44 protein-coding genes (1 of these 44 only partly in view) are annotated in these 57,671 nt (G+C 63.9%); 25 read left to right on the top strand and 19 right to left on the bottom strand.

Annotated features, from left to right (window positions below; genetic code table 11):
• Positions 1–19: 19 nt before the first annotated feature.
• The 8 genes from ccoP (ABOA88_RS08675) to ccoN (ABOA88_RS08640) form a co-directional block, all read right to left on the bottom strand.
• A complete protein-coding gene (gene ccoP, locus ABOA88_RS08675; RefSeq protein ID WP_196169079.1) occupies positions 20–1,000 on the bottom strand; it encodes a cytochrome-c oxidase, cbb3-type subunit III in 981 nt (326 codons plus the stop codon).
• Positions 997–1,194 carry a CcoQ/FixQ family Cbb3-type cytochrome c oxidase assembly chaperone gene (locus ABOA88_RS08670; RefSeq protein ID WP_070092136.1) on the bottom strand — a complete coding sequence of 66 codons (198 nt, stop codon included), beginning with the start codon at positions 1,192–1,194 and terminating at the stop codon, positions 997–999. Before ABOA88_RS08670 ends, ccoP (ABOA88_RS08675) begins: the two co-directional genes overlap by 4 nt.
• Positions 1,195–1,199: 5 nt before the next feature.
• Positions 1,200–1,808 carry a cytochrome-c oxidase, cbb3-type subunit II gene (ccoO, locus tag ABOA88_RS08665; protein ID WP_043212301.1) on the bottom strand — a complete coding sequence of 203 codons (609 nt, stop codon included), beginning with the start codon at positions 1,806–1,808 and terminating at the stop codon, positions 1,200–1,202.
• The gene (gene ccoN, locus ABOA88_RS08660) at positions 1,808–3,250 is read right to left on the bottom strand and encodes a cytochrome-c oxidase, cbb3-type subunit I (RefSeq protein ID WP_196169080.1); all 1,443 of its coding nucleotides are present in this window, start codon (positions 3,248–3,250) and stop codon (positions 1,808–1,810) included. The genes ccoO (ABOA88_RS08665) and ccoN (ABOA88_RS08660) overlap by 1 nt, the downstream gene beginning before the upstream one ends.
• A 517-nt stretch (positions 3,251–3,767) precedes the next feature.
• Positions 3,768–4,709, bottom strand: coding sequence for a cytochrome-c oxidase, cbb3-type subunit III (gene ccoP, locus ABOA88_RS08655; RefSeq protein ID WP_196169081.1), 942 nt, complete (start codon positions 4,707–4,709; stop codon positions 3,768–3,770).
• A complete protein-coding gene (locus ABOA88_RS08650) occupies positions 4,709–4,897 on the bottom strand; it encodes a cbb3-type cytochrome oxidase subunit 3 (RefSeq protein WP_196169156.1) in 189 nt (62 codons plus the stop codon). Before ABOA88_RS08650 ends, ccoP (ABOA88_RS08655) begins: the two co-directional genes overlap by 1 nt.
• 8 nt (positions 4,898–4,905) lie before the next feature.
• Complete coding sequence (gene ccoO, locus ABOA88_RS08645) at positions 4,906–5,514, bottom strand: cytochrome-c oxidase, cbb3-type subunit II (protein WP_043212308.1); 609 nt, start codon at positions 5,512–5,514, stop codon at positions 4,906–4,908.
• Between the two features lie 13 nt (positions 5,515–5,527).
• Positions 5,528–6,952 (bottom strand): cytochrome-c oxidase, cbb3-type subunit I, encoded by a 1,425-nt coding sequence (ccoN, locus tag ABOA88_RS08640; protein WP_196169082.1) that lies wholly within the window; start codon positions 6,950–6,952, stop codon positions 5,528–5,530.
• A gap of 49 nt (positions 6,953–7,001) precedes the next feature.
• On the opposite strand from ccoN (ABOA88_RS08640), the gene ABOA88_RS08635 reads away from it, so the two are divergent.
• Entirely contained in the window at positions 7,002–7,694 is a 693-nt protein-coding gene (locus tag ABOA88_RS08635; protein ID WP_367851290.1) for an alpha/beta family hydrolase, read from the top strand.
• Positions 7,695–7,859: 165 nt separating this feature from the next.
• On the opposite strand, the gene ABOA88_RS08630 is transcribed toward ABOA88_RS08635, so the two are convergent.
• Together ABOA88_RS08630 and ABOA88_RS08625 are read right to left on the bottom strand one after the other, a co-directional pair.
• Positions 7,860–8,144: a pyrimidine/purine nucleoside phosphorylase gene (locus tag ABOA88_RS08630; protein WP_043212311.1), complete on the bottom strand. Its 285-nt coding sequence runs from the start codon at positions 8,142–8,144 to the stop codon at positions 7,860–7,862.
• Between the two features lie 74 nt (positions 8,145–8,218).
• Positions 8,219–8,770, bottom strand: coding sequence for an exonuclease domain-containing protein (locus ABOA88_RS08625; protein ID WP_196169083.1), 552 nt, complete (start codon positions 8,768–8,770; stop codon positions 8,219–8,221).
• 177 nt (positions 8,771–8,947) lie between these two features.
• Here ABOA88_RS08625 and ABOA88_RS08620 point away from each other — a divergent pair, with 177 nt between their 5' ends.
• Complete coding sequence (locus ABOA88_RS08620; RefSeq protein WP_367851291.1) at positions 8,948–9,751, top strand: substrate-binding periplasmic protein; 804 nt, start codon at positions 8,948–8,950, stop codon at positions 9,749–9,751.
• 63 nt (positions 9,752–9,814) lie between these two features.
• Positions 9,815–10,828 (top strand): GNAT family N-acetyltransferase, encoded by a 1,014-nt coding sequence (locus ABOA88_RS08615; RefSeq protein WP_196169158.1) that lies wholly within the window; start codon positions 9,815–9,817, stop codon positions 10,826–10,828.
• A gap of 75 nt (positions 10,829–10,903) precedes the next feature.
• On the opposite strand, the gene ABOA88_RS08610 is transcribed toward ABOA88_RS08615, so the two are convergent.
• A complete protein-coding gene (locus ABOA88_RS08610; protein WP_196169085.1) occupies positions 10,904–11,431 on the bottom strand; it encodes an RNA polymerase factor sigma-70 in 528 nt (175 codons plus the stop codon).
• 314 nt (positions 11,432–11,745) lie between these two features.
• On the opposite strand from ABOA88_RS08610, the gene ABOA88_RS08605 reads away from it, so the two are divergent.
• Positions 11,746–24,699, top strand: coding sequence for a non-ribosomal peptide synthetase (locus ABOA88_RS08605; protein ID WP_367851292.1), 12,954 nt, complete (start codon positions 11,746–11,748; stop codon positions 24,697–24,699).
• A gap of 126 nt (positions 24,700–24,825) precedes the next feature.
• Here the strand turns inward: ABOA88_RS08605 and dsbG are convergent, their stop codons facing one another.
• Genes dsbG through dsbD form a run of 3 tightly spaced genes read right to left on the bottom strand, consistent with a single transcriptional unit; the run spans position 24,826 to position 28,131 of the window.
• Positions 24,826–25,584 (bottom strand): thiol:disulfide interchange protein DsbG, encoded by a 759-nt coding sequence (dsbG, locus tag ABOA88_RS08600; protein WP_367851293.1) that lies wholly within the window; start codon positions 25,582–25,584, stop codon positions 24,826–24,828.
• Between the two features lies 1 nt (position 25,585).
• Positions 25,586–26,422, bottom strand: coding sequence for a TlpA disulfide reductase family protein (locus tag ABOA88_RS08595; protein ID WP_070574233.1), 837 nt, complete (start codon positions 26,420–26,422; stop codon positions 25,586–25,588).
• A complete protein-coding gene (gene dsbD, locus ABOA88_RS08590; RefSeq protein WP_367851294.1) occupies positions 26,422–28,131 on the bottom strand; it encodes a protein-disulfide reductase DsbD in 1,710 nt (569 codons plus the stop codon). The genes ABOA88_RS08595 and dsbD overlap by 1 nt, the downstream gene beginning before the upstream one ends.
• Before the next feature lie 207 nt (positions 28,132–28,338).
• Here dsbD and ABOA88_RS08585 point away from each other — a divergent pair, with 207 nt between their 5' ends.
• The 4 genes from ABOA88_RS08585 (at position 28,339) to pvdP (ending at position 33,716) form a co-directional block, all read left to right on the top strand.
• Positions 28,339–29,022, top strand: coding sequence for a response regulator (locus tag ABOA88_RS08585; RefSeq protein WP_196169090.1), 684 nt, complete (start codon positions 28,339–28,341; stop codon positions 29,020–29,022).
• Complete coding sequence (locus tag ABOA88_RS08580) at positions 29,019–30,341, top strand: ATP-binding protein (protein ID WP_196169091.1); 1,323 nt, start codon at positions 29,019–29,021, stop codon at positions 30,339–30,341. Before ABOA88_RS08585 ends, ABOA88_RS08580 begins: the two co-directional genes overlap by 4 nt.
• 254 nt (positions 30,342–30,595) lie before the next feature.
• Positions 30,596–31,996 carry an aspartate aminotransferase family protein gene (locus ABOA88_RS08575; RefSeq protein WP_367851295.1) on the top strand — a complete coding sequence of 467 codons (1,401 nt, stop codon included), beginning with the start codon at positions 30,596–30,598 and terminating at the stop codon, positions 31,994–31,996.
• 97 nt (positions 31,997–32,093) lie between these two features.
• Positions 32,094–33,716, top strand: coding sequence for a pyoverdine maturation tyrosinase PvdP (gene pvdP, locus ABOA88_RS08570; protein ID WP_367851296.1), 1,623 nt, complete (start codon positions 32,094–32,096; stop codon positions 33,714–33,716).
• Between the two features lie 37 nt (positions 33,717–33,753).
• Here the strand turns inward: pvdP and ABOA88_RS08565 are convergent, their stop codons facing one another.
• Genes ABOA88_RS08565 through ABOA88_RS08555 form a run of 3 tightly spaced genes read right to left on the bottom strand, consistent with a single transcriptional unit; the run spans position 33,754 to position 38,307 of the window.
• The gene (locus tag ABOA88_RS08565; protein ID WP_367851297.1) at positions 33,754–35,160 is read right to left on the bottom strand and encodes an efflux transporter outer membrane subunit; all 1,407 of its coding nucleotides are present in this window, start codon (positions 35,158–35,160) and stop codon (positions 33,754–33,756) included.
• Between the two features lie 3 nt (positions 35,161–35,163).
• Positions 35,164–37,128, bottom strand: a complete 1,965-nt coding sequence (locus tag ABOA88_RS08560) for a MacB family efflux pump subunit (protein WP_367851298.1) — start codon at positions 37,126–37,128, stop codon at positions 35,164–35,166.
• Positions 37,129–38,307 (bottom strand): efflux RND transporter periplasmic adaptor subunit, encoded by a 1,179-nt coding sequence (locus ABOA88_RS08555; RefSeq protein ID WP_196169096.1) that lies wholly within the window; start codon positions 38,305–38,307, stop codon positions 37,129–37,131.
• Positions 38,308–38,522: 215 nt separating this feature from the next.
• On the opposite strand from ABOA88_RS08555, the gene ABOA88_RS08550 reads away from it, so the two are divergent.
• The 3 genes from ABOA88_RS08550 (at position 38,523) to ABOA88_RS08540 (ending at position 41,077) form a co-directional block, all read left to right on the top strand.
• On the top strand, positions 38,523–38,999 hold the full coding sequence (locus ABOA88_RS08550) for a sigma-70 family RNA polymerase sigma factor (RefSeq protein ID WP_070574319.1): 477 nt from the start codon (positions 38,523–38,525) through the stop codon (positions 38,997–38,999).
• Between the two features lie 212 nt (positions 39,000–39,211).
• Positions 39,212–39,694 carry a histidine kinase gene (locus tag ABOA88_RS08545; RefSeq protein WP_196169097.1) on the top strand — a complete coding sequence of 161 codons (483 nt, stop codon included), beginning with the start codon at positions 39,212–39,214 and terminating at the stop codon, positions 39,692–39,694.
• Positions 39,695–39,760: 66 nt separating this feature from the next.
• Positions 39,761–41,077 carry an MFS transporter gene (locus ABOA88_RS08540; RefSeq protein ID WP_367851299.1) on the top strand — a complete coding sequence of 439 codons (1,317 nt, stop codon included), beginning with the start codon at positions 39,761–39,763 and terminating at the stop codon, positions 41,075–41,077.
• A 316-nt stretch (positions 41,078–41,393) separates the two neighbouring features.
• Here the strand turns inward: ABOA88_RS08540 and ABOA88_RS08535 are convergent, their stop codons facing one another.
• A complete protein-coding gene (locus tag ABOA88_RS08535; protein WP_367851300.1) occupies positions 41,394–43,058 on the bottom strand; it encodes an electron transfer flavoprotein-ubiquinone oxidoreductase in 1,665 nt (554 codons plus the stop codon).
• A 547-nt stretch (positions 43,059–43,605) separates the two neighbouring features.
• Between ABOA88_RS08535 and ABOA88_RS08530 the strand changes: the two genes are divergently transcribed.
• The 9 genes from ABOA88_RS08530 (at position 43,606) to ABOA88_RS08490 (ending at position 50,536) form a co-directional block, all read left to right on the top strand.
• Complete coding sequence (locus ABOA88_RS08530) at positions 43,606–44,355, top strand: electron transfer flavoprotein subunit beta/FixA family protein (protein ID WP_043211439.1); 750 nt, start codon at positions 43,606–43,608, stop codon at positions 44,353–44,355.
• The gene (locus tag ABOA88_RS08525; protein ID WP_043211437.1) at positions 44,356–45,285 is read left to right on the top strand and encodes an electron transfer flavoprotein subunit alpha/FixB family protein; all 930 of its coding nucleotides are present in this window, start codon (positions 44,356–44,358) and stop codon (positions 45,283–45,285) included. It begins immediately after the preceding gene.
• A gap of 78 nt (positions 45,286–45,363) precedes the next feature.
• Positions 45,364–46,185 carry a substrate-binding periplasmic protein gene (locus ABOA88_RS08520; protein ID WP_367851301.1) on the top strand — a complete coding sequence of 274 codons (822 nt, stop codon included), beginning with the start codon at positions 45,364–45,366 and terminating at the stop codon, positions 46,183–46,185.
• Between the two features lie 7 nt (positions 46,186–46,192).
• Positions 46,193–46,546 (top strand): DUF4398 domain-containing protein, encoded by a 354-nt coding sequence (locus ABOA88_RS08515; RefSeq protein WP_043211434.1) that lies wholly within the window; start codon positions 46,193–46,195, stop codon positions 46,544–46,546.
• A complete protein-coding gene (locus ABOA88_RS08510; RefSeq protein WP_196169101.1) occupies positions 46,543–47,352 on the top strand; it encodes an OmpA family protein in 810 nt (269 codons plus the stop codon). The genes ABOA88_RS08515 and ABOA88_RS08510 overlap by 4 nt, the downstream gene beginning before the upstream one ends.
• Before the next feature lie 196 nt (positions 47,353–47,548).
• Complete coding sequence (locus tag ABOA88_RS08505; protein WP_070092054.1) at positions 47,549–48,991, top strand: aminotransferase-like domain-containing protein; 1,443 nt, start codon at positions 47,549–47,551, stop codon at positions 48,989–48,991.
• Positions 48,992–49,055: 64 nt separating this feature from the next.
• Positions 49,056–49,523, top strand: coding sequence for a hypothetical protein (locus ABOA88_RS08500; RefSeq protein ID WP_367851302.1), 468 nt, complete (start codon positions 49,056–49,058; stop codon positions 49,521–49,523).
• 119 nt (positions 49,524–49,642) lie between these two features.
• Positions 49,643–49,897: a YkgJ family cysteine cluster protein gene (locus tag ABOA88_RS08495; RefSeq protein WP_196169103.1), complete on the top strand. Its 255-nt coding sequence runs from the start codon at positions 49,643–49,645 to the stop codon at positions 49,895–49,897.
• Between the two features lie 33 nt (positions 49,898–49,930).
• Complete coding sequence (locus ABOA88_RS08490; RefSeq protein ID WP_196169104.1) at positions 49,931–50,536, top strand: START domain-containing protein; 606 nt, start codon at positions 49,931–49,933, stop codon at positions 50,534–50,536.
• Positions 50,537–50,644: 108 nt separating this feature from the next.
• On the opposite strand, the gene gltA is transcribed toward ABOA88_RS08490, so the two are convergent.
• Positions 50,645–51,934: a citrate synthase gene (gltA, locus tag ABOA88_RS08485; protein ID WP_043211428.1), complete on the bottom strand. Its 1,290-nt coding sequence runs from the start codon at positions 51,932–51,934 to the stop codon at positions 50,645–50,647.
• A 351-nt stretch (positions 51,935–52,285) separates the two neighbouring features.
• Between gltA and sdhC the strand changes: the two genes are divergently transcribed.
• The 5 genes from sdhC to ABOA88_RS08460 all read left to right on the top strand — a co-directional run.
• The gene (sdhC, locus tag ABOA88_RS08480) at positions 52,286–52,672 is read left to right on the top strand and encodes a succinate dehydrogenase, cytochrome b556 subunit (RefSeq protein ID WP_023628897.1); all 387 of its coding nucleotides are present in this window, start codon (positions 52,286–52,288) and stop codon (positions 52,670–52,672) included.
• On the top strand, positions 52,666–53,034 hold the full coding sequence (gene sdhD / locus ABOA88_RS08475) for a succinate dehydrogenase, hydrophobic membrane anchor protein (protein WP_043211427.1): 369 nt from the start codon (positions 52,666–52,668) through the stop codon (positions 53,032–53,034). The genes sdhC and sdhD overlap by 7 nt, the downstream gene beginning before the upstream one ends.
• 3 nt (positions 53,035–53,037) lie before the next feature.
• Positions 53,038–54,810: a succinate dehydrogenase flavoprotein subunit gene (gene sdhA / locus ABOA88_RS08470; protein ID WP_070092886.1), complete on the top strand. Its 1,773-nt coding sequence runs from the start codon at positions 53,038–53,040 to the stop codon at positions 54,808–54,810.
• Between the two features lie 11 nt (positions 54,811–54,821).
• Positions 54,822–55,526, top strand: a complete 705-nt coding sequence (locus tag ABOA88_RS08465) for a succinate dehydrogenase iron-sulfur subunit (protein WP_043211423.1) — start codon at positions 54,822–54,824, stop codon at positions 55,524–55,526.
• Positions 55,527–55,772: 246 nt separating this feature from the next.
• Positions 55,773–57,671: the 5' portion of a 2-oxoglutarate dehydrogenase E1 component gene (locus ABOA88_RS08460; protein WP_196169105.1), read on the top strand. The gene runs 933 nt beyond the window's last position; the window shows 1,899 of its 2,832 coding nt (coding positions 1–1,899); it begins with the start codon at positions 55,773–55,775; its stop codon lies beyond the right edge, outside the window.

The following is a 57,671-nucleotide window of genomic DNA, read 5'->3' as shown; positions in this document are numbered from 1 at the left end:
CCGGGGCCGTTTGCTGTGGTTACTCCGCTTTCTGCTGCGCAGTGTCCTGATGCGACAGGCTGTAGACATAGGCGGCCAGCAGGTGGACCTTGTCGTTGCCCTGCATCTGCGCCTGGGCCGGCATCTGACCCTGACGACCATAGCGGATGGTCTGTTGCAACTGGGCAAAGCTCGAGCCGTAGATGAACGCCTGTGGGTGGGTCAGGTTAGGCGCGCCCATCGCTGGGGTACCTTTGCCTTCAGGGCCATGGCAGGCCACGCAGTTGGCGGCGAAGAGCTTCTGGCCATTGGCCGGATCGGCTTTGGCGCCTTCGGGCAGGGTGCGGCCATCGAGATTGGTCAGGACGAAGGCTGCGACATCAGCCACGCCTTGCTCGCCCAGCACTTCGGCCCAGGCCGGCATGACGCCGTGACGACCGTTCATGATGGTGGTCTTGATGGTCTCCGGCTCGCCGCCCCAGCGCCAGTCATTGTCGGTCAGGTTGGGGAAGCCGTAGGCGCCCTTGGCATCGGAACCATGGCACACCGAGCAGTTGGAGGCGAACAGGCGGCCACCCATCTTCAGGGCTTGCGGGTCCTTGGCGACTTCTTCGACCGGCATGGCGGCGAACTTGGCGAAGATCGGCCCGAAGCGGGCATCGGCCTTGGCCATTTCCTTTTCCCACTCATGCACGCCGGTCCAGCCGGCCTGGCCGTTGGAGAACTCGGTCTGCTTTTCGGTATCCAGGTACTGGTAGCCAGGCAGGATGCCTTTCCAGTTACCCAGGCCTGGGTACAGCACCAGATAGCCCAGGGCGAACACGATGGTGCCGACGAACAGCCAGAACCACCACTTGGGCAGCGGGTTGTCGTATTCCTCGATACCGTCGAAGGCATGGCCGACGGTCTCGTCGGTGATTTCCTCGCGCTGGCCCTTGCGGGTGGAGAGCAACAGCCAGGTCAGGGAAAAGATGGTGCCCAGGGTCAGGACGGTGACGTACAGACTCCAGAAGGTTGTCATTGTTCTTTGCTCCTAGAAGCTTTCGCTTGCGCTTGCTCGACGTGCCGGCTGGCTTCGGGATCATCGGCGAACGGCAACTGGGTTGCCTCGTCGAACTCTTTCTTGCGCCGTGGGTTGAACACCCACAGCGCCAGGCCTACGAAGGCGACCATCACCACGACGGTGCCCAGGCCACGAATCATCCCGATATCCATCAGTGTCACCGCTTGCTCTTGATGATGGTGCCGAGGCCTTGCAGGTACGCCACGAGGGCGTCCATCTCGGTCTTGCCCTTGACCGCGTCGCGGGCGCCGGCAATGTCCTCGTCGGTGTAGGGCACGCCCAGGGTGCGCAGGACTTCCATTTTCTTCGGTGTGTCCTTGCCGTCGAGCTTGTTCTCCACCAGCCAGGGGTAGGAGGGCATCTTCGACTCGGGCACGACGTTGCGCGGGTTGTACAGGTGCGCGCGGTGCCAGTCATCGGAGTAGCGCCCGCCCACACGTGCCAGGTCCGGTCCGGTGCGCTTGGAGCCCCACAGGAACGGGTGGTCCCAGACACTTTCGCCGGCCACCGAGTAATGGCCGTAGCGCTCGGTCTCGGCGCGGAACGGGCGGATCATCTGCGAGTGGCAGCCAACGCAGCCTTCGCGGATATAGATGTCGCGACCCTCGAGCTCCAGCGCGGTGCGCGGCTTCATGCCCTCGACCGGCTTGTTGGTGACGTCCTGGAAGAACAGCGGGACGATCTGGGTCAGGCCGCCGATGCTGACGGCGATGACCATGAAGAAGGCCAATAGGCCAATATTCTTCTCGACTGCTTCGTGCTTCATCAGTGAGCTCCCACGACGACGATCTTGGCGGCTTCCTCAGCCTCGGCCGGCTTCGAGGCGCGGACGGTGCGGTAGACGTTGTAGGCCATCAGCAGCATGCCGGAGGCGAAGAACGCACCGCCCAGGGCGCGGACGATGTAGCCTGGGTGGCTGGCCTGGAGGGCTTCGACGAAGGAGTAGGTGAGGGTGCCGTCGTCGTTGATGGCGCGCCACATCAGGCCCTGGGTGATGCCGTTGACCCACATCGAGGCGATGTACAGCACAGTGCCGATGGTCGCCAGCCAGAAATGAGCGTTGATCAGGCCGATGCTGTGCATCTGTTGGCGACCGTACAGGCGCGGGATCATGTGATACACGGCGCCGATGGAAATCATCGCGACCCAACCGAGGGCGCCGGCGTGGACGTGGCCGATGGTCCAGTCGGTGTAGTGCGACAGCGAGTTGACCGTCTTGATGGCCATCATCGGGCCTTCGAAGGTGGACATGCCGTAGAAGGCCAGCGAGACCACCAGGAAGCGCAGGATCGGGTCGGTGCGCAGTTTGTGCCAGGCACCGGAGAGGGTCATCATGCCGTTGATCATGCCGCCCCAGCTCGGGGCCAGGAGGATGATCGACATCACCATGCCCAGCGACTGCGCCCAGTCAGGCAGCGCGGTGTAGTGCAGATGGTGCGGGCCTGCCCAGATGTACAGGGTGATCAGTGCCCAGAAGTGGACGATCGACAGGCGATAGGAGTAGATCGGACGCTCGGCCTGCTTGGGCACGAAGTAGTACATCATCCCCAGGAAACCCGTGGTCAGGAAGAAGCCCACGGCGTTGTGGCCGTACCACCACTGGACCATCGCGTCGGTGGCGCCGGAGTAGGCCGAGTACGACTTGAACAGGCTGACCGGCAGGGACATGTGGTTGACGATGTGCAGCATCGCCGTGACCACGATGAACGCACCGTAGAACCAGTTGCCGACATAGATGTGCTTGGTCTTGCGCTTGACGATGGTGCCGAAGAACACCAGGCCGTAGGTGACCCAGACGATGGCCAGGAGAATCGCCAGCGGCCACTCGAGCTCGGCGTATTCCTTGGTGGTGGTGTAGCCCATCGGCAGGGTGATCAGCGCGCCGACGATCACTGCCTGCCAACCCCAGAAGGTGAAGGCGGCCATGCTGTCGGAGATCAGCCGAGTCTGGCAGGTGCGCTGCACGACGTAGTAGGAAGTGGCGAACAGCGCGCAACCTCCGAAGGCGAAGATCACCAGGTTGGTGTGCAGCGGGCGAAGGCGGCCGAAGCTCGTCCATGGCAGGTCCAGGTTGAGCTGGGGCCATACCAGTTGCGAGGCAATGAAGACGCCGAGCCCCATGCCAAGGATCCCCCAGACCACCGTCATGATGGCGAACTGGCGGACGACCTTATAGTTATAAGCAGTCGGACTGATTGCAGTGCTCATTCTAAGGTTCCACGGTTTTGGGTGTTCTTGTTGGTCGAAAATCGGCGTCAGTATCGATAACCACTAGGGTTATGGCAACGCAAGGATCATGACGCCGACCCGTGTCCAGGCCCTTTCCACCACCGTCCCGCGGTTTAGGGGCTGGATGATTGTACACAAATAAATGTTTGTAATGTGTACCGTTTTTCGCCTTTTTCTGATCGATCGGTCAAGCTTTTTCTGCAGGGCTTCGGCAAGCAGGGACGTCTACCGAAACCTGTGCGATCGACCCGCAAAAGCCGGTGCGCGGAGTCAGGCCATGCGCCGCGCCATGTGGGTTCGCTATAAGCGAGGCCACTGTGGCAACAAGCTTAGTTCTGTTCAGAGTGGGTGCAAGGAGGGATAAGGCGGGGAGGGCGGTGGCGCAGCCCTTGGCGGGCGTCGCTCGTCCTGGTGCTTGGGCGGGATATTCGCGGGTGAACCCGCTCCCACAAGGATCGCGCTGTTCCTGTGGGAGCGGGTTTACCCGCGAAGGGGGTTACTTGGCAGTCACGGTTTCGGACGCGTCAGCCTGCGACAGGCTGTACACATAGGCTGCCAGCAGATGGACCTTGTCGTTGCCCTGGATTTCGCGCTGGGCAGGCATCTGGCCCTGACGGCCGTAGCGGATGGTCTGCTGCAGCTGGGCGAAGCTCGAGCCGTAGATGAACGCCTGCGGGTGGGTCAGGTTGGGCGCGCCCATCGCCGGGGTGCCCTTGCCCTCAGGGCCGTGGCAGGCCACGCAGTTGGCCGCGAAGATTTCCTGGCCTTTGACCGGGTCGGCCTTGGCGCCTTCAGGCAGGGTACGGCCGTCGAGGTTGGTGAGCACGAAGGCTGCCACGTCGGCCACGCCCTGTTCACCGATCACTTCGGACCAGCCTGGCATCACGCCATGGCGGCCGTCCATGATCGACGCCTTGATGGTTTCAGGCTCCCCGCCCCAGCGCCAGTCCTTGTCGGTCAGGTTGGGGAAGCCGTAGGCGCCCTTGGCATCGGAGCCGTGGCACACCGAGCAGTTGGAGGCGAACAGACGGCCACCCATCTTCAGGGCTTGCGGATCCTTGGCGACTTCTTCGACCGGCATGGCGGCGAACTTGGCGAAGATCGGGCCGAACTTGGCGTCTGCCTTGTCCATTTCCTTTTGCCATTCGTTGACCTGGGTCCAGCCATTTTCGTAGCCCGGCAGGATGCCTTTCCAGTTGCCCAGGCCCGGGTAGAGGATGAGATAGCCCACTGCGAACACCAAGGTCCCGACGAACAGCCAGAACCACCACTTGGGCAGTGGATTGTCGTACTCCTCGATGCCATCGAAGCTGTGGCCCATGGTCTGGTCGGTGGTGTTGTTGCTCTGGCCCTTGCGGGTGCCGAGCAGCAGCCAGGTCAGGCCAATGAGGCTGCCGATGGTCAGTACACTGATGTAGGTACTCCAGAAGGTGGTCATTACCGATTATTCCTCATGGCAGATTCCTGCCCGGCAGGGGGCAGGCGGTCATCGACGAAGGGCAGCAGGCGCGCTTCGGCGAAATCACGGTCGCGGCGGCGGTTGAAGACCCACAGGCTCAGGCCGATGAAGGCGATCATCACCACCAAGGTGCCCAGGCCGCGGATCATGCCGATATCCAGTGACAGTTCCATCGTTACCTCTTGTTCTTGATCGCGGTGCCCAGCACCTGCAGGTAGGCCACCAGGGCGTCCATCTCGGTCTTGCCCTTGACCGCGTCGCGGGCACCGGCGATGTCTTCGTCGGTGTAGGGCACACCCAGGGTGCGCAGGGTGCGCATCTTGGTGTCGGTGTGACTGTTGTCGACCTTTTGCGCGACCAGCCACGGGTAGGACGGCATCTTCGACTCGGGCACGACGTTGCGCGGGTTGTACAGGTGCGCGCGGTGCCAGTCGTCGGAGTAGCGGCCACCGACGCGGGCCAGGTCCGGGCCGGTGCGCTTGGAGCCCCACAGGAACGGGTGGTCCCAGACGCTCTCGCCAGCCACCGAGTAGTGGCCGTAGCGCTCGGTCTCGGCGCGGAACGGACGGATCATCTGCGAGTGGCAGCCAACGCAACCTTCACGGATGTAGATGTCGCGGCCTTCGAGCTGCAGGGCGGTATAGGGCTTCATGCCCTCGACCGGCTTGTTGGTGACGTCCTGGAAGAACAGCGGGACGATCTGGGTCAGGCCGCCGATGCTGACGGCAAAGACCATCAGCAATGCCAGCAGGCCTACGTTCTTTTCGATGACTTCGTGTTTCATCAGGCGTGTCTCCTCAGGCCAACTGGGCGTTCGCAGGGGCGGCATCGGTGGCCGGTGCGCGCACGGTGCGCCAGGTGTTCCAGGCCATCAGCAGCATTCCGCTGAGGAAGATCGCACCGCCGACGAAGCGGACGATGAAGCCAGGATGGCTGGCCACCAGGGTCTCGACGAAGGAGTAGGTGAGCGTGCCGTCGGCGTTGACCGCGCGCCACATCAGGCCCTGGGCGATGCCGTTGACCCACATCGAGGCGATGTACAGCACGGTGCCGATGGTCGCCAGCCAGAAGTGCGCGTTGATCAGGCCGATGCTGTACATGCGCTCCTTGCCGAACACCTTTGGAATGGTGTGGTACAGCGCGCCGATGGAGATCATCGCGACCCAGCCGAGGGCGCCGGCGTGGACGTGGCCGATGGTCCAGTCGGTGTAGTGGGAAAGGGCGTTGACGGTCTTGATGGCCATCATCGGGCCTTCGAAGGTGGACATGCCGTAGAAGGCCAGCGAGACCACCAGGAAGCGCAGGATCGGGTCGCTACGCAGTTTGTGCCAGGCACCGGAGAGGGTCATCATGCCGTTGATCATCCCGCCCCAGCTCGGCGCCAGCAGGATCAGCGACATGATCATGCCCAGCGACTGCGCCCAGTCGGGCAAGGCGGTGTAGTGCAGATGGTGCGGGCCTGCCCAGATGTACAGGGTGATCAGCGCCCAGAAGTGGACGATCGACAGGCGATAGGAATACACCGGGCGTTCGGCCTGCTTGGGCACGTAGTAGTACATCATCCCCAGGAAGCCTGCGGTCAGGAAGAAGCCCACGGCGTTGTGGCCATACCACCACTGGACCATCGCATCGGTGGCGCCGGCGTAGATCGAGTAGGACTTGGTCAGGCTGACGGGCAGTTCCAGGTTGTTGACGATGTGCAGCATCGCCACGGTCAGGATGAAGCCGCCGTAGAACCAGTTACCGACATAGATGTGCTTGGTGTTGCGTTTGAGCAGCGTACCGAAGAACACCACGGCGTAGGCGACCCAGACGACGGTGATCAGGATGTCGATGGGCCATTCCAGTTCGGCGTATTCCTTGGAACTGGTGAAGCCCAGCGGCAGTGTGATGGCCGCCAGCAGGATCACCAGTTGCCAGCCCCAGAAGGTGAACGCCGCCAGGGCGGGTGCGAACAGGGTGGTCTGGCAGGTGCGTTGCACCGAATAATAGGAAGTGGCGAACAAGGCACAGCCGCCGAAGGCGAAGATCACCGCATTGGTGTGCAGCGGTCGCAGGCGGCCGAAGCTGGTCCAGGGAAGGTCGAAGTTCAGGGAAGGCCAGACGAGTTGCGCGGCAATGAAAACGCCGAGCCCCATCCCGACGATTCCCCACACCACCGTCATGATGGCGAATTGGCGGACCACCTTGTAGTTATAGGCGGTACTGCTGGTTGTGTTCATGTATGGGTTCCCATCCACGGTTATAGGCAGGCTAGATAGCGAGGCAAGCATGAGTAATGGGCACATTGCCGGTATTGACGGGGATCAATGGGCGCAGGTGGGAAATATCCCAGGCTTGCGCTGCGATCCTCCGAGAATTCGGGGGGATCAGGACTACAAGGGCTGCCTGATCCTGGCCCACGGGGCAGGGGCGCCGATGGACAGCGATTTCATGGAGGACATGGCGCAAAGGCTGGCGGCGCAAGGGGTAGGCGTGATCCGCTTCGAGTTCCCCTACATGGCCCAACGCCGCGAGGGCGGCGGCAAGCGGCCGCCCAACCCGCAGAAGGTGCTGCTCGACTGCTGGCGCGAGGTGTATCGCCAGGTGCGGCTATTGGTCGCGGGGCCGTTGGCCATTGGCGGCAAGTCCATGGGTGGGCGCATGGCGAGCCTGCTGGCCGATGAGCTGGAGGCCGATGCCTTGGTTTGCCTCGGGTATCCGTTCTATGCGGTGGGCAAGCCGGAGAAGCCCCGGGTCGAGCATCTGGCGGGGCTGCGCACGCGTACGCTCATTGTCCAGGGGGAGCGGGATGCCTTGGGGAACCGGGAGACGGTGGCGGGGTATGTGTTATCGCCTGCGATCGAGTTGTGTTGGTTGACGGCTGGGGATCATGACTTGAAGCCGCTGAAGGCGTCGGGCTTGACGCATGAGGGGCATCTGCAGGTGGCGGCTGAGCGGGTTGCTGCGTTTTTGATGGGATAGTTGGTTTGAGGTTGGTGGGCTGATCCGTTTGGTTTGTCGGCGGTTAGTCACCTTTGCGCCCTTACGGCGGCCTACTTTTTCTTGGCCAAAGTAACCCGCCGTAAAGGTGGTAAACGCCAGTGGCGTCACCACCAGAACCGGATAATCACACTACCCAAAAACAGCTCAGTCGCGATACTCACACAGGTAGGCCGTATCCACTGCCACCTTCAGCTGGAACTTGCTGTCCGCAGGCACATTGAACTGGCTCCCCGCCTTGAAGACTTCCCAGTTATCGCTCCCCGGCAGCTTCACGGTCAGCGCGCCGGACACCACGTGCATGATTTCCCGCTTGGCTGTGCCGAACTCGTATTCGCCCGGCGCCATGACACCCACGGTAGCTGGACCTTCCTCGCCCGTGAAGGCGATCGACTTGACGGTGCCATCGAAGTACTCATTGACCTTGAACATGGAGCGACTCCTGAAAAAAGGGAGGAAAAAAGGCTGGCCAGTATGCCCAAGCCTCAATACCTCGTCATCTGAATTCAGATGCCGCTGGCCGGCAGGCTCAACGGGAGTAACCGCGCGGTGTTGCGGGCGTCTTCCAGGGCGCGGTGCTGCTGGCCGGTGAACTGCAGGCCAGCCAGTTGCAGGGCGCTGTTGAGTCCCATCGGGCGCTGCAGTTGGCGGGCCTTGGCAAAACGCTGCTTGAGGTTGATGTGGGGCAGGGCCTGCAACAGGCTGGTGAGCTGGTGCTGTTTCCATTCCTGTTGCAGCTGCTGGCGGTCGTAGTCGCCCCAGCTCACCCAGGCCTGCAACTGTCCCTGATGATGGCCCAGCCAGCGCTCGAACTGCGCCCAGACCTCGGTGAAGGGGGCTGCGCCATCGACACTGGCCTGGGTGATGTGGGTCAGCTCACGGCAGAAGGGGGTCAGCTGTGGCCGCCGCCTGGGCCGCACGAAGCGCTGGAAATGATCGATCTCACGGCCCTCGCGTGTCACCAGGCTCGCCCCGATTTCAATGACTTCCATCTCCGTGACGGGCCAACCACCGTCATCGGTGGTCGCTTCCAAGTCAATCACCAGCCAATGCCCCATACCGGGCTCCCGTGCAAGACGCAGTACCCTGCGTGGTCGCTAGAGCGTAGCCAATCTGAGGCCCAAGGGCATCCCCTGGCACAATGCTGTTGTTTTGACATCGCTGAAAGTTGTGCCCTGGCGGGAAAACGCCTAGCTTTGTTGGATCCATTCACAAACCGTGATGAGCGTCTGCTTTTGACTTCCGTGCCCGGCTCGAAGGCTTTGTCTTCCTTGTTGATACTCGCCGCAGTGTGGGTAGCGGTGCCTGCGTCGGCGCAGGCGGTCGTCGAGGTCAGGGTCGGGGCGGCGCATTTTCCGCCTTATACCGTGCGTCCCGAGCAGGGCGCTGAAAACGGCCTGTTGCCGCAATTGCTCAAGGCCCTCAACCAACAGCAGCACAGCTACCATTTCGTGCAGGTTCCCACGTCGATTCCTCGGCGTTTTAGCGATTTCCAGCAAGGGCGCACGGACATCGCGATTTTCGAGAATCCCAAATGGGGCTGGGAACAGATTCTCCACGAAAGCGTGGACATGGGCCTGGAAGATGCCGAAGTGTTCGTCGCACGCCAACAGGCCGGGCGAGACCAGCAGTATTTCAGCAGCCTGCAAGGCAAACGCCTGGCGCTATTTCATGGCTATCACTACGCCTTTGCCAACTTCAATTCCGACCCCCACTACCTGAGCCAGACCTTCGGCGCCACGCTGACCTACTCCCATGACAGCAATCTGCTGATGGTACAGCGTGGACGCGTCGACATTGCACTGGCGACGCGATCGTTTCTGATCGACTTCATGGCCCGAAACCCGGACAGCCAGGCGCAACTGATGGCCTCCGAGCGGGTCGATCAGGTCTATCACCACTACGCGATGGTGCGCCCAGGCGCGCCGATCGATGCCCGGACATTCGCCGCCTTGCTTGATCGGCTGCGCGAGAGCGGCGAATTGCTGCGCATCTTCCAGCCCTATCGGATCAACGTCGTGGCGCCGACTGGCCACTAAATTCCCCACTGCGCGTCACGTCTACCGGATTGAGCCTTCCTTTCAATACCGTGAGCCATGACCATGCCGTTCGATGCCGATTCGCAGCCCCTTTCCCTGCCGCGTTGGCGCAGCCTCAGCGCCGATGAAGACGATTGCCGGTTGAGCCTGACCCTGGAGGGGAGAGCGTTGATTCGGGTTCGCCTGACCCCGGGCGAACCGCTGCACATCCACCTCGAGCAGGTGTGCCAAGAGCGCCCCGCGCAAGCGCTGTGGGCAGCCTGCTACTGGTTGCTCTCGCGGGATCCGGCGCGCCAGCGCCTGGTCTGGCATTGCCCGCATCCAGTGGATGCGGCCTTGGCCAGCGGCCTGCTGGTGCCCGGTGACCAGCCAGGGCTGTACCTGTGCGAGCGAGCGATGTTCTGGCAACTGCCGCAGCCCTGGCTGGGCGATGCGCAGGCCGGCGCCTATCCGCAGCAAATGCAGATCAGCGATGGCAAGCGTCATCCTCGTCGTGCGCCCAAGCCCCGAGGTGAGGTGTACCGGCGATTCGATGCGCGCCTTGGGGCCTGGGTGTCGCTGCGCACGCTTGAAATCGACCAGGATCTGGAACGCTTCAATCGCTGGCAGAACGATGCACGTGTGCTGCAGTTCTGGCAGGAAGGCGGCACGCTCGAACAGCATCGCCAATACCTGGCCAAGCTGCAGGCCGACCCGCATACCCTGACCTTGATCGGCTGCTTCGATGACCAGCCCTTTGCCTACTTCGAGGCCTACTGGGCCAAGGAGGACCGCATCGCGCCGTTCTACCCGGCGCACGACTACGACCGGGGTATCCATATGCTGGTGGGCGAGCAGGCCCATCGCGGCCCGCACAAGGTGGCCAGTTGGTTGTCGGCGCTGGTGCACTATTTGTTCCTGGACGATCCGCGGACCCAGCGGGTGGTCGCCGAGCCGCGTGCCGACAACGGCAAGATGATCGGCTACATGCACGATCAGTGCTTCCATTGCGAGAAAGAGTTCGATTTTCCGCACAAGCGGGCGGCGTTGATGATTCTGGGGCGGGAGCGGTTCTTCGACCGCTGCTCGCTGTCGTGAGCCCATCACAGGCTTCCCCCAGCTCCTACAGCGTTCGGCGCTGCTTCTGTAGGAGCTGGCGAAGCCTGTGGTGGTTCAGGTCTGGCGGCCGTGTTTGCGGCAATGGATCAGGGCATCGCGAATCATGAAGTTGACCAGCGTCGGCGACACCCCCAGCTCCTTGGCGATGTCTTTCTGCGGCACGCCATGCAGGCGATACATCTCGAAGGCATAGCGGGTGCGCTGGGGCAACTCGCCGAGGGCCTCGGCGATGTGTTCGAGGGTGGCGAGGTTGATGTGGGTGGTTTCGGGCGAAGCGTTCTGCAGGACGACGTTCAGGCCTTCTTCTTCACTGCCGGAATACTTCAGCTCCATGGCCTGCTTGCGGTAGTGATCGATGGCCAGGTTGCGCACGATCTGGAACAGGTAGCTGAGCTGTGCCTTGAACGACGAGGTGATCTGCGGCGCGGCGCTGAGTCGGAAGAAGGCATCCTGCACCACATCTTCGGCGCGTGAACGGCAGCCGGTGATGCGGGCCGCGATCTTGACCAGGATGCTGCGGTTGTCGACGAATGCCTGGAGCAGTGGTGAATCGCACTTACTTGTGGATAGTTGTTCCGCCATGGAAATCACCTGGACGCTGAAGGGAAGGGGAAGCCGTCTGTGTGGGACGTTTCCTACGACGAGCGACAAACTATTCACAATGATAATGATTGTCAAATGCGAAAAGTAATTAATAGCGCGGCATTCCGTCCTAGCCTCATCGTGTGAAATCGGCCCCTTTCGCCTCTCGCCTGCCTTGTCTGCCGCCGCCAGCGGTTTAATTATTTGCCCCGCCCATCCGTTCCCCTGTGTACATCCGGCTGTCGAACGCTGCCCGCCTGTCTTGCGCGGCGCAGCGTCGGCGCGACTTATCCAGACACTGGCAGGAACTCCCCATGATGGACGCCTTCGAACTCCCGCTCTCGTTGGTCCACGCCCTGGCGCAGCGCGCCACGCGGACCCCCGACCGGATCGCCTTGCGCTTTCTGGCCGATGATCCCAGCGAGCAGGCCGTGCTCAGCTATCAGGAGCTGGACCTACGGGCGAGGGCCATTGCCGCGGCGCTGCAGGCGCGTACCGATTTTGGCGACCGGGCGGTACTGCTGTTTCCCAGTGGCCCGGACTACGTCGCGGCGTTCTTCGGATGCTTGTACGCCGGGGTCATTGCGGTGCCGGCGTATCCGCCGGAATCCTCGCGGCGCCATCACCAGGAACGTCTGCTGTCGATCATCGACGATGCCCAGCCGCGCCTGCTGCTCACCGTCGACGCCTTGCGCGACAGCTTGCAGGGCCTTGATGCCCTGGCGCAGCAGGGCGCCCCTGGTCTGCTGGCCGTGGACCGCCTGGCCCCGGCGCTGGCGGCCGACTGGCACGAACCGGCGCTGACCAGTGAGCACATTGCTTTCTTGCAATACACTTCCGGCTCCACCGCCTTGCCCAAGGGCGTGCAGGTCAGTCACGGCAACCTGGTGGCCAACGAGCAACTGATCCGCCAGGGCTTTGGCATCGACCTGAACCCGGACGACGTGATCGTCAGCTGGTTGCCGCTGTACCACGACATGGGCCTGATCGGCGGGCTCTTGCAACCGATCTTCAGCGGCGTGCCCTGCGTGCTGATGTCGCCGGGCTATTTCCTTGCCCGGCCACAGCGCTGGTTGCAGGCGATCAGCGACTTCGGCGGCACCATCAGCGGCGGCCCGGATTTCGCCTACCGCCTATGCAGCGAGCGGGTCAGCGAGGCGGCCCTGGCTGGCCTGGATCTGAGCCGTTGGCGGGTGGCGTATTCGGGGTCCGAACCGATTCGCCAGGACAGCCTGCAGGCCTTCGCGGACAAGTTCGGTGCGTGTGGTTTCGAGGCGAGCAGCTTCTTTGCCAGCTACGGCCTGGCCGAGGCGACGCTGTTCGTCAGCGGTAGCCGCCGCGGCCAGGGCATCGCTGCCATGGCGCTGGACGCCGAGGCGCTCGCCGCCAATCGTGCCGAACCTGGCCAGGGCAGCGTACTGATGAGCTGCGGTTATCCGCAGCCTGGCCACGCCGTGCGCATCATCGACCCGCAGCGCCTGGTGGTGTTGGGCGATAACCGCGTCGGCGAAGTGTGGGCCGCAGGGCCGAGCATCGCGCAGGGCTACTGGCGCAACCCAGAGGCCAGCGCGCGCACCTTCGTCGAGCAGGACGGCCAGACCTGGCTGCGCACTGGGGACCTGGGCTTCATGCGTGATGGCGAGGTGTTCGTCACCGGGCGCCTGAAAGACATGCTCATCGTTCGGGGCCAGAACCTCTACCCGCAGGACTTGGAAAAGACCCTTGAACGTGAGGTCGAAGGGCTGCGTAAAGGCCGTGTCGCGGTATTCGCCGTGGACGACCAGGGTGAGGAGGGTATTGGCGTGGCGGTGGAGATCAGCCGCAACGTGCAGAAGGTCATCAAGCCTCAGGACTTGATCCGTACTGTGCGCCAGGTGATTGCCGATGCCTGCCGCCAGGCACCTGCGGTGGTACTGCTGCTCAACCCCGGCGCCTTGCCCAAGACCTCCAGCGGCAAGCTCCAGCGCTCGGCCTGCCGCCTGCGCATGGCCGACGGCAGCCTGGACTGCTATGCGCGTTTTCCGACAGTCGAAGCGCCTGTCGCTGCGCAGGCGATAGGTGGTGAGCTGCAGGAGCGCATTGCGGCCATCTGGCGCGAGGTGCTCAAGGTCGAAGCGGTGGCGCCGGACGATCATTTCCTGCTGCTGGGTGGCAACTCCATCGCCGCCACCCAGGCGACCGCCCGCCTGGCGGACGCACTGGGTGTCGGCCTGAGCCTGAGCACGCTGTTCGAGTCGCCGATCCTGGCCGACTACAGCGCTACGGTGGCGGCGATCCTGGCCGAAGGTGGCACCGCATCGAGGTCCATCGATGCTCTGGCACGTGGCCAGGCTCTGCCGCAATCGCTGGCGCAGAACCGCCTGTGGCTGCTGTGGCAACTGGCGCCGGAGTCGGCGGCCTATAACATCCCTGCCGGTTTGCACCTGCGGGGTGAGTTGGACGAGTCGGCGCTGCTGGCGAGCTTCCAGGCGCTGGTGACACGTCACGAGTCCTTGCGTACGCATTTTTGCGAGGTCGACGGCCAGGCCATGCAGCAGGTCTTGCCCGAGGCGACCTTCGAGCTGCACCGCACGGATCTGCAAGGGGCGGACGCCGAGCAGGTCATGGCCTGTCGCGAGGCTGAGGCGCGGCAGCCGTTCGACCTCACCCAAGGGCCGTTGCTGCGCGTCACGCTGGCGCGCCTGGGCGATGAGGACCACCAGCTCTGGGTAACCCTGCACCACATCGTTGCCGATGGCTGGTCGTTGAACATCCTGCTCGACGAATTCGCCAAGCTGTACGCCGCGCATTGCCAAGGCCTTCAGGCCAACCTGGCGCCCCTGCCGCTGGGCTACGCCGACTACGGTCACTGGCAGCGCCAATGGTTGGCCGACGGCGAAGGCGAGCGACAGTTGAAACACTGGGCGGCGCAACTGGGCGATGAGTTGCCGGTGCTCGACCTGTGCACCGACCATCCGCGCGCCACTGAGCGCACCCATCGCGCCGCGCGCCTGAGCGTGAAGGTTCCCGCCACGCTGGGCACCGCTCTGGACACCCTGGCCCGCGAACAGCAGGCCAGCCTGTTCATGGTCCTGCTGGCCGCCTGGCAAGGCCTGTTGCACCGTTACACCGGCCAGGGCGATATCCGCGTCGGTGTGCCCAACGCCAACCGTCCGCGCCAGGAAACCCAGGGCATGGTGGGCTTTTTCATCAACACCCAGGTGCTGCGCGCCGAGCTCCATGGCCGCCTGCCGTTCGATCAGTTGCTGGCCCAGGTGCGCCAGGCCACGTTGCTGGCCCAAGCCAACCAGGACCTGCCGTTCGAGCAATTGCTCGAGGCGCTGCCGGACGCCCGCGAGCAGGGGCTGTTCCAGGTGATGTTCAACCATCAGCAGCGTGATCTTTCGGCGCTGCGCCGCCTGCCTGGTCTGCTCGCCGAAGAATTGCCATGGCATAGCCGCGAGGCCAAGTTCGACCTGCAATTGCACAGCGAGCAGGATCACCAGGGCCGTTTGAGCCTGGCGTTCGACTATGCCGCCGAGCTGTTCGAGGCCGATACCATCGAACGTCTGGCCGGGCACCTGCTGACCCTGCTCGAGCAAGTCTGCGCCTGCCCGCAGCGAGTGCTGGGCGAGGTGCGCTTGCTCGACGACCCAGGCCAGGCACAACTGCTGGCTTGGGGGCAGGCGCCTGCGCCGAGCGCCCAGCGCCTGGTGGTTGAGCAACTGACCGACCAGGGGCAACGCACGCCGGGGCGTACGGCGCTGGTGTGGGAAGGCGGCAGTCTCGACTACGCCAGCCTGCACCAGCAGGCCAATCGCCTGGCCCACTACCTGCGTGACAAGGGCGTCGGCCCGGACAGCCGCGTGGCCATCGCCCTGGAGCGCTCGCCACAATTGATGGTCGGCCTGTTGGCCATCCTCAAGGCCGGTGGTGCTTATGTGCCGCTGGATGTCGACTACCCGGCCGAGCGCCTGGCTTACATGCTCAGCGACTGTGGCGCTGCGTTGCTGCTCAGCCACAGCGGCACGCTTGAGCGCCTGCCGCAGGTCGAGGGCGTCAGTGCCATCGCTCTGGACCAGCTGCATCTGGACAGCTGGCCGAGTCATGCCCCAGGCCTGCACCTGGACGGCGACAACCTGGCCTATGTGATCTACACCTCAGGCTCCACCGGCCAGCCCAAGGGCGTGGGCAACACCCATGCCGCGTTGGCTGAGCGCTTGCAGTGGATGCAGGGCACCTACGCGCTGGATGACAGCGATGTGCTGATGCAGAAGGCACCGATCAGCTTCGACGTGTCGGTGTGGGAGTGCTTCTGGCCGTTGATCCAGGGGTGCACGCTGGTGCTGGCCGGCCCTGGCGAGCACCGCGACCCGCGGCGTATCGCCGAGCTGGTGCAGGCCCATGGCGTGACCACGCTGCATTTTGTCCCGCCGTTGCTGCAGGTGTTTGTCCAGGAGCCGCTGGCGGCGAGCTGTACCAGCCTGCGCCGGGTGTTCTGCGGCGGCGAGGCGCTGTCGGCGCACCTGCGTGACCGCGTGCTGCAAGTCTTGCCGCAGGTGCAGTTGCACAACCGCTATGGCCCGACCGAGACCGCCATCAACGTCACCCACTGGCATTGCCAGACGCAGGATGGCGAACGCTCGCCGATCGGCCGGCCGCTGGGCAACGTGCTGTGCCGAGTGCTGGATGACGAGCTGGAGCTGACCGCGCCGGGCGTGCCGGGCGAGCTGTGCCTGGGCGGCGCGGGCCTGGCCCGTGGCTACCTGGGTCGCCCAGGGCTGACCGCCGAACGCTTCGTACCCCAGCCCGATGGCAACGGCGAGCGCCTGTACCGCAGCGGCGACCGTGCCCGTTGGCTGATGCCGCTGCAGGCGCTGGAATACCTCGGCCGCCTCGACCAACAGGTCAAGGTGCGAGGATTTCGCGTCGAGCCCCAGGAGGTCCAGGCCTGCCTGCTGGCCGAGCCGGGTGTCGAGCAGGCCCTGGTGCTGATCCACCCGGATGCCGTCGGCGCGCAGCTGGTCGGCTACTACAGCGGCGTCGAACAGTCCGAGGCGTTGCTCGCGGCCTTGGGCGAGCGCCTGCCGGCCTACATGGTGCCGGCGCAACTGATTCACCTGGCACAGATGCCCCTGGGGCCGAGCGGCAAGGTTGATCGCAAGGCACTGCCGGCGCCAGTCTGGCAGCAACGCGGTCATGTCGAGCCGCAAAGCGTTGTGCAGAAACAGGTGGCGGCGATCTGGCGTGAGGTGCTGAATCTGCCGCGGGTCGGTCTTCTGGATGATTTCTTCGCCCTCGGTGGCCACTCGCTGCTCGCCACCCAGATCGTCTCGCGTACCCGCCAGGCGCTTGACGTCGAGCTGCCGCTCAAGGCCTTGTTCGAGGCCAGCGAACTGGGCGCCTTCTGCGCCGAGATCGAGCGCGTCCAAGCCGCCGGCGGGCACAACCGGCAAGGCGCCATCGAGCGGGTCGATCGGCGCCAGGCAGTGCCGCTGTCGTATTCGCAGCAGCGCATGTGGGTGCTGTGGCAGATGGCGCCGGAGAGCCCGGCCTACAACGTCGGCGGTATGGCGCGCCTGCGCGGCGTGCTGCATGTGGATGCCTTGGAGCGGGCCTTGCAGGCCCTGGTCGTGCGCCATGAGACCCTGCGCACAACCTTTCCTGAGATCGACGGCGTGCCATATCAGTGCGTGGCCGAAGACAGCCCGCTGCGAGTGCAGTGGCATGATTTTTCCGCGCTCCAGGACGAAGATCGCCAGCAGCGCTTGAAACAACTGGCCGATGAACAAGCGCACCTGCCGTTCGACCTGGCGCGCGGGCCGCTGCTGCGCGCCTGCCTGGTCAAGACCGGTGAGCGCGAACACTACTTCGTGCTGACCCTGCACCACATTGTCACCGAAGGCTGGGCCATGGACATCTTCGCCCGTGAGCTGGGCGAGCTGTACGAGGCCTTCGTCGATGAGCGCGAGTCGCCCCTGGCGCCGCTGCCGGTGCAGTACCTCGATTACAGCGTCTGGCAGCGCCAGTGGCTCGAAAGCGGAGAAGCAGACCGCCAACTGGCCTACTGGAAAGCCCGCCTGGGTCACGAGCATCCGGTGCTGGCGCTGCCCTCGGACCGTCCGCGTCCGGCCGTGCAGAGCCATCGTGGCGAGCTGTACCGCTTCGACCTCGACCCCGCGCTGGTTGAACGTGTGCATGCCTTCAACAGCCAGCATGGCTTGACCTTGTTCATGACCATGACCGCCACCCTGGCCGCCTTGCTGCACCGCCACAGTGGCCAGCGCGACCTGCGCATCGGCGCGCCGATGGCCAACCGCATCCGGCCGGAAAGCGAAGGGCTGATCGGCGCCTTCCTCAACACCCAGGTGCTGCGTTGCGAGCTCGATGGGCAAATGACCGGCAGCCAATTGCTCGAACAGGTCCGTCGCACCGTGATCGATGGCCAGTCGCACCAGGACCTGCCATTCGACCAACTGGTGGAGGCCTTGCAGCCCCCGCGCAGTAGCGCCTACAACCCGTTGTTCCAGGTGATGTGCAATGTCCAGCGCTGGGCCTTCCAGCAAAGCCGCGAACTGGCGGGCATGAGCGTGGATTACCTGGTCAACGACGCCAGTGCGACCAAGTTCGACCTTTACCTGGAGGTGACGGACCTGGACGGTCGCCTGGGCTGCTGCCTGACCTACAGCCGTGACCTGTTCGACGAGCCGCGCATCGCCCGCATGGCCGAGCACTGGCAGCAGTTGCTGGTCGGCCTGCTCGATGCCCCGGGCCTGCGCCTGTGCGAGCTGCCGATGCTCAGTAACGCCGAGCAGCAGGCGCTGGTCGGCCAGTTGCAGGGTGAGCAGGACTTCGAGCTCGACCAGACCCTGCACGGCCTGTTCGCCTTGCAGGCCTCGCGCAGCCCGCAGGCCCGGGCGCTGACCTTCGTCGGCCAGCACCTGACCTACGCTGAGCTGGACCAGCAGGCCAACCGCCTGGCCCGCGCCCTGCGCGAGCGTGGCGTCGGGCCGCAGGTGCGGGTGGGCCTTGCCTTGGAGCGTTCGCTGGAAATGGTCGTGGGCTTGCTTGCCATCCTCAAGGCCGGCGGCGCCTACGTGCCGCTGGACCCGGAGTACCCCCTCGACCGCCTGCGCTACATGATCGAGGACAGCCGACTCGGCCTGCTGCTTGGGCAGCGTGCCCTGTTCGATGCCATAGGGGGGCTGCCTGAAGGTGTGGCCCGGTGGTGCCTGGAAGACGATGCCGCGTCGCTTGCGCATTACAGCGATGCGCCCCTGGACAACCTCAACCTGCCGCAGCATCAGGCCTACCTGATCTACACCTCAGGCTCCACCGGCCAGCCCAAGGGCGTGGTGGTCAGTCATGGCGAAATCGCCATGCATTGCCAGGCGGTGATCGCGGCCTTCGGCATGCGCAGCGACGACTGCGAGTTGCACTTCTATTCGATCAACTTCGACGCCGCCACTGAGCGCCTGCTGGTGCCGCTGCTGTGCGGCGCCCGGGTGGTGCTGCGCGGCCAGGGCCAGTGGGGGGCCGAAGAGATCTGCCAACTGGTGCGCGCGCAGCAGGTGAGCATCCTGGGTTTCACCCCCAGTTATGGCAGCCAGTTGGCCCAGTACCTGCTCGGGCAGCACGAGCAGCTGCCGGTGCGCCTGGTGATCACCGGGGGCGAGGCGTTGACCGGGGAGCATCTGCAGCGTATCCGCCAGGCATTCCTGCCGCAGCAGGTCTTCAACGCCTACGGGCCGACCGAAACCGTGGTCATGCCGCTGGCCTGCCTTGCGCCGCAGCAGCTGCCGGCGGATGCGGGCAGCGTGCCGATCGGCCGGGTGATCGGGGCGCGCACGGCGTATGTGCTGGATGATGATCTGGCGCTGCTGCCTCAGGGCGGCATCGGTGAGCTGTACATCGGGGGCGCCGGTCTTGCCCAGGGGTATCACGAGCGTCCGGGGCTGTCGGCTGAGCGCTTCGTCGCTGACCCGTTCAGTCAGGAGGGCGGTCGTCTGTACCGCACGGGGGACTTGGTGCGCCTGCGCGCCGATGGCCTGGTGGAGTATGTGGGGCGTGCCGATCAGCAGGTGAAAATCCGTGGTTTCCGTATCGAGCTGGGCGAGATCGAAAGCCAGTTGCAGGCCCATGCCGCTGTCGATGAAGCCGTGGTCGTCGCTCTGGACCTGCCGGGGGGCAAGCAATTGGTGGGCTATCTGGTCTGCCCACAGGCCAGCGCTGACGCCGACACCCAGGCGGCCCTGCGTGAGGCGGTCAAGGCCCATGCCCGGCAGCACCTGCCGGATTACATGGTGCCTGCGCACCTGGTGCTGCTGAGCAGCCTTCCGCTGATGGGCAACGGCAAGCTCGATCGCCGCGCCTTGCCGGCGCCGGACATCGAGCAGGCGCGCCAGCACTATCAGGCGCCGGCCAACGAACTGGAGCAACAACTGGCGCAGGTCTGGCAAGAGGTGCTCAACGTTGTCCGCATCGGCGTGCAGGACAACTTCTTCGAATTGGGGGGCGACTCGATTTTGTCGATTCAGGTGGTCAGTCGCGCCCGCCAGCTGGGCTTGCAGTTCACCCCGCGCGATCTGTTCCAGCACCAGACTGTCCAGGCGCTCGCCGCCGTGGTCAGCTGCAGCGAGGCGCCAAGCGGCATCGAGCAGGGCGCGCGGGGCGGCAGCAGTGCCTTGACGCCGATCCAGCAGTGGTTCTTCGACAGCGAAATCGCTCAACCCCAGCACTGGAACCAGGCCGTGCTGTTGGAGGCGCGCGAGCCGTTGCAGAATCAGACGCTGGAGCATGCCCTGGCCGCGCTGGTGGCGCATCACGACAGCCTGCGCCTGCGCTTTACCCAGGCCAACGGGCATTGGCAGGCCCAGTACGTCCCATCACCTGGCCAGCCATTGCTGTGGGTCGCCACCGTGGCGGATTTCGAGAATTGCCAGGCGCTGTACACCGATGTACAGCGCAGCCTGGACCTTGCCGAAGGCCCATTGCTGCGTGCGCTGCTGGTGACCGACGGGCAGGGCGCCCAGCGCTTGCTGCTGGCGATCCATCACCTGGTGGTGGACGGTGTGTCCTGGCGCGTGCTGCTCGAGGACCTGCAGGCGCTCTACCGCGGCCAGCCACTGACGGCCAAGACCCACGCCATGGCTGACTGGGCCGCGCGCCTGGTCAGCTATGCCGGCAGCGACTCGCTGCGTGACGAGCTTGGCTGGTGGCAGGATCAGCTCGGTACTGCCCGTCGCGAACTGCCCTGCGATCATCCCCAGGGCGGCAACCTGCACCGCCATGCCCGTACCTTGGCCATCGGCCTGGACCAGGAGCAGACCCGCCAGTTGCTGCAACAGGCACCTGCGGCCTACCGAACCCAGGTCAATGACCTGCTGCTCACCGCCCTGGCGCGCACCCTGTGCCGCTGGAGTGGCGACAGCCAGGTACTGGTGCAACTGGAAGGCCATGGTCGTGACGGCCTGTTCGAGGACATGGACCTGACCCGTAGCGTCGGCTGGTTCACCAATGCCTATCCGCTGTGCCTGACCCCGCAACTGGGCGACACCGATCAGGACTTCGCCGCGGCCATCAAGGGCATCAAGGAACAGCTGCGCCAGGTGCCGCACAAGGGGCTGGGATATGGCGTGCTGCGCTACCTGACCGACACCACCGGTCGCGAAGCCATGGCCGCCTTGCCCCAGGCGCGCATCACCTTCAACTACCTGGGCCAGTTCGACCAGCAGTTCGACAGTGCCGCGCTGTTCCAGCCGCTGGATGCGCCGGCAGGCCTGGCCCACGACCTGGAGGCGCCGCTGCCCAACTGGCTCAGCGTCGATGGCCAAGTGTATGGCGGTGCCCTGCAACTGCGCTGGACCTTCAGCACCGAGCGCTATGACGAGGCGACCATCGCCGCGTTGGCCGAGGCCTATCGCCAGGAACTGCTGGCCCTGGTCGGCCATTGCCTGGCCGACGGCACCGGCAGTTTCACGCCTTCGGATTTCCCGCTGGCCCGCCTGACCCAGGCGCAGATCGATGCCTTGCCGGTACCGGCCGCGCAGATCGAGGATGTCTACCCGCTCACGCCCATGCAGGAAGGCCTGCTGCTGCACACCTTGCTCGAACCGGGCACGGGCATCTACTACATGCAGGACCGTTACCGCATCGACAGCGCCCTGGACCCCGAGCGCTTCGCCCAGGCCTGGCAGGCCGTGGTGGCGCGCCACGAGGCCCTGCGTGCCTCGTTCAGCTGGAACGCCGGCGAAGCGATGCTGCAGATCATCCACAAACCGGGCAACACGCCGCTGGACTACCAGGACTGGCGCGGCCTTGACGACGCGGCCCAGGAGGCGCGCTTGCAGGCGCTGCACAAGCAGGAGCGCGAAGCCGGCTTCGACCTACTGCGCGAGGCACCTTTCCACCTGCGCCTGGTACGGGTTGCCGACGACCGCTACTGGTTCATGATGAGCAACCACCACATCCTCATCGATGCCTGGTGCCGTTCGTTGCTGATGAACGATTTCTTCGCGCTCTACCAAGCCCTGGGCGAGGGCCGCGCCGCTCAGTTGCCGGTGCCGCCGCGCTACCGCGACTACATCGGCTGGCTGCAACGTCAGGACTTGGGTGAGGCGCGCCAGTGGTGGCAGCGCAACCTGGCAGGCTTCGAGCGCGCTACGGCCATCCCCTGCGACCGGCCGCTGCGCCATGATCATGCGGGCAACGGCATGATCGTCGGCGACTGCTATACCCGCCTGGACGTGCGCGACGGCGTACGCCTGCGCGAGCTGGCCCAGGCACACCAGTTGACCATCAACACCTTCGCCCAGGCGGCCTGGGCGCTGGTGCTGGCCCGTTACAGCGGCGAGCGCGACGTGGTCTTCGGCGTCACCGTTGCCGGTCGCCCGGTCAGCCTGCCGCAGATGCAGCGCACCGTCGGCCTGTTCATCAACAGTATTGCCCTGCGTGTGCAACTGCCCGAACCGGGCCAGCGTCAACGCGTGGGCCAATGGTTGCAGGGCCTGCTTGAGCGCAACATGGAACTGCGCGAGTACGAGTACCTACCGCTGGTGGCGATCCAGGAGTGCAGCGAGTTGCCCAAGGGCCAGCCGCTGTTCGACAGCCTGTTCGTGTTCGAGAACGCGCCGGTGGAAACCGCCGTGCTGAACCATGCCCAGCAGCTGAACGCCAGCTCCGATTCGGGCCGTACCCACACCAACTTCCCGCTCACGGCTGTGTGCTACCCAGGCGACGATCTGGGCCTGCACCTGTCGTTCGACCAGCGTTACTTCGACTTCGCCACCGTCGAGCGCTTGTTGGCCGAGTTCAAGCGCCTGCTGCTGGCGCTTGTAGAAGGCTTCGACGGTGACGTGACCGAGCTGCCGGTGCTTGGCGAAGCCGAGCAGCGCTTCCTGCTGGAGGACTGCAACCGCACCGAACACGCCTATGCGCTGGAACAGAGCTATGTCGAGCTGTTCGAGGCGCGGGTCGCCGCGCACCCAGAGCGGACGGTCGCTCGCTGCCTGGACGCGTCCTGCGACTACGTCGGGCTGAACCTTGTGGCCAACCGCCTGGGCCATGCCTTGATCGCCGCGGGCGTGGCCATCGACCAGCCGGTGGCGCTGCTGGCCGAGCGTGGCCTGCCGCTGCTGGGCATGATCGTCGGTTGCTTCAAGGCCGGTGCCGGCTACCTGCCGCTGGACCCGGGCCTGCCGCCTGCGCGCCTGCAGCGCATCGTCGAACTCAGCCGCACGCCGGTGCTGGTGTGCACGGCGGCCTGCGCCGAGCAGGCGCGTCAGTTGCTCGATGAGATCTCCGGGGTCGCCAGGCCGACGTTGCTGGTATGGGAGCAGGTGCAAGCCAGTGCCATGGCCAGTCACAACCCAGGCATCTACAGCGCGCCCGACAACCTGGCCTACGTGATCTACACCTCCGGCTCCACCGGCCTGCCCAAGGGGGTGATGGTCGAGCAACGCGGCATGCTCAACAACCAGTTGAGCAAGGTGCCGTACCTGGAGTTGGACGAGTACGACGTGATTGCCCAGACCGCGTCCCAGAGCTTCGACATTTCGGTGTGGCAGTTCCTCGCAGCGCCCTTGTTCGGTGCCCGGGTGCAGATCGTGCCGAACGCCATCGCCCACGACCCGCAAGGCTTGCTGGCGCATGTGCAGGCCACTGGCATCACGGTGCTCGAGAGCGTGCCTTCGCTGATCCAGGGCATGCTCGCCAGCGAGCAACGGGCACTCGAGGGCCTGCGCTGGATGCTGCCAACCGGCGAGGCCATGCCTCCGGAGCTGGCCGCTCAATGGTTGCAACGCTATCCGCACATCGGGCTGGTCAACGCCTATGGCCCGGCGGAGTGCTCGGACGATGTGGCGTTCTTCCGAGTCGATGTCGCGTCGACCCGCGGCAGCTACCTGCCGATCGGCACGCCGACCGATAACAACCGTCTGTACTTGCTCGACGAAGCCCAGGCCCTGGTGCCTTTGGGAGCGGTGGGCGAGTTGTGTGTGGCCGGCACCGGCGTTGGGCGTGGCTATGTGGGGGACCCGCTGCGCACTGCGCTGGCTTTCATCCCTCACCCCTACGGTGCCCCGGGTGAGCGTCTGTACCGCACGGGCGACTTGGCGCGGCGTCGGGTTGATGGCGTGCTCGAATACGTGGGCCGTATCGACCATCAGGTGAAGATCCGCGGCTATCGCATCGAGCTGGGTGAGATCGAAGCCCGCCTGCATGAGCAGGTCGAGATTCGCGATGCGGCAGTGGGCGTGCAGGAGGGCTTCAACGGCAAGCATCTGGTCGGCTACCTGGTAGCGCATCAGGGCGTGGCGGCCGATGCCGCGCTGTTGGAGCAGCTCAAGTCGCGTCTGCGCGCCGAGTTGCCGGAATACATGGTGCCGCTGCACTGGGCCTGGCTGGCGAACCTGCCCCACAACGCCAACGGCAAGCTCGACCGCAAGGCCCTGCCTGCGATCGACATCGGCGCGCAGCAAAGCCAGGACTACCTGGCGCCCCGCGACGAGCTGGAGCACAAACTGGCGGGGATCTGGGCCGATGTGCTCAAGGTCGAGCGCGTGGGGGTGCACGACAACTTCTTTGAGTTGGGCGGGCATTCCTTGTTGGCAACCCAGATCGCCTCGCGTGTGCAGCAGCAGTTGCAACTGAATGTGCCGCTGCGGGCGATGTTCGAGTGCAACACCGTGGAGGCATTGGCCGAGTACGTGCGAGCGCTGGAGGGCAGCGCGCTGGACGAGGGCAAGGTGGACCGGCTCAGTGACCTGATGGCGGAGTTGGAGGCGCTTTGAGGTGTAGGGGCGCGTTGCGCCCCGTCGCGGGTGAACCCGCTCCGGCAGACACTGCGGTGTTCTCGAAACCACGGTGCCTGCGGAGGCGGGTTTACCCGCGCATGAGGCAGGCTGGCAGGCTACGGCTCAGCGCTTGCCCAGAATCTGCCCGAGCATCTCTGGCCGCGGCGCGCCTTGCTGGCTCTGCAACTGACCCTTGTCATCCTGGTAGAAGATCGCCGGGGTCGCTGCCAAGCCCATCTCTTCCATCAAGGCCAGGTTGGCCTCCAGTTTTTGGCGCACCGCCTCGGGGATGGTCTCCAGCGGCTTGAGGGTGCTCGCCTTGCCGGCTTTCTCATGCTGTTGCAGCGCTTTGGCCGGGTCCTTGGCAGCCAGCAGCGCCGCAGACTTGCCCGGGCTGTCCTCGCGGATGATGCCGACCATGATGTGGCGCAGCTGCACCTTGCCCGATTCCACCCAAGGCCGCGCCTGCTCCCAGAACATGTTGCAGTAGGGGCAGTTGGGGTCGCTGAACAGGTACACCTTGCGCGGAGCGTCGTCCTTGCCGTCGGCGATCCAGGCGGTTTTTTCCATCTTGGCCCAGATCGCTTTGCTCATCGGGGCATACACGAGTTTTTCCAGCGGCTCGGCGCTGAGGTCCTTGCCTTGTTCGTCGAACAGGCTGCCGACCAGCACGTGCTTGCCATCGGGGGTGAGGTACAGGGCGATGCCGTTGTTCTGGTAGGCGGCGGCATAGCCTTTGAGGCCATTGGGCGCATCGAAGCTGCCTTTGATTTCGGCGCCCTTGGCTTGCAGTTGCTGGATGGCCTTGGGCAACGTTTCAGCCTGCAGGGCGGGGGCTGCGAAGGTCATGAGGGCCAGGGGCAAGAGGGCATTCAATCGCATGTCAATTTCCTTGTGCGGCGGAGGCGGGCCGGTTGGCCTGCTCGAAAGGTTCCAGGGCGCGGTGCAGGCTGGCCCGGGACAACTCGCCCAGGTGACTGCCGATCAAGCGCCCTTCGGCGGTGTAGAACAAGGTGGTGGGCAGGGCCATGGAGCCCACCTGCTGGGCCAGCTGACCGCTACCGTCGAACAGCACGTGGGTCAGGCTCAGGCCGGTGGTGGCCAGGAAGGTGCTGACGTTCTCCGGAGTCTCGCCTTGGTTCACGAACAGGAACGTTACGTGCGGGTACTCGTCCTGGGCTTGCTGCAGCACAGGCATTTCCCGACGGCACGGTGGGCACCAGGTGGCCCAGAGGTTGATCACCAGCGGCTTGCCTCGGTAGTCGTGCAGTGCCACCGATTGGCCGCCGGCATTGCGCAGGCTCAGCGTCGGCAGCTCGGTGCCCTTGCTGTAGAGATGGCTGCCGAGGCTGGCAAGGATCCAGAACACCGCACCGCTCAGCAGCGCCCAGCCCAGTGGTCGACGCAGGCCCGGATGTCGCCGGCCCTGCCACAGCGCGCCGATGACGATGCCGATCAGGCCGGCCCACAGCAGGAAGCCGCCGTCGCGAATGTCGATCGCCTGCAGCGGATCGTCGCGGAACATCGGCCAGTACGCCAGGACGAAACCTGCGCGTGCACACAGCAGCCCCAGCAGGAACAGGTTGAACAGCGCCGACTCGGGGCTTTCACCGCCGCGCCGGGCCACCCACCAGCCCACGATGCTGGCCACGGCCAGGGCCGCGAGCAGTAGCAGGTGGTTGAGGGCCATGGTCAGTGGCCCCAGGGTCACGGTCAGCATCAGCCTTGGCTCCTGGTCTGTGCCCAGTGTTGCTTGAAGGCTGCGGCATCCACTTCACCGGTGATGCGCCGGGCTCGGCGCTCGTCGCCTTCCGGACCGATCCAGATCAGGCTGGGCGGGCCTGGCACCTGGTAGCGTTGCAGCAACTCGCGGCTGGCGGGCGTGTCGGCGGTGACGTCCAGGCGCACCAGATGCACGCTGGCGAGGTCGGCAAGCACATCGGGCCGGGCGAATACCTGTTTCTCCATCACCTTGCACGACACGCACCAGTCGGCATAGTAGTCCAGCATGACCCACTGGCCGCGTGCCTTGGCAGCGTCCAGTTCGCGTTGCAGATCCTGGGGCTGGCTGACAGTGACGAAGGCGTCCTCGGCCTTGGCCTCGCTTTGCACGCCGCTGCCGGCAAAGGGCTGCAAGGGTTGCCACAGATCGTCGCCGCCAGCGGCCGCGCCGACCAGCAACAGCCCACCCCAGAGTGCACCCAGCAAGGGGACTGCGCGCAGGGCCGGCAAACGGTGCAGGGCCGGCCAGGCGGTCCAGGCCAGGGCGATCAGCCAGGCGCCACCCAGGGCCAGCAGCAACGGGGCCGGCAGCAGGCTGCGCAAGGTGTACAGGGCCATGGCCAGGAAGACGAAACCGAACAGCCCCTTGACCAGGTTCATCCAGGCACCGGGGCGGGGCAGGTAGCGGTTACCGAGAGTGACCAGCAATAGCAGAGGGACGCCCATGCCCAGGCCGAGGCTGAACAGCACCAGCGCTCCTTGCAGCACGTCGCCGCTCTGGGCGATGTACAGCAATGCGCCGGCCAATGGCGCGGTCATGCAGGGCCCCATGAGCAGGCCGGAGAGCGCGCCGAGCAGGGCTGCGCCATACACATTGCCACCGCGGGTGCCTTGGCCGGCACGGTCCAGGCGGTCGCGCAGGGCGGCAGGCAGTTGCAGTTCGAAGGCGCCGAACATCGGCAGGGCGAGCATCACGAACAACGCTGCCAGGCTGCCCAGCAACCAGGGTTGCTGCAGCCAGGCCTGCAGGCTGGCGCCGAGCAGGGCGGCCACCACGCCGAGGCCGGCATAGACCAGCGCCATGCTCAGTACATAGACCCCCGCCAGCAGCCAGCCACGGCGGGCGCTGGCGCCATTACCCAGGACCAGCCCGGCGAGGATCGGCAGCATCGGCAGCGAACAGGGCGTGAAGGCCAGCAGCAGGCCAAGGCCGAAGAACGCCAGCAGGCTCCACGCCAGGCTGGCCTGTTGCAGGTCGCTGGCCAGGGCCTGGTCAGTGGCTTGATCCGAAGCCGGCACCGCCTGGCCACCCAGGTCGATGGCGGTGGTTTGAGGCGGGTAGCACAAGCCTGCATCGGCGCAGCCCTGCCAGCCCAGGCGCAATTGGCCCTGGGCAGTGGCGGGTATCAGCAATTGGAGTTGGTGGCGGTAGACCGCGCTGTCACCGAAGAACTCATCATGGTGGTTTTCGGCGGGAGGGAGCTGTGGATGTTGTTCAGGCGCGAGGCCGTCGAACTTCAGACGCTTCTGGTAGAGGTAGTAGCCGTCCTTGATCTGGAAGTTCAGGCGCATCTGGCCGTCGGCCTGGCGGTCATGGGTCAGGACGAACGCCTGGTTGACCGGCAGGAAGTCCGGCTTGGTCTCGAACGGGTTGGCCTGCAGCGGGCCGGCCAGCAGAAATGTCAGGAAGAGCAGGAGAACGCGCATGTCTTCGCCTTGGCAGTGCTGTGAATCTGGCCATGCTGGCCTTGGCTGATTAACCCAAGGTTAACCGGTGTCGTTTTGCTGCCATCCTGCAGGTGCCTCGCGAGGTTCGATTGGCAACGGGCGGGTACAGCCGTCTCGTGAATCATTCATAATCGGTTCTTAATCCGCCAAGCGTGCAATACAAGCTTCCCCACCGGAGACCCCCTCATGCACGTACTGCTTTGCGAGGACGACGACCTGATCGCCAGCGGCATCTGCGCCGGCCTCGCCGCCCAAGGCCTGACCGTGGACCGGGTGGCCACCGCTTCGGCCGCGCAGGCCTTGCTTCAGGCCGCGCAGTTCGATGTGATGATCCTCGATCTGGGCCTGCCAGACGAAGACGGCCTCAAGCTGCTGCGCCGCCTGCGCCAACAAGGCGTGACCCTGCCGGTGCTGGTGCTCACCGCCCGCGATGCGGTCACCGACCGGGTCGATGGCCTGCAGGCCGGGGCCGACGACTACCTGCTCAAACCCTTCGACCTGCGCGAACTGGCGGCCCGTCTGCACACACTGTTGCGTCGCGTGGCGGGTCGTGCAGTGAATGTCATCGAACATGGCCCGCTGCGCTACGACCCCAGCAGTTGCGAGGCCACCCTGGCCGGCCAGGCGGTGGACCTGTCCCGTCGCGAGCAGGCGCTGCTCCAGGCTTTGCTGCAGAACCCCGGACGGGTGCTCTCCAGCGAGCAGCTCAAGGACTGCGTCTATGGTTTCAGCGACGAAGTCGAAAGCAATGCCTTGAACGTCCATATCCATCACCTGCGCCGCAAGCTCGGCAACAGCATCGTCGAGACCGTGCGCGGCCTGGGTTATCGCCTAGGCCCGGCGCAGGCTCCGCAGGAGCCGGTACCATGAGCCTGCGCGCGCGCCTGACGCTGATCCTGGGCAGCGCCTTCGTGATCATCTGGGCATTGGCCGCCGCCTGGATGCTGCGCGACCTGCGCCAACAGATGATGTTCTCCCTCGACCAGCGCCTGGTCGCGTCGGCGCGCATGGTCGCCGGGCTGATCGAACAACTGCCGCAGCCGCTGGCGGCCAAGGGCGAGGATGCGCATTTCTCCGCCGACCAGCTCAGCGTGCCGGATGGCATGGCCTGCCAGGTCAGTTCCCTGCGCGGCGAGATCCTGGCCAGCAACCACAAGCACGACGGTGCCATGGACGATCAGCGCAGTGGCTTCCGTGACCAGACCATCGACGGTGCGCTGTGGCGCACCTTCACCTACAACCATGGCGATGTGCGCATCACCACCGCCGACCGTCACCAGGAACGCGAGGCGCTCAATCGCTCGATCTTGCTGGCAGCCTCGGCGCCGGTGTTGATGGCCCTGCTTGGCAGCCTAGGGTTGTTGTGGATAGGCGTCGGCAAAGGGCTGGAGCCGCTCAACCGCATGCGCGATGCGCTGCGCAGACGGCGCGCCGACAGCGTCGAACCGCTGCAGGTGGCGGGCATGCCCAGTGAGCTGCAGCCATTGCTCGAGACCCAGAACCAACTATTCCTGCGCATCGCCCAGACCATTGAGCGCGAACGGCGCCTGACCGACGATGCCGCCCATGAGCTGCGTAGCCCACTGACGGCGATCAAGACCCATCTGCAGGTCGCGCGCATGACCGACGGCGCGGTGCGCGAGCAGGCCCTGGAGCATGCCGAGCAAGGCACCGACCGCATGCACCGGACCCTTGAGCAATTGCTGATGCTGGCCCGGGTTGAGGGCAGCCTGTCGTTCGACGACGGCGTGCAGTGCAGCGCCGAGCAGGTGGCACGCCAGGCGGTGCAAGACGCCGGCGGCGGCGACAACCGCCGCATCGTGGTACGCCTGCCAGCGGAGGCCAGCCGGATCTACCTGGGCATGCCCGCGCCGTTGGCGGTGGCGGCGTTGCGCAACCTGCTGGACAACGCGCTGCGCCATGGCGGCGATAACGCGGTGGAACTGGAAGTGCAGATGGCTGACGGGCAGGTGGGTTTCATGGTTCGGGACCACGGGCCGGGGATCGCCGAAGAGGACATCGAGCACCTGACCGAACGCTTCTGGCGTCATGACCAGAGCGGTGGCTGCGGGTTGGGGCTGGCGATTGTCCAGGCCATCGTGCAGCGCTGTGCCGGAAGCCTGCGCTTCGAAAGCCACAGCGATGGGCTGCGGGTGTGGCTGCGGGTGCCGGCGCGCCAGGGGGCCTGATCCTCGATGTTGCGCAAACCTGCGCGGGTGAGCCCGCTCCCACCAGGATCCCCTCGGCCTTGGCCCGCTCCCGTTCGTCCCATGGCGACCCTTGTGGGAGCGGGTTTACCCGCGAAGAGGGCGCCTGCGGAAAAACCTACCTGAGAGCTAAATCCTTGCCTCGCTGAAGCGTTTTCCAAGCGACAACCACCCGACACCTCTGCGCTTACCGGGGCGTGGCGGGGCTCATTCGCTTGTTCGCGAGGATTTTTCCGATGTCGATCGCTTCCAGCCTTGCCCAGGTCCTGCCGAGCAGCGCGCCACAGACGCTGTACGAGTTCGAGGATTCCCCCCTGCTGTTGCGCCAGCAGCAACAGGAGTCCAACGCCCGCAGCTACCCGCGGCGTATTCCCCTGGCGCTCAAGCGTGCCCGTGGCATCCATGTCGAGGACGTCGAAGGCCGTCAGTTCATCGACTGTCTGGCAGGTGCCGGCACCCTGGCCCTGGGCCACAACCACCCGGTGGTGATCGAGGCCATCCAGCGCGTGCTGGCCGAAGAGCTGCCCCTGCACACCCTGGACTTGACCACGCCGGTCAAGGACCGCTTTGTCCAGGACCTGTTCGGCATACTGCCCGAAGCCTTGCGCCGGGAGGCAAAGGTCCAGTTTTGTGGGCCGACTGGCACCGATGCGGTGGAGGCGGCGCTGAAACTGGTACGCACCGCCACGGGGCGCAGCACGGTGCTGGCCTTTCAGGGGGCCTACCATGGCATGTCCCAAGGGGCGTTGAGCCTGATGGGCAGCCTGGGGCCGAAACAGCCGCTGGGGGCGCTGCTTGGCAATGGCGTGCAGTTCCTGCCGTATCCCTATGACTACCGATGCCCGTTCGGCCTAGGGGGCGAGGCGGGCGTGCGTGCCAACCTGCATTACCTGGAGAACCTGCTGTGCGATCCGGAAGCCGGTGTCGCGTTGCCGGCGGCGGTGATCGTCGAAGTGGTGCAGGGCGAGGGCGGGGTGATCCCTGCGGATATCCAGTGGTTGCGTGGCCTGCGCCGTATCACCGAGCAGGCCGGCGTGGCGTTGATCGTCGACGAGATCCAAAGTGGCTTCGCCCGCACCGGGCGCATGTTCGCCTTCGAGCATGCCGGCATCGTGCCGGACGTGATCACCCTGTCCAAGGCCATCGGCGGCAGCCTGCCCCTGGCGGTGGTGGTCTATCGCGACTGGCTGGACACCTGGAAGCCTGGGGCCCATGCCGGTACCTTCCGCGGCAATCAGATGGCCATGGCGGCAGGTTCCGCGGTGATGGGGTATCTGGTCGAGCATCGCCTGGCCGAGCACGCCGAGGCCATGGGGCAACGCTTGCGCGGCCACTTGCTGCGTGTGCAGCAGGATTATCCGCAGCTTGGAGATATTCGTGGTCGCGGGCTGATGCTTGGGGTCGAACTGGTGGATCCGGACGGCGCCGTCGATGCGCAGGGTCATGCACCTGCCCACGGCACCCTGGCGCCGAACGTCCAGCGCGAATGCCTCAAGCGCGGCTTGATCCTGGAGCTTGGCGGGCGCCATGGCGCGGTGGTGCGCTTCCTGCCGCCGCTGATCATCAGCGCCGAACAAATCGACGACGTGGCCGACCGCTTTGCCCAGGCCGTGCAGGCGGCGGTGTCCATCGGTTGAACGAAGGCAGGCTACCAAGGCTCGGTAAATTTCCCGACCCAGGTTACGTCCTAGCTTGGACAGAACCCGCAGTGTGGCTGGAACGGATAGAGGCGCAATGGGCATTTCCCGACGAGGATTCATCGCAGGCCTTGCAGTGGCGGGGGCAACCGGTACGGCTGCCTACTACGCACACAAGGCGCTGACCCACGATCCTGAGGACGACATTGTCACGCCAGGGGAGGCCAGCGTCGAGTTGGCCGACTATGCAGGACAAGTACTGGCCGATCATCTGCGTGGCATCTGGGACCTGCGCTTCGAAGGCCCAGAAGCGGGCCTTGAAGGGTTGCCCGTGGTCGGTGTCGAGCTGTTTCTCGACGTTGCCACCAAGGGCCGCGGCCTGCGCGGCTTTGTCGATACCGGCGAGCGCTTGCGTGGCGACGGGGTGGCCCGCTATCGAGTGTTGGGCGATCTGGTCGAGGCATCATCTGCGCAGGTACGTTGGCGCTTGCTGAACCAGCAGGGTGGGCCCAGCTATGAATGCATTGCCAGCCTCGACGAGGTCTGGGGCGATTTCGCCAATGCCGGCACTGGCACCTTGAGCGGACGTCTGCAGCGGTTGGACCGACCGCTCATGCTGCCGGTGGCCGACAGCCGCTTCGTTGCGGTCAAGCGACGCTTCCCCGAAGCCCGCGAGCGCATCGGCTATACCCCACAGATGCACGCCTGGGTGCTCAGTGCCGAGCATCGGTTGTTCCACCAGCTCTGGCATGCCACGCGTGACAAGTGGCACGACCTGTCCGAAACACAGCGCAGCGCCCTGCGTGGCCTGGGCTGGCAGCCAGGCCCACGGGACCGTGAACGCGATGCCCGTGGCCCGCGCAAGCACCGCAATGGATCGGGGATCGATTTTCTGTTCATGCACCGGCACATGCTGCAGACCGCTCGCCAGTTGCAGGACTTGCCATCTTGGACGCACTTCCCATTGCCTGCGCCAAGTGTCGAGCTCGACCGGGCAGGCTTTGCCCGCTATCACGAAAATCACGATGGCTGCTGTGTACCACCGAGCTGGCAGGCGCCGGACGATGAGCCCTATGGGCAGTGGGTGTCAGCGATCAAGGCCAGCGAGACGTTCTGCAGCAACTTTCAGGTCTGGGAGTCGCAGTACCAGGACCCTCAGTACCTCGCAAAGCTGAGCCTGGGCGCGCTGGGATCGGAGATGGAGATGACCCTGCACGACTGGCTGCACATGTGCTGGGCTTCGGTGCCGCGTGACCCGCTCAATGGCGCGCCGGTGCCTTTCGCCCGCGATCCGGCAGACTTCGCCCTGCGTTGGTTCGGGCCGGAGAACGACTTTCTCGGTGACCCGTTCTCTTCCCATGTGAACCCCGTGTTCTGGGGTTTCCATGGCTGGATCGACGACCGGATCGAGGACTGGTACCGCGCCCAGGAGCGCTACCACCCAGGCCAGGTGCGGCGTATGCAGGTCAACGGGGTGAACTGGTTCACGCCAGGGCGCTGGGTAGAGGTCGATGACCCCTGGCTGGGGCCGGACACCCATGGTTGCAGCACGGTTCCTGGCACGCGTCCCGGCAAGTCGGTGGAGATGGATGTCGAGACCATGAAACTGGCGCTGCGCATCACCTTTGGCGAGGATGATGCGATCGGCGACCTGGTGCGGCGGGTGCCGCGCAGGCCTTGGTATGCGCGGCATCTTTCGCTGAAGAACATTGTGTCCTGATCGATGTCCCGGGGCCGCATAGCGGCCCCGATGCCGTTCAGCGCGAAGGCAGCTGCCAGCCACCCCCCAACGCCTTGTACAACGCCACGCTGCCCTGTAGCCGGGCCAGGCGCAATTGCGCCTGCTGGTCTTGGGCGTCATACAGGGAGCGCTGGGTTTGCAGCACGCTGAGCAGGGTCTCGGCGCCGGCGGCATAACGTTGCTGGGCAAGATCGAAGGCGATGTGCGCCTGGCGTACTTCCTCGTCCTGCCACTGGCGCTGGTGGTCCACACCCTGGATGGCATTGAGTGCCTTCTCCACGTCGGCAAAGCTCGCCAGAATGCTCGCCCGGTAGTTTTCCAGCAGTTCTTGCTGCTCGGCCGTGGCCAGGTCGCGGGCCGCGCGCAGGCGGCCGTTGTTGAAGACCGGCGCGATCAGCCCGCTGGTGAGGGTGTAATAGGGGCTGTCCAGGATCTGGGCGAAGGTGCGTGCGCCGCTGCCCAGGTCGGCGCCCAGAGTCAGCTTGGGCAACAGCGCGGCTCGGGCGACCTGAACGTTGGCGCTGGCTGCCGCCAGGCGTGCCTCGGCAGCGGCGATATCAGGGCGGCGGCCGAGCAGATCGCTGGGGACGCCGCTGCCGATGCGCGGCCATTGCAAGGCGCCGATCGTGCCACGGTTGGCGGGCAGGCGCTGGACAGGCTCGCCCAGCAGGGTGGCCAAGGTGACGCGGCTGTCTTGCCATTGCTGCTCAAGCAGCGGCACCTGGCGTTCCTGGGCAGCTACCAGGCTGCGCTGCTGGGCCAATTCCAGACGCGTGGCCGAACCTGAACGTTCCCGCGCTTGCACGAGCGCCAGCACATCACGCGCATTGTTCAGGTTCAGACGGGCAATACGCAGTTGTTCCTCCAATGCCAGGCCTTGGAGGTAACTGTCGGCCACCGCGCAGGTCAGCGTCAGCTCGACCGTCTGGCGGTCGAAACGACTGGCGTCCAGTCCACGCAAGGCGCTGTCGCGGGCCGCGCGCAGGCCTCCCCAGAAATCGATCTCGTAGCTGGCGCTCAGGCGGGTGCCGAAGGAGGTGCTGGTGCGCTCGCTGCTGCTGGCATCGAGTTGGTCGTTGCCGTCGCCGCGCAACAGGCGCTGGCGGCTGGCATCCACGCCGAATTGCAGCGCTGGTAGCAAAGGTGCGCCGGCGATCACTGCGCGGGCCTGGGCCTGACGCACCCGTGCGGTGGCGGCGGCGAGGTCATGGCTGTTGGCCAGGGCTCGTTCGATCAATTGGTCCATCTCGGGGCTGGCGAATGCCTTCCACCAGGTGGCATCGGGCAGGGGGCGGGTGGCGTCTTCGCGTTGGGCCTGCCAGGTCGCCGGCGTGGTGATATCGGCCTCTGGACTGGGCGGTGTGCTGCAGGCGGCAAGGGCGAGGCTCAGGGTCAACAGGCTGATGTGGCTGGGCAATGTCATGAGTTATACGCTGGTGAGGGCTTTGACCGGATCGAGGCGAGCGGCCTTGCGGGCTGGCATGAAACCGAACACCACGCCGGTGACGACGGCGCAGGCGAATGCACCGAGCATGGCGGGTAGAGCGAAGGCCACGGCGATGTCGGCCAGCATCAGGCCTGCGCCGATGCACAGGGCCAGTACGATGCCGGTGACCCCGCCGACCATCGACAGCATCACCGCTTCGCTGAGGAATTGACGCAGGATGTCGCGCTGACGGGCCCCAGTGGCCATGCGGATGCCAATCTCGCGGGTGCGCTCGCGCACGGTCATGAGCATGATGTTCATCACGCCGATGCCGCCGACTAGCAAGGAGATGGCGGCGATGGCGCCGAGCATCAACGACAGGCTGTTCTGGGTGCGGGCTTCGGCCTGGATCAAGGCTGCATCGTTGGTCAGTTCGAAATCGCGCTTGCCCTGGTGGCGCTGGCGCAGCAGGTGGTCGATGGCCGCCTCGGTGGCGTGGACCTGGGAAGAGTCGAGGGCGGCAATGGCGATGTACTCGGGTTCATAGCGCCCGAACAAGCGGATGGCGGCGGCGGAGTAGGGCACCACGATGCGCTCGTCGCTGTCCTGGTCGCCTGAGCTTGCGCCCTTGCCGGCCAGGATGCCGACGACCTGGAACGGCACGTTGCCGATCAACAGGTACTGGCCCAGCGGGTCACGCGGGTTGCCGAGCATCTTCTCCTTCACTTTCTGCCCGATCACCGCCACGGCAGCGCCACTGGCCTCGTCGGCCTCGCTGAAGAAGGCGCCCTCGACCACTGGCCAGTTGAAGACTTCCGGGAACCAGGTGTTATTGCCACCGACATAGAACTGCTGGCTGTTGTTGCCGTAGCGCACCATCAGTTCTTCGCCGATGACCGGCATAACGCGTTTGACCTGGGGCAGTTCGGCGATCGCGTCGACATCATCGAGGGTGATGACGCCTGCAGGTTCGCGCAGTGTCGCCGCCTTGCCGGACAGGTAGAGGATGTTCGAGCCGAACGCGGCCATTTGTGCCATGACCTGGCGCTTGCTGCCTTCGCCGACGGCCAGCATCACCACCACCGAGGCGACGCCGATGACGATGCCGAGTAAGGTCAGGGCAGTGCGGAAGCGGTTGATCCACATGACCCGCCAAGCCGCCTGCAGGGCTTCGAGCAGCTCGCCTTTCCAGGCGCCGCGCAAGGTGGCGCCGCGGTCCAGGCGCTGGCGCAGCTCGTCGGCTTGCAGGCCTGGGTGCGTAGCGGTTGTAGGCTGGTCGTCGGCCGAGTCGCTAATCACCAGGCCATCACGGACCTCGATGACCCGGTGCGCACGTGCCGCCACCTCGCGGTCGTGGGTGATCAGGATGATCACGTGGCCTTGGCGGGCGAGCTCGTCCAGCAGGGCCATGACTTCGGCGCCGCTTTGGCTGTCCAGCGCACCGGTGGGTTCGTCGGCGAGGATGATGTGCCCGCCGTTCATCAGTGCCCGGGCGATCGATACTCGCTGCTGCTGGCCGCCGGAGAGTTGGTGCGGGCGGTTGGCGGTGCGGCTGGCCAGCCCCAGGCGTTCGAGCAGGGCATGAGCCCTGGCGTGGCGTTCGGCGGCGGGGGTTCCGGCATAGATGGCCGGCATTTCGACGTTTTCCTGCGCGGAGCCCGAGGGGATCAGGTGATAGCCCTGGAACACGAAGCCAAAGGCCTCGCGACGCAGCCAGGCCAGCTCATCGCTGTCCAGGTCGGCGACGTCCTTGCCGGCAAAGCGATAACTGCCGGCGCTCGGACGATCAAGGCAGCCGAGGATGTTCATCAGCGTCGACTTTCCTGAGCCCGAGGCGCCGACGATGGCGACGAACTCGCCGGGGTGGATGGTCAGGCTGATGCCGCGCAGCACTTCGACTTTCGGTGTGTCGATGCCGCCGTAGGCCTTGCGGATGTCGGTGAGTTCGATCAGGGGGGCAGACATTCAACCTCCGCTGGCGGCCGGGGCGCCGATAACCAGTTGCTCGCCTTCGCTCAGGCCTTCGAGGATCTGCACGCGCAGACGATCGCTCAGGCCCGTTCGCACCTGGCGCTGCTCGATCTTGCCCTCGCGATTGAGCACCTGGGCCAGGTACAGGCCGTCGTCATCGGCATCGTCCAGGGCGGCCAGGGGGGCGGTGAGCACCTGCTTGGCCTGGCCGGCAACGAAGAACACCTGGGTGGTCATCTCGGCCATCAGGGCGCCATCGGGGTTGTCGACGTCCAGCAGCACGGTGTACTGCACCACCTTGTTGCCGGTGGTGCCGGCACTGGCGCTGGCCGGGCTGCCGCCGCCCTGGCTGGCCTGGTCCAGCGGTTTGGGCGGGATCGGCAGGATCTGCCGCACGCGGCTGCTCCAGCGACGCTTGCCGCCGGCCAGGGTGGTGAAGTAGGCGCTCATGCCGGGCTGGACCTTGCCGATGTCGGCCTCCGATACCTGGGCCCAGACGGTCATCGGCGAGAGTTTGGCGATACGCAGGATCAATGGCGTCTGTTGTTGGGCGTTGAGGGTTTGCCCCTCCCGGGCATCCACGGCGACCACGGTGCCGCTCATGGGGGCGTAGATGCGTGTGTAGCCCAACTCGGCCTCGTCGCTGCGCAGGCTGGCTTGGGCCTGGCGGATCTGCGCCTGGTACATGTCGATGCGCGCCTGGGTCACCTTGAGTTGGGCTTGGGCTGTTTGCAGGTCTTCCTCGCGGGTGGCGCCTGCGGCGGCCAGGTCGCGTTGGCGCTGGTGCTGTTGCGTCGCCAGCTGGTACTGGGCGCGCTGTTCGGCCAGTTGGGCCTTGAGGTTTTCGATGGAGTAGCGGCCGGCGTCGAGCTTGGCTTGCTGGGTGGACGGGTCGATCTCGACCAGCAACTGACCTTGGCGCACCGTGTCGCCCACCTCCACGTGCAGGGTGCGGATCTGCCCGGAGGCCTGGGCGCCCACATCGACATAACGCCTGGGCTGCAAGGTGCCCAAGGCAGTGACGCTGCTTTCGATATCGCCCCGCACGACCTGGACGGTGCTTACCGGCAGGGTGCCCAAGGGCAGGGTCTTCCAGGCCAGGATGGCGCCCAGGCCAAGCAGGCCCAGGCCACCGAGCAGGATCCGACGGCGGGTGTTGGTTAAGCGTCTCATGCGGGCTTCCGGCCAGGGGTGAACGTCACACGCGGCCAATCGTGGCACGCAAGGCGGTCTCAGGTAGACGAAGCCAGGGCGGGGAGATTTAGTCGGTTCGAGAAGCGGGGAGGGTTGTTGCTGAGAATAATTATAATTTGTAATATGTCGCGCTGATATCACTTCGTCCCGTGTTCCGATTGCAAGTGTCGAGCAAGGAAATGCCAGGTACCGTCGTGGAACATTACTATCGTGAGCTGGTGAGTTTCCTTTCCGCGCGCCTGGGCAACCGTCAGGCGGCGGAGGACGTCGCCCATGATGCCTACCTGAGGGTGCTGGAGCGCACCGACGCCCAGCGCATCGAACACCCGCGCGCCTTTTTGTACCGTACCGCGCTGAACCTGGTGGTCGATCGCCATCGGCGCCATCAGGTGCGCCAGGCCGAGCCGCTGGAGGTGCTGGACACCGACGAGCGCTGGCACGGGCCTGGATTGTCCCACAGCATGCAGATGGACCAGCGTCTGGAGTTGATGCAGCGCGCCCTTGATGAGTTGAGCAAGCCCTGCCGGGACAGTTTTTTGCTGCGCAAGCTCGAAGGGCTGTCCCACCCGCAGATCGCCGAGCGATTGGGGATCTCTCGCAGCCTGGTGGAAAAGCACATTGTCAATGCCATGAAACACTGCCGCGTGCGCATGCGCGAGTGGGAATCCTGACGTTGGCGGCACAGGCCTGAAACACCCGTATCAGCCGCGTTACACCCTTGATGGGAAATGAAAATTCCCCATGCTGGCGACTTGATTTCTCCTGGTTTCCCGACAACTATCAAGGAAAGACCCCGGCCGGGCCCCCGTCGTGGAGGTTGCCTGTACTGGCGCAGTAGGGGCAGGGCATCTTCCCTCAACGCCTCGTTGCCCAGGTGCAGACAATGGCAAACAAGACCATGCGCATCCTCATTGCCGACGAGCATCCGTGCCAACGTTTGCAACTGGAAAAAATGCTCAATGGCCTGGGCTACTACCGTATCGCCCCGGTGGAAAGTTTCGAAGACCTGCAGCGCCTGGTGCAGAGCGCGCTGCAGCCGTTCAACCTGTTGATCGGCAATATTGAGCTGGCCAGCCACGCCGGCGTAGACCTGGCGCGCTTTTGCCGGGTCAGCACCCAGATCCAGCATGCTTTGCTCTACCATTCCCAGCACCTGAAGGTGCCCGCAGTGCCTCAGGCCCAGCGCCAGGCGGTGAACATCAGCCTGCCGCGCGTACCGGATGACGAGGCGCTGCAATCGTTCATGGCGATCATCGACCTGCCGCTGGTGATCGGGCAGTTGCCGCTGCCGGCGAGCCTGGCGGGCAAGGGCAACCCGATCCGGCACCGGAACTTCGGCCACACGGTATTCAGCCGCTCGAGCTGAGTCAGGTGGGGCGAGGGGGTGGCATTTGCTATCCTCTTGCCCTTTGCCGATTTGCGGAACCTTGCCATGACTGCCATCGATACCGCCCGTGCGCCCCGGTTCAGCCGCGGCGATCACCGGACCCTGGGCCTGGCGGCGTTGGGCGGCGCGTTGGAAATCTACGATTTCATCATCTTCGTGTTCTTCGCCCTGACCCTTAGCCAGCTGTTCTTCCCGCCTGAAATGCCCGAGTGGTTGCGGCTGCTGCAGAGCTTCGGAATTTTCGTCACCGGTTACCTGGCAAGACCTCTGGGCGGCATCCTGATGGCGCACTTCGCCGACCATCTTGGGCGCAAGCGGGTGTTCAGCCTGAGCATCCTGATGATGGCCCTGCCGTGCTTGCTTATCGGGTTGATGCCGACCTATGCCGATATCGGCTATGCCGCGCCGCTGATCCTGCTGGCGTTGCGTATCCTCCAGGGGGCTGCGGTGGGCGGCGAGGTGCCAAGCGCCTGGACCTTCGTTGCCGAACATGCCCCTGTGGGCCGGCGCGGCTATGCCCTAGGCTTTCTGCAGGCCGGGCTGACCTTCGGCTACCTGCTGGGTGCCTTGACCGCGACCTTGTTGGCACAGCGCTACAGCCCGCAGGAGATCCTCGACTACGCCTGGCGTTATCCCTTCCTGCTGGGCGGTGTGTTTGGCGTCATCGGCGTCTGGTTGCGCCGTTGGTTGAGTGAAACGCCGGTGTTCCTGGCCCTGCGCGAACGCCAGGAGCAGCCGGTGGCGTTCCCGCTGCGCCGCGTGCTGGGCGCGCATCGCCATGCGCTGATTCCGGCGGCGCTGCTGACCTGCGTGTTGACGTCGGCGGTGGTGGTGCTGGTGGTGATCACCCCCACCGTGATGCAACAGCGCTTCGGCATCGCCGCGGGCCATACCTTCGCCCTAAGCAGCGTGGGGATTGTGTTTCTTAACATCGGTTGCGTGCTGGCTGGCCTGCTGGTCGACCGCATCGGTGCCTGGCGCGCCTTGATGATCTACAGCCTGCTGCTGCCTATGGGCATCGGCGCGTTGTACGCAAGCCTGGTGGGGCAGCTGGGCTGGACGTGGCTGGCCTATGCCTTGGCAGGGTTGTCCTGCGGCGTGGTGGGGGTGGTGCCGTCAGTGATGGTCGGGTTGTTTCCGGCACAGATCCGCGTGTCGGGTATCTCCTTTACCTACAATATCGCCTACGCCTTATGGGCCAGCACCACGCCGCTGGCGTTGATTGCATTGATGCCATGGAGCCCCTGGGTGTGCGTCGGGTTCTGCCTGATCATGGGGCTTGTCGGCTTCATGACGGCGGCGTATTTCCGCCATCGTGGGGCGGCGTGTGCGGCGCAGTGCTCGGCGACCTCGCCCCTCTGAAGTTGGCTATGTCCGCCATAGCCAACTCGGCTCCGGCAATCCAATCGTGTGTGCTGGAGAACTCACCATGCACGTGTTGCGACCCACATGGCCATGCAGGACTTTTGGGAATGATCAACGACGCGTCCAGACATTACCTGCCCGATGGCGGCGCATGTCTGGCGCATGTGCGCGAGCGGCTTGCCCCGCTTAGGCTGGATATGAGCAGTACGCAGATTCGTTACAGGACACAACCCCCGGCGGTGTGATGGCCTGCAACCTAAACGAAAAAGCCCCCAAGGCCTGGCCTTGGGGGCTTTTTCGTGGAGGGGCGGTCTTACATGTTCGGGTAGTTCGGCCCGCCCGCGCCTTCTGGAGTGACCCACGTGATGTTCTGGGCAGGGTCCTTGATGTCACAGGTCTTGCAGTGCACGCAGTTCTGCGCGTTGATCTGGAAGCGCTTGTTGCCGTCTTCCTGGGTGACCACTTCGTACACGCCGGCCGGGCAGTAGCGCTGGGCAGGTTCGTCGTACAGCGGCAGGTTGCTGGCGATCGGTACGCTGGCATCGGCCAGTTTCAGGTGGCATGGCTGTTCCTCTTCATGGTTGGTGCTGGAGAGGAACACCGAGCTCAATTTGTCGAAGCTGAGCTTGCCGTCGGGTTTGGGGTAGTCGATCTTCTGCGAATCGGCCGCCAGCTTGAGGCAGGCGTAGTCCGGCTTGGTGTCGTGCAGGGTGAACGGCAGCTTGCCGCCAAACCAGTTCTGGTCGATGTAGTTGAACGCACCACCGAGCAACGGGCCGAACTTGTGCAGCGCAGGGCCGAAGTTGCGGCTGGCGAACAGCTCTTCATACAGCCAGCTGGCTTTGAAGGCGCTGACGTAGTTGTCGAGGATGTCACCACCTTCGCGGCCGGCGAGCAGGGCTTCGGCCACGGCGTCGGCGGCGAGCATGCCGGACTTCATGGCGGTGTGGCTACCCTTGATCTTGGAGAAGTTCAGGGTGCCCAGGTCGCAACCGATCAGTGCGCCGCCGTTGAAGACCATCTTCGGCAGCGAGTTCAGGCCGCCCTTGCAGATGGCGCGGGCACCGTAGCTGATGCGCTTGCCGCCTTCGAGGTACTGGCTCATCACCGGGTGATGCTTCAGGCGCTGGAACTCATCGAATGGCGACAGGTAGGGGTTGGCATAGGAGAGATCGACGATCAGGCCGACCACCACCTGGTTGTTCTCCAGGTGATACAGGAAGGACCCCCCGGTGTTCTCGGTGCTCACTACGTCCAGCGGCCAGCCGGCTGTGTGCACCACCAGGCCTTGCTCGTGCTTGGCCGGGTCGATTTCCCAGATTTCCTTGAGGCCGATGCCGTAGTGCTGGACGTCGGAATCGCTGTCGAGGTTGAAGCGCTTGATCAGTTGCTTGCCGATGTGACCGCGGCAGCCTTCGGCGAACAGCGTGTACTTGGCGCGCAGCTCCATGCCCGGTGTGTACAGGCCGTCTTTAGGGTTGCCTTCGCGGTCGACACCCAGGTCGCCCGTGATGATCCCGCGGACCACGCCGTTTTCGTCGAACAGCGCTTCCTGGGCGGCGAAACCTGGGTAGATCTCAACACCTAGGTTCTCGGCTTGTTGGGCCAGCCAGCGGCACAGATTGCCTAGGGAGATAATGTAGTTGCCCTGGTTATGCATGGTCTTGGGCACGAACAGGTCGGGGACCTTGGTCGAACTGCTCGCATCCTTGAGTACATAGATGTCGTCGCGCTTGACCTCAGTGTTCAGCGGAGCGCCAAGTTCTTTCCAGTCGGGGAACAGTTCGTTCAAGGCGCGTGGTTCGAACACCGCGCCGGAGAGGATGTGGGCACCGACTTCCGAGCCTTTCTCGACCACGCAGACGCTGATCTCGTTACCGGCTTCGGCGGCCTTCTGCTTCAGGCGGCAGGCGGCAGACAGGCCCGCCGGGCCTGCGCCGACGATGACCACGTCGAATTCCATGTATTCGCGTTCCACTGGTTCTCTCCTACTCAAGGCTCATCGCTGTTGCTTGTCTTGTCTTTTTGGGTGATGGAGGGCCATGCACGACTGTGTAAGCTGTAGCTACGTGGATGACGGACTACACCGCTTTGTCTTGGCCGCGCATTATATCTACACCACTTGGCGGGTCCAATACAAACGTTTGTTTGAATTTGCCGGAGCCCAGTAAAATCACTGGAACGCGGCTGGAGGCTGGCCGATTTGCCGTATTGACCGGATTAGGTGTTACGGTCAAGATACGAGCGGTTTTACGCTCGCCGTAGGCTGACCGCCGGGCGCAGGTGTACCCCTAAAGACCAGGCATGGAGCAGGGTTTTCGGGCCGAATCCGGTTTTGTAGTGGAGTCTACACGCCACGACAGAAAATGACCCGTCGGTTTTGCCGGCAAAGTCGAAACAGGACTGTTTGGTCACCGGAAATTTCCCGCAGCCAGGAACGTTTTTAGAGGTGCCCTTGTACCCACGCGCAATCGCCGGGCATGCCCCAGGCGACATTCTTTTCACCGGAGAGTAACGAGGAATCCATGAAGGTTCTTGTAGCTGTCAAACGAGTGGTCGACTACAACGTCAAGGTTCGCGTCAAGGCGGACAACTCCGGCGTCGACCTTGCAAACGTCAAGATGTCCATGAACCCCTTCTGCGAAATCGCCGTGGAAGAAGCCGTACGCCTGAAGGAAAAGGGCGTGGCGACCGAGATCGTCGCCGTTGCCGTCGGTCCGACTGCTGCTCAGGAGCAATTGCGTACCGCTCTGGCATTGGGTGCCGATCGCGCCATCCTGGTCGAGACCGCCGAAGAGCTGAACTCACTGGCCGTGGCCAAGGCGCTCAAGGCCATTGTCGATAAAGAGCAGCCACAGTTGGTCATCCTCGGCAAGCAAGCCATCGACAGTGACAATAACCAGACCGGCCAGATGCTGGCTGCGCTGACCGGCTACGCCCAAGGCACCTTCGCCTCCAAGGTCGAAGTGGCTGGCGACAAGCTCAACGTCACCCGTGAAATCGATGGCGGCCTGCAGACCGTCGCGCTGAACCTGCCGGCGATCGTCACCACCGACCTGCGTCTGAACGAGCCGCGCTACGCGTCGCTGCCGAACATCATGAAAGCCAAGAAGAAGCCGCTGGAGACTGTCACTCCAGACGCGCTGGGCGTCTCCACCGCTTCCACCACCAAGACCCTGAAAGTCGAAGCCCCGGCTGCTCGCAGCGCGGGTATCAAGGTCAAGTCGGTGGCCGAACTGGTCGAGAAACTGAAGAACGAGGCGAAGGTAATCTAAATGACTATCCTGGTTGTCGCTGAACACGAAAACGGTGCCGTTGCCCCGGCTACCCTGAACACTGTTGCCGCTGCCGCCAAGATCGGTGGGGATATCCATGTGCTGGTCGCAGGCCAGAACGTCGGTGGTGTCGCTGAAGCCGCCGCCAAGATCGCTGGCGTTGCCAAGGTCCTGGTCGCTGACAATGCCGCCTACGCTCATGCGCTGCCGGAAAACGTCGCGCCGCTGATCGCCGAGCTGGGCAAGGGCTACAGCCACGTGCTGGCTCCGGCCACCACCAATGGCAAGAACATCCTGCCGCGCGTCGCCGCGCTGCTGGACGTCGACCAGATCTCCGAGATCATCTCGGTCGAGTCTGCCGACACCTTCAAGCGCCCGATCTATGCCGGTAACGCCATTGCTACCGTGCAGTCCAGCGCTGCGGTCAAGGTCATCACCGTGCGTACCACCGGCTTCGACGCCGTGGCCGCCGAGGGTGGTTCGGCTGCTGTCGAGGCCGTTGGTGCTGTGCACGACGCTGGCAAGTCTGCTTTCGTTGGTGAGGAACTGGCCAAGTCCGACCGTCCTGAGCTGACCGCTGCCAAGATCGTCGTTTCCGGCGGTCGCGGCATGGGCAATGGTGACAACTTCAAGCACCTGTACGCCCTGGCCGACAAGCTCGGCGCTGCTGTCGGTGCCTCGCGTGCCGCGGTCGATGCAGGCTTCGTGCCCAACGACATGCAGGTCGGCCAGACCGGCAAGATCGTTGCGCCGCAGTTGTACATCGCTGTCGGTATCTCGGGCGCTATCCAGCACCTGGCGGGCATGAAGGACTCCAAGGTGATCGTTGCGATCAACAAGGACGAAGAAGCACCGATCTTCCAGGTGGCCGACTACGGCCTGGTCGCCGACCTGTTCGAGGCGGTTCCAGAGCTGGAAAAGCTGGTCTGATCCGGCGGCTTCACTTATAAAGAAGCCCGGCCCTCCGAAACGAGGGCCGGGCTTTTTTCTGGCTGCAAGGAGTAGGGCATGGAGTTTCGCAAAGCGGGCAGGGTGCTGGCCTGCATAGCGGCGTTGTCGACGCCATGGGCAATGGCAGCAGGCAAATGCGAACGCCTGGTGGCGACTGGCAGCCCGGATGCGCCGCCGTATTCCTGGCAGGACCCGAAGGACCCTCGGCACCTGATCGGTGCCAATGTCGACCTGCTGCGTCAGGTTGCCGCTGAGCTGGGAGTGTCGGTCGAAGTGCTGCACGCCGGCAAGCGCGACCAGGCGCTGGAGGAAGTGCGCAGCGGGCGTATGGACCTGTTGATCGATGCGCCCATGCAGGTCGAGCAGTTGACCGCCCTCGACTACATCCATCCCCCGTTGCAGCTCAACGAGTACCTGGTCTGGACTCGCCATGACGCCACGTTGGTCTTCGATGGGCCGGCGGACCTTGCCCAGTACCAAGGCAGTATTTCCGAGCGGGCCCGCCTGACCCCGGCCTTCGAGGCCTTCGCCAAGGCTCAGCTGAAGCTGGCCCCTGCACAGAATCTGACCCAGGCCTTCCAGAAGCTGGTGCTGGGCCAGGTCGACTATGTGCTGGCCGGGCGTTACTCGGGCATGGGCATGGTCCAGAGCCTGGGCATGGGCAACGATCTGATCGCCCGTGGCCTGCCGGTGGATCGACCTGGCCTGTACCTGGCTGTGTCGCACAACTCGGCCTGCAATGACGCCTGGCTGCGCGGACAACTGGCAAAAAAACTGACAGAATTGCCGATCTCCGGGGCGTCCCAGGCCGTGCTGCAGCGCAATGTCGAGCGCTGGAAGGCGCAGATGCAGGCGCCTCTGGATGCCCCTAAACAGTAGGAATGCAATGAGAACCCAACCACTGATCCTTGCCTTGGCCATGCTCGGCCTGGCTGGCTGTGCCAACGATCCTGCACCCAACGAGCAGATGCGTCTGTCCGAGCAGGCCCTGGAGCAGGCCAAGGCCGTCGGTGCCACCGAGCAGGTGGCGGAACTGAAACTGGCCGAAGACAAACTGGCGAGAGCCAAGACCAACATGGCCACCGAGGATTACCGTGACGCGCGCATGCGCGCCGAGCAGGCCGAGCTGGATGCGCGCCTGGCTGAGGCCCGGGTGTTGACTCAGAAGAGCGAAGAGCAGCTTCAGGTCGTACAGGCGCGGGTCAAGCGCCTTCGCAAGCAACTGGAGGTACAGCCATGATGCGTCGTCATTCAATGGCTGCACTGGCGCTGCTGGCGCTGGTCGGGTTGCAGGGTTGTGCGAGCCAGCGCAGTGAGTCGGCGCTCGATGAAGCGGCGGTCGCTTTCCAAAAGGTCAAGGATGATGCCGATGTGCTGCGCAGCGCGCCGCGCGATGTGATTCGTGCTGGTGAATCCCTGGCCCGGGCCGAGCGTCTCTCGAGCTACATCGGAACCGGCTCCGACGTGCGTCACTACGCCTATTTGAGCAAGCGCTACAGCGAGATCGCGGCCGAGCATGCCAAGTTGGCCCTCAATCAGGAGCGCCTGGCCAAGCTCGACCTGGAACGCCAGCGCTTGCAGCTGGGGTTGCGCGAAGCCAAATTGGCCAGCGTGCAACAGCAAGGCAAGTGGGTCGAAGCGCAGATCGCGGCCATGGCCTCCGAGCAAAGCGATCGTGGCTTGGTGATGACGTTGGGTGATGTGCTGTTCGACACCGGTCGCGCCGAGCTCAAGACTTCTGCCAGCCGCACGGTACTCAAGCTCGTCCAGTTCCTGCAGCTCAACCCTCGTCGTGTGGTGCGGGTCGAAGGCTATACCGACAGTACCGGTCTGCCCGAGGACAACCTCGCGCTGTCGCGTGATCGTGCCCAGGCCGTGGCCGACATGTTGGTCGACCTCGGTGTGGACGAAAAACGCATACAGGTCGAAGGCTATGGCGACCAGTATCCGATCGACGCCAATGCGTCCGAGCGGGGCAGGGCGCAGAATCGTCGGGTAGAAATCGTCTTTTCCGACGACAAGGGCAAGCTCGCGCCCGCGCGTTGATATCGGGCGTTCTTGCAGGTTTTTGGCTATCTCGTTCGTCGGTAACGGGCGGGCTTGTTGATTCTGTGATTGTTACCTCACTGTATTGTTGACTATTCTCCAATCTGTCCCAGTACACTTCGTAACTGTTACGGTATTCTGACTCGGCTTTGAGTCGCACAAGAACAACGAACCCGTCCGCGTTTCGAGAGCCGCCATGACCAACCTGCTGCTGTACCAGCGCATTGCCCAGCAACTGGCCGATGACATCCGCCGAGGTGTCTACCAGCCCGGTGAGCGTGTGCCCTCCGTGCGCAAGATGAGCGCCCAGCTCAACGTCAGTCATGCCACGGTGCTACAGGCGTATGCCAACCTGGAGGATCAGGGGCTCATCCGCGCGCGGCCGCAGTCCGGCTACTACGTGCACCAGACACCGGCACTCACCGCCCAGACCCCGGAAATCGCCCGGGTTGAACGGCCCGGCCTGGTCACTCGGGCGAGCATCATCCAGCAGGTGTTGACCGAGGCGCGGCGAGACGGTGTTTTCCCCTTTGGTGCGGCAGTCCCGCACGTTGACTATTTGCCGGTGCGGGCTCTGCATCAGCAGTTGGCCAAAGTGACGCGCTTTCACAGCCCGCGCGCTTTCAGTTACATGTTCAGCCCTGGCTTCGAGCCGCTGCGCCGGCAGATAGCCATTCGTATGCGTGATGCCGGGGTGCTGGTCGATCCGCGTGAGGTGGTGGTGACCCATGGTTGCGTCGATGCCCTGCAGATGTCATTGCGGGTGCTGACCCGCCCAGGCGACCTGATCGCTGCGGAGTCGCCCACCTATTATGGATTGCTGCAGCTGGCCGACCTGTTAGGGCTCAAGGTCATCGAGATTCCGAGTGACCCGTCGACCGGCATCAGCCTTGAAGCATTGCAGTTGGCTGCCAACCAATGGTCGATCAAGGCCCTGGTGCTGACCCCGCGCCTGAGCAATCCATTGGGAGGCACGATTCCTGAGGATCGCCAAAAGCAGTTGCTGCGTCTGGCCTCTGACTTCGATATTCAGATCGTTGAGGACGACATCTATGGCGAGCTGATGTTCGAGCAAGGCCGGACCAAGGCACTCAAGGCATTCGATCGTCTGGATCGGGTCATCTATTGCTCGAGCTTCTCCAAGACCCTGTCGCCTGGGGTGCGGGTAGGCTGGATGATCGCCGGTCGCTACCAGGACGAGATCCAGCGCCTGCAGACTTTCACCACCCATTCGGCGTGCAGCGTGACCCAGATGGGGGTGGCTGCCTATCTGGAAAACGGCGGCTATGACCGCCACCTGCGGTACATCCGTCAGGAGTACCGCAAGAACCTAAGCGCCTACCAGTTGGCCGTGCAGCAGCATTTCCCTGAAGGTACACAGATGACCCGACCTACGGGAGGGTTCATTCTCTGGGTGAGCCTGCCCGGGAGGGTGAACACCCAAGATCTGCATGTGCGGGCCTTGGAGCAAGGCATCAGCATCGCGCCGGGGCTGATCTTCAGCAACACCGAGCAGTTCAACCATTGCATTCGGCTCAACTGCGGGATTCCATGGAACAAGGAGGCCGAGCGTGCAGTGATCACACTGGGGCTGCTGGCCCATCAATTGTGCAAGTCGTCGACAGGATCACTGTTGTAAATCTTGCCAGGGGCGGGCGGAACAGAGAGCATACGCACACTTTTCCAGCACGCCCCTGATGTCCATGAAAGCGCTCCGCTCTTTTTTCCTGTTCCTATGTCTTGCGCCGTTGTGTCTGTCCGCTGCTTTGGTGCATGCCGCACAGCCGGCGGCCAAAGCGTCTGCGACGCAAACCAAGGCAGCGGCCAAGCCAGTGCGCAAGCAGGTGGCGAAAAAGGCGCCGGTCAGGGGCAAGGCCAAGCCGTCCGGCAAGGTAGTGCGCAAAAAAACCTTGGCCAAGCCGTTGCCCAAGCCAAAGCTGGACTTGAGCTTGCCTGCCGCGATGGTCGAAGAACTCAAGCCGGGGGCGGGTGATCCGGTGATGCGCCGCAAGCCTTTGCTGCCGTCCATGTTTCCGCAAAAGCCGGTCAGCGATGACAGTCCCTTTCAGCTCAATGGGCGCCTGATCAACAACGAAATGCAGTTACAGCTGCGCAACGACAGTCGTCATGATGTGGAAGGTGCGGCCATCGATTTCGAGTTTCGCCAGTAGGTGTTCCAACTGACTGCCGGGTCACGGCAGATTTCATCCGTTTCGCAATTTCAAACATATGTTTGAGCGGTTACTATCCAGGGACGTTCGTCCCGTTTTGCTCGTGGGAGTCCTGTTTCATGAATTGCCGAGAGGGCTGCGGCGCATGCTGCATTGCCCCATCCATCAGCTCGCCGATGCCGCGTATGCCCCAGGGCAAGCCTGCTGGCGAGCGGTGCCTGCACCTGACCGTCGACAACCTCTGTGAGTTGTTCGGCAAGCCTGAGCGGCCGGCGGTGTGTGGTGGGTTCAAGGCGGACGTGGAAGTGTGCGGCAGTGATCGCGAAGAGGCGATCAGGATTCTCGGCTGGCTGGAGCAGATGACGGCGGCGTGACAGGTTGGATCTTCGACAACAAGGAACAAAACGATGAGATCGATCAAGCGTATTGCACTGCTATGTGGCGTTGGTGTTCTGCTGTCGCCGGTTGCCTGGGCCGAGAACTGGCAGGTGGCCAAGGATGAGGACGGCATCAAGGTGTCCCTCAGTGAAGTGCCGGGTTCGAAGTACAAGGCCTATCGTGGTGTGGCCTTGATCAAGGCGCCGCTGGCCAAGGTCAAGGCCTTGCAGGAGGACACTGTGGGTGCCTGCAAGTGGATCCATGAGTGCGAGTCGCAAAAGCTGCTCAAGCAGGACGGCGCGCAGAGCTGGACCTACACCCGCTTCAATACGCCCTGGCCGGTGACGCCGCGTGATTCGATCCTTCACGTGACCACCACCGAGGAGGCTGACGGCAGTCTGGTCCGCAAGCTCGAGGAAGACCCGAAGTACCTGCCGGAGGAAAAGGGTTATGTGCGTGTGGCACAGGTCCAGGGCTTCTGGAAGCTGGTGCCCAAGGGTGACAGTACCGAGGTGACCTACCAGGTGCATACCGAGCCTGGAGGCAGTGTGCCGTCCTGGCTGGCCAACAAGTTCGTGGTGGACGCGCCGTTCAATACCCTCAAGGGGTTGCGCGAGAAGGCTGAAAAGCCCTGAGTCTGAGGTGCGGGTATGCCCGCGAAGCGGTACGCAGTGGTCTTTCGGTTGCTGCGCTATAAAAAAGGCTGCCCAAGGGCAGCCTTTTTTACGTTCGGCTCGATGAGCTTACTTGCGGTCTTTCAGGTCAACGATGTCACGCTGCTCATGGCCAGTGTACAGCTGGCGCGGACGGCCGATCTTGTACGGGCTGGAAAGCATTTCCTTCCAGTGGGAGATCCAGCCGACGGTGCGCGCCAGGGCGAAGATCACGGTGAACATGCTGGTCGGAATGCCGATCGCCTTCAGGATGATGCCGGAGTAGAAGTCGACGTTCGGGTACAGCGAGCGCTCGATGAAGTACGGATCGGTCAGTGCGATCTCTTCCAGGCGCATAGCTAGTTCGAGCTGCGGATCGTTCTTGATGCCCAGTTCGCTCAGGACCTCATCGCAGGTCTTCTTCATCACGGTGGCGCGCGGGTCGCGGTTTTTGTACACGCGGTGGCCGAAGCCCATGAGCTTGAACGGATCGTTCTTGTCCTTGGCCTTGGCGATGTATTTGTCGATGTTGGAGACATCGCCAATTTCATCGAGCATGGTCAGCACGGCTTCGTTGGCGCCGCCGTGGGCCGGACCCCACAGTGCAGCGATACCGGCGGCGATACAGGCGAACGGGTTGGCGCCCGAGGAGCCCGCCAGGCGTACGGTGGAGGTGGAGGCGTTCTGCTCGTGGTCGGCGTGGAGGATGAAGATCCGGTCCATTGCCTTGGCCAGCACCGGGCTGATCGGTTTGATCTCGCACGGCGTGTTGAACATCATGTGCAGGAAGTTTTCCGCGTACGACAGGTCGTTGCGCGGATACATCATCGGCTGGCCCATGGAGTACTTGTAGACCATCGCGGCCAGGGTCGGCATTTTCGCGACCAGGCGCACCGCAGAGATCTCGCGATGCTGCGGGTTGTTGATGTCCAGGGAGTCGTGATAGAACGCCGACAGGGCGCCGACCACGCCGCACATCACTGCCATCGGGTGAGCGTCGCGGCGGAAGCCGTTGAAGAAGGATTTCAGCTGCTCGTGAACCATGGTGTGGTTCTTCACGGTGCTGACGAACTGGGCCTTCTGCTCGGCGTTCGGCAGTTCGCCGTTGAGCAGCAGGTAGCAGGTTTCCAGGTAGTCCGATTTTTCGGCGAGCTGTTCGATCGGGTAGCCGCGGTGCAGCAGGACACCCTTGTCGCCATCGATGTAGGTGATCTTCGACTCGCAGGACGCAGTCGCCATGAAACCAGGGTCAAAGGTGAAGTGACCAGTAGCCCCCAACCCGCGGACGTCGATAACATCGGGACCAACGGTGCCGGTTAAAATGGGCAGCTCGACGGGGGCAGCGCCCTCGATGACCAACTGCGCTTTTTTGTCAGCCATGTGGCCTCCTATTAATGCTTGAAATCATCAGACAGACCCCCCACGCAGGGCCCGCACCACTATAGAGGGATAAATTCGAATGTCAATTTGCCTAAAGGCTGGTTGAAACGCCCTCTGAGCCCTGATTTTTCACGAAATTCTCGCCCATTTACGCCTTTTGTTCGTTAAAGGCAATGCGCTATTTGGGCTAGCCCCTCACGTTGTCATAAGCAGCCTAACTGTCTATACTCCGCAACCGACCGCCAGGGGCTTGCAAGCCCGTTCTGCTGGGGGTCGTCGCTCCCTGGGTGGTGGGTACCTGACCAGTACACTTACCAACAACTTTGCCCTGTTAGCTAGGGGCTCTTCAGTGTGAAAAAAGCCGTGAAAAGCCAACGACCTGTAAACCTAGACCTAAGGACCATCAAACTCCCGATCACCGCGTACACGTCCATTCTTCACCGTATCTCCGGCGTCATCCTGTTCCTTGGCCTGGCCATCATGCTTTATGCATTGGGCAAGTCGCTGGGTTCCGAGGAGGGCTTTGCCGAGGTGAAGGCGTGTCTGACCAGTCCGCTGGCCAAGCTGGTGACTTGGGGCCTGCTGTCCGGCCTGCTGTACCACCTCGTTGCAGGTGTACGCCACCTGATCATGGACATGGGTGTCGGTGAGACGCTCGAGGGCGGCAAGCTGGGCTCGAAAATCGTGATCGTCATCTCCGTGGTGCTGATCGTTCTGGCGGGAGTTTGGGTATGGTAACTAATGTCACGAACCTGTCGCGTTCGGGCCTCTATGACTGGATGGCGCAGCGCGTATCTGCGGTCGTTCTCGCGGCTTACTTCATCTTCCTGATCGGCTACGTTGCCGTTCACCCGGGTCTCGACTATGCCCAGTGGCACGGTCTGTTCTCCAACAACGCGATGCGTATCTTCAGTCTGCTGGCACTCGTTGCCCTCGGCGCTCACGCCTGGGTCGGCATGTGGACCATTGCCACCGACTACCTGACGCCGATGTCCTTCGGCAAGTCGGCGACTGCGATTCGTTTCCTGTTCCAGGCTGTGTGCGGCGTTGCGATGTTCGCGTACTTCGTCTGGGGTGTGCAGATTCTCTGGGGTATCTGATCCATGGCTAGCATTCCAACCATTTCTTTCGACGCCATCATTATCGGTGGCGGCGGTGCCGGCATGCGCGCTGCGCTGCAGCTGGCCCAGGGCGGTCACAAGACTGCCGTAGTCACCAAGGTCTTCCCGACCCGTTCGCACACTGTATCGGCCCAAGGTGGCATCACCTGCGCCATCGCTTCGGCCGACCCGAACGACGACTGGCGCTGGCACATGTACGATACCGTCAAGGGCTCCGACTACATCGGTGACCAGGACGCTATCGAGTACATGTGTCAGGAAGGCCCGGCTGCGGTCTTCGAACTGGACCACATGGGTCTGCCGTTCTCGCGTACCGAAACTGGCCGTATCTACCAGCGTCCGTTCGGTGGCCAGTCCAAGGACTTCGGCAAAGGTGGCCAGGCTGCCCGTACCTGCGCCGCTTCCGACCGTACCGGTCACGCGCTGCTGCACACCCTGTACCAGGGCAACCTGAAGGCAGGCACCACCTTCCTCAACGAGTACTATGCCGTTGACCTGGTGAAAAACCAGGATGGCGCTTTTGTCGGCGTGATCGCGATCTGCATCGAAACCGGCGAAACCCTGTACATCAAGTCCAAGGCTACCGTTCTGGCCACTGGCGGTGCGGGCCGTATCTACGCCTCGACCACCAACGCCCTGATCAACACCGGTGACGGTGTCGGCATGGCCCTGCGTGCCGGCGTTCCGGTGCAGGACATCGAAATGTGGCAGTTCCACCCGACCGGCATCGCCGGCGCCGGTGTACTGGTCACCGAGGGTTGCCGCGGTGAGGGTGGCTACCTGATCAACGCCCACGGCGAGCGCTTCATGGAGCGTTACGCGCCGAACGCGAAAGACCTGGCTGGTCGCGACGTCGTCGCCCGTTCCATGGTCAAGGAAATCATCGCCGGCAACGGCGTGGGCCCGAACAAGGACCACGTGCTGCTGAAGCTCGACCACCTGGGTGAGGAGGTGCTGCACAGCCGCCTGCCAGGCATCTGCGAACTGTCCAAGACCTTCGCTCACGTCGACCCAGTGGTCGCGCCGGTTCCGGTTATTCCGACCTGCCACTACATGATGGGTGGTATCGCCACCAACATTCATGGCCAGGCCATCACCATGGACGCCGAAGGCAAGGACCACATCATCCCAGGTCTGTTCGCCGTGGGTGAAGTGGCGTGCGTATCGGTTCACGGTGCCAACCGCCTGGGCGGCAACTCGCTGCTGGACCTGGTGGTCTTCGGTCGTGCAGCCGGTCTGCACCTGGAGAAGGCGCTGACCGAAGGTGTCGAATACCGCGACGCCAGCGACACCGACGTCGACGTTGCCCTGAACCGCCTGAACAAGCTCAACGAGCGCACCACTGGCGAAGACGTTGCCAGCCTCAAGCGCGAGCTGCAGAGCTGCATGCAGAACTACTTCGGTGTATTCCGTACTGGCGAATACATGCAGAAGGGTATCGCTCAGCTGGCTGGCCTGCGCGAGCGCATCGCCAACGTCAAGATCAACGACAAGTCCCAGGCCTTCAACACCGCGCGTATCGAAGCGCTGGAGCTGCAAAACCTGCTGGAAGTCGCCGAAGCTACCGCCATCGCGGCAGAAGCCCGTAAAGAGTCCCGTGGCGCTCACGCCCGTGAAGACTACGAAGACCGTGACGACGAAAACTGGCTGTGCCACACCCTGTACTACCCGGGTGAGAAGCGCGTCGCCAAGCGTGGCGTCAACTTTGCGCCGAAGACAGTTCCTGCCTTCGAACCAAAAGTCCGGACTTACTAAGGGTGGCCGCTATGTTGCAAGTCGAAGTTTATCGTTACAACCCGGACACCGATTCGGCGCCGAAGATGCAGACCTTCCAGGTCGACACCGGTGGCAAGGATCTGATGGTCCTGGACGTGCTGGCACTGATCAAGGAGCAGGACGAGGGCTTCTCGTACCGTCGCTCCTGCCGTGAAGGCGTTTGCGGTTCCGATGGCATGAACATCAACGGCAAGAACGGTCTGGCCTGCATCACTCCGCTGTCGTCGGTGGTCAAGGGCAACAAGCTGGTTCTGCGCCCGCTGCCGGGTCTGCCGGTCATTCGTGACCTGGTCGTCGACATGAGCATCTTCTACAAGCAGTACGAGAAGGTGAAGCCGTTCCTGCAGAACGACACGCCAGCGCCGGCCATCGAGCGTCTGCAGTCGCCGGAAGACCGCGACAAGCTGGACGGTCTGTACGAGTGCATCCTGTGCGCTTGCTGCTCGACTTCCTGCCCGTCGTTCTGGTGGAACCCGGACAAGTTCCTGGGCCCCGCCGCGCTGCTGCAGGCCTACCGCTTCCTGGCCGACAGCCGCGATACCAAGACTCAGGAGCGCCTGGCGTCCCTGGATGACCCGTTCAGCGTATTCCGCTGCCGCGGGATCATGAACTGCGTAAACGTTTGCCCGAAAGGTCTGAACCCGACCAAGGCAATCGGTCACGTACGTAATATGCTGCTGCAAAGCGGCACCTGATTCAAAAATGTTGCACCTGCAGTAAACCGAGGTGCGGGCGCTGAGCCCGCACCAAGGTAAAACCCGAGCAAGGGCCCACAAAGCCCGAGCTCATTACCTATGAAGATATGAGACCAGCAGGGGCTTCCGGGCTGGTACCCGGAAAATCAGCAGGATCCAGGTGGCGTGGTTCAGTCGCTGTGTTCGGACTTTTCCAGGTTTGCTGTGGCTTTTGCCGATCAGTCCCCTAACCGAGGGTGACCAAGCATGCAAGAAAGCGTGATGCAGCGCATGTGGGAAAGCGCCCACCTTTCAGGTGGTAACGCTGCATATGTGGAAGAGCTTTATGAGCTCTACCTGCACGACCCTAACGCTGTGCCAGAAGAGTGGCGCACCTACTTCCAGAAGTTGCCCGCCGACGGCAGCACCGCTACCGATGTATCGCACTCTACAATCCGCGACCATTTCGTACTGCTGGCAAAGAACCAGCGCCGCGCCCAACCGGTTTCCGCCGGGAGCGTGAGCAGTGAACACGAGAAGAAGCAGGTTGAAGTTCTGCGACTGATCCAGGCCTATCGTATGCGCGGCCATCAGGCTGCCAAGCTCGACCCGTTGGGGTTGTGGCAGCGCCCTGCGCCCGTAGACCTGTCGATCAATCACTACGGCTTGACCAATGCCGACCTTGATACGACCTTCCGTGCCGGCGACCTGTTCATCGGCAAAGAGGAAGCGAGCCTACGCGAAATTTTCGATGCGCTGCAGAAGACATATTGTCGCACCATCGGCGCCGAGTTCACCCACATCGTCGATTCCGAGCAGCGCAGCTGGTTCCAGCAGCGTCTGGAAAGCGTACGTGGCCGTCCTGAATTCTCCGCTGACGTGCAGACTCACCTGCTCGAGCGCGTTACCGCGGGCGAAGGCCTGGAGAAGTACCTGGGCACCAAGTACCCAGGAACCAAGCGTTTCGGCCTCGAGGGCGGCGAAAGCCTGATCCCGATGCTGGACGAAATGATCCAGCGCTCCGGCTCCTACGGCACCAAGGAGGTCGTGATCGGCATGGCCCACCGTGGCCGCCTGAACGTGCTGGTCAACACCTTCGGCAAGAACCCGCGCGAGCTGTTCGACGAGTTCGAAGGCAAGAAGATGAACGAGCTGGGCTCCGGTGACGTGAAGTATCACCAGGGCTTCTCCTCCAACGTGATGACCCCTGGTGGCGAAGTTCACTTGGCCATGGCGTTCAACCCCTCCCACCTGGAAATCGTCTCGCCGGTGGTGGAAGGTTCGGTGCGCGCCCGTCAGGACCGTCGCAACGACACCGTGGGTGACAAGGTTCTGCCGATCTCGATCCACGGCGACGCTGCGTTCGCCGGCCAGGGTGTGGTCATGGAAACCTTCCAGATGTCGCAGACTCGCGGTTTCAAGACCGGCGGGACCGTGCACATCGTGATCAACAACCAGGTTGGTTTCACCATCTCCAACCCGCTGGACTCGCGCTCCACCGAGTACGCCACCGACGTCGCCAAGATGATCCAGGCGCCGATCCTGCACGTGAACGGCGATGATCCAGAGGCGGTGCTGTTCGTCACCCAGCTGGCCATCGACTATCGCATGCAGTTCAAGCGTGACGTGGTCATCGACCTGGTCTGCTACCGTCGCCGCGGCCACAACGAGGCCGACGAGCCGAATGGTACCCAGCCGCTGATGTACCAGCAGATCAGCAAGCAGCGCACCACCCGTGAGCTGTACGCCGACGCGCTGATCCAGGCTGGTCGCATCGATGCCGAGCGCGCCCAGGCCAAGATCGACGAGTACCGCAACGCCCTGGACAACGGTCTGCACGTGGTCAAGAGCCTGGTCAAGGAGCCGAACCGTGAGCTGTTCGTCGACTGGCGCCCGTACCTGGGCCATGCCTGGACTGCACGTCACGACACCCGCTTCGACCTCAAGACCCTGCAGGACCTGTCGGCCAAGCTGCTCGAGCTGCCGGAAGGCTTCGTCGTCCAACGTCAGGTCGCGAAGATCTACGAAGACCGCCAGAAGATGCAGGCCGGTGGCTTGCCGATCAACTGGGGTTACGCAGAGACCATGGCTTACGCCACCCTGCAGTTCGAAGGTCACCCGATCCGCATGACCGGCCAGGACATCGGTCGTGGCACCTTCTCTCAC

The sequence above is a fragment of the Pseudomonas sp. PKS genome (assembly GCF_051913525.1).
Taxonomy (GTDB): domain Bacteria; phylum Pseudomonadota; class Gammaproteobacteria; order Pseudomonadales; family Pseudomonadaceae; genus Aquipseudomonas; species Aquipseudomonas guariconensis_D.
The sequence above is the reverse complement of the archived record's forward strand: the minus strand, read 5'-3'. Positions and strand labels throughout refer to the sequence as shown.

Coding starts and splice junctions, on each gene's coding strand:
- ccoP (WP_196169079.1), bottom strand. CDS start 1,000: ATGACAACCTTCTGGAGTCTGTACGTCACCGTCCTGACCCTGGGCACC.
- ABOA88_RS08670 (WP_070092136.1), bottom strand. CDS start 1,194: ATGGATATCGGGATGATTCGTGGCCTGGGCACCGTCGTGGTGATGGTC.
- ccoO (WP_043212301.1), bottom strand. CDS start 1,808: ATGAAGCACGAAGCAGTCGAGAAGAATATTGGCCTATTGGCCTTCTTC.
- ccoN (WP_196169080.1), bottom strand. CDS start 3,250: ATGAGCACTGCAATCAGTCCGACTGCTTATAACTATAAGGTCGTCCGC.
- ccoP (WP_196169081.1), bottom strand. CDS start 4,709: ATGACCACCTTCTGGAGTACCTACATCAGTGTACTGACCATCGGCAGC.
- ccoO (WP_043212308.1), bottom strand. CDS start 5,514: ATGAAACACGAAGTCATCGAAAAGAACGTAGGCCTGCTGGCATTGCTG.
- ccoN (WP_196169082.1), bottom strand. CDS start 6,952: ATGAACACAACCAGCAGTACCGCCTATAACTACAAGGTGGTCCGCCAA.
- ABOA88_RS08635 (WP_367851290.1), top strand. CDS start 7,002: ATGAGTAATGGGCACATTGCCGGTATTGACGGGGATCAATGGGCGCAG.
- ABOA88_RS08630 (WP_043212311.1), bottom strand. CDS start 8,144: ATGTTCAAGGTCAATGAGTACTTCGATGGCACCGTCAAGTCGATCGCC.
- ABOA88_RS08625 (WP_196169083.1), bottom strand. CDS start 8,770: ATGGGGCATTGGCTGGTGATTGACTTGGAAGCGACCACCGATGACGGT.
- ABOA88_RS08615 (WP_196169158.1), top strand. CDS start 9,815: ATGCCGTTCGATGCCGATTCGCAGCCCCTTTCCCTGCCGCGTTGGCGC.
- ABOA88_RS08610 (WP_196169085.1), bottom strand. CDS start 11,431: ATGGCGGAACAACTATCCACAAGTAAGTGCGATTCACCACTGCTCCAG.
- ABOA88_RS08605 (WP_367851292.1), top strand. CDS start 11,746: ATGATGGACGCCTTCGAACTCCCGCTCTCGTTGGTCCACGCCCTGGCG.
- dsbG (WP_367851293.1), bottom strand. CDS start 25,584: ATGCGATTGAATGCCCTCTTGCCCCTGGCCCTCATGACCTTCGCAGCC.
- ABOA88_RS08595 (WP_070574233.1), bottom strand. CDS start 26,422: ATGCTGACCGTGACCCTGGGGCCACTGACCATGGCCCTCAACCACCTG.
- dsbD (WP_367851294.1), bottom strand. CDS start 28,131: ATGCGCGTTCTCCTGCTCTTCCTGACATTTCTGCTGGCCGGCCCGCTG.
- ABOA88_RS08585 (WP_196169090.1), top strand. CDS start 28,339: ATGCACGTACTGCTTTGCGAGGACGACGACCTGATCGCCAGCGGCATC.
- ABOA88_RS08580 (WP_196169091.1), top strand. CDS start 29,019: ATGAGCCTGCGCGCGCGCCTGACGCTGATCCTGGGCAGCGCCTTCGTG.
- ABOA88_RS08575 (WP_367851295.1), top strand. CDS start 30,596: ATGTCGATCGCTTCCAGCCTTGCCCAGGTCCTGCCGAGCAGCGCGCCA.
- pvdP (WP_367851296.1), top strand. CDS start 32,094: ATGGGCATTTCCCGACGAGGATTCATCGCAGGCCTTGCAGTGGCGGGG.
- ABOA88_RS08565 (WP_367851297.1), bottom strand. CDS start 35,160: ATGACATTGCCCAGCCACATCAGCCTGTTGACCCTGAGCCTCGCCCTT.
- ABOA88_RS08560 (WP_367851298.1), bottom strand. CDS start 37,128: ATGTCTGCCCCCCTGATCGAACTCACCGACATCCGCAAGGCCTACGGC.
- ABOA88_RS08555 (WP_196169096.1), bottom strand. CDS start 38,307: ATGAGACGCTTAACCAACACCCGCCGTCGGATCCTGCTCGGTGGCCTG.
- ABOA88_RS08545 (WP_196169097.1), top strand. CDS start 39,212: ATGGCAAACAAGACCATGCGCATCCTCATTGCCGACGAGCATCCGTGC.
- ABOA88_RS08540 (WP_367851299.1), top strand. CDS start 39,761: ATGACTGCCATCGATACCGCCCGTGCGCCCCGGTTCAGCCGCGGCGAT.
- ABOA88_RS08530 (WP_043211439.1), top strand. CDS start 43,606: ATGAAGGTTCTTGTAGCTGTCAAACGAGTGGTCGACTACAACGTCAAG.
- ABOA88_RS08525 (WP_043211437.1), top strand. CDS start 44,356: ATGACTATCCTGGTTGTCGCTGAACACGAAAACGGTGCCGTTGCCCCG.
- ABOA88_RS08520 (WP_367851301.1), top strand. CDS start 45,364: ATGGAGTTTCGCAAAGCGGGCAGGGTGCTGGCCTGCATAGCGGCGTTG.
- ABOA88_RS08515 (WP_043211434.1), top strand. CDS start 46,193: ATGAGAACCCAACCACTGATCCTTGCCTTGGCCATGCTCGGCCTGGCT.
- ABOA88_RS08510 (WP_196169101.1), top strand. CDS start 46,543: ATGATGCGTCGTCATTCAATGGCTGCACTGGCGCTGCTGGCGCTGGTC.
- ABOA88_RS08505 (WP_070092054.1), top strand. CDS start 47,549: ATGACCAACCTGCTGCTGTACCAGCGCATTGCCCAGCAACTGGCCGAT.
- ABOA88_RS08500 (WP_367851302.1), top strand. CDS start 49,056: ATGAAAGCGCTCCGCTCTTTTTTCCTGTTCCTATGTCTTGCGCCGTTG.
- ABOA88_RS08495 (WP_196169103.1), top strand. CDS start 49,643: ATGAATTGCCGAGAGGGCTGCGGCGCATGCTGCATTGCCCCATCCATC.
- ABOA88_RS08490 (WP_196169104.1), top strand. CDS start 49,931: ATGAGATCGATCAAGCGTATTGCACTGCTATGTGGCGTTGGTGTTCTG.
- gltA (WP_043211428.1), bottom strand. CDS start 51,934: ATGGCTGACAAAAAAGCGCAGTTGGTCATCGAGGGCGCTGCCCCCGTC.
- sdhD (WP_043211427.1), top strand. CDS start 52,666: ATGGTAACTAATGTCACGAACCTGTCGCGTTCGGGCCTCTATGACTGG.
- sdhA (WP_070092886.1), top strand. CDS start 53,038: ATGGCTAGCATTCCAACCATTTCTTTCGACGCCATCATTATCGGTGGC.
- ABOA88_RS08465 (WP_043211423.1), top strand. CDS start 54,822: ATGTTGCAAGTCGAAGTTTATCGTTACAACCCGGACACCGATTCGGCG.